Genomic DNA, 57,175 nt, shown 5'->3' with positions numbered 1-57,175 from the left:
GACGGCGACCAGCTCCTCCACCTCGGCCAGGCTGGTCCGCGGACGCGGGTCGCGCAGCAGCAACCGGGCCTCGGCCGCGACCTCCCGCAGCGTCTCGGGTTCGCCCACCCATGCCCGCACCTGCCGGACCAGCAGCACCAGCCCGGGCACGCGGGCACCGAGGCGGCGGACGGCACGGGCACCTCGCGGGCCGGGCATCTGGTCACCTCCGTCCGGGTCGCCCCGGCGCACCGGAGGCGCCAGGAGGACGACGTGGCCCGGACGCTAACAACGCCAGATGAGAGGGGCTCTCATCGTCCCCGGCGTGTCACCGCGGGCTCAGCCGCAGCTGCCAGGCCCCCTCGGTGGCGACCCGCCGGAAGCCCATCGCCACGTTGATGGCGAGCATCCAGCGGTTCTCCCCCGCGTTCCAGGTGTGGATCCGACGGCTGGCGGGACGCTCGCGGAGCAGCAGGTCGAGGTTGGCCAGCTTGACCAGCAACCCGAGACGGTGCCCGCGGTGGTCGCCGTGCACGAGCGTGTCGCCCTGGTAGACCACCTCCGGCTTCTCCTGCGGCCCGAACAGGACGGTGAAGGCGACCAGCTCGCCGCTGGCGACGTGGCGGGCCACCGTGGTGAAGACGACGTAGCCGCGGCGGGCCATCCGCTCGTCGGAGCGGATGACGCGCTCGACGTCCCACCGCTGCTCCTCGATGTCGAGCCCGGCGGTGGGGATGTCGACGCTCATCCGCTGGTGCAGCCGCGCCATCTGCTCGCGGTGCTCCGGCGGGGTCGCTCCCTGCCAGGACAGCACCTCGTAGCCGTCGGAGGCAGCCAGCGCCATCTCCCGCAGCGGGTCAGCCACCGACGCCTCCACCGGCAGGTCGAGCTGGGAATGCCGCTCGGTCTGCTCCAGCACGAACCCGAGGCCGGTGGCGAAACGCACCGCGGGGTCGGCCACCGCCAGGGAGCCCACCCCGGTCGGGGCGGTCAGCGCCTCGTCCTGCTCGCCGGCCTCGTCGCGGTGACCCGACCAGGAGGTGGCGGTGGTGCGTCCGGCGTCCTCGGCGTACTGCAGCAGCGTCTGCGCGAGCGCCGAGCCGATGCCCCGCCGGCGGTGCGCGGGCACCACCTCGACGAACATCTCCGCCAGCGCGGTGTTGTCGTTGACCGGCAGACCCAGCTCACCGCGACCGACCACCTCCCCCTCGCCGGTGGCGTAGGGCAGACCGCGCTCGTCCCGCTCCCCCTCCGGGGCCCCGCCGAGCACCGCGACCAGGTGCACGTTGGCGTAGTCGGTGGCGTCCAGCAGCGCGACCCGGACCGAGGCCGCCGTCTCGACCAGGTCGGTGTGGCCGTAGAGGTCGAGGGCGCACGCGTCGGCGACCGCGGTCAGCTGGTCGAGGACGCGGTCCAGCGCCGCGTCGTCGGCGGCCCGCACCCGGGCCAGGTGGAATCCAGGAGTGCTCACGGGCTCATCCTGGACGGACGCCGCCGCACCCGGCCACGGCTTTTCCGCGGCGCCGTCGTGACCCCCTGCCCACGCGGGGCGGAGGTCCGTGAGAACGTGGGCAGGACACCTCCGCTCGAGGCCGGGCGCATCACCACCGCCCGGCCGCTCACCGCCGAGGAGGCCGCGCAGCCCGCGCTGAGCCCGGCGGGGGCCGTCCGGACGGCGGCGACGCTGGGTAGGGTGCGCCCGTGGCCCGCAGACGACGCACCCCGGCACCCCGGCCGCCGCGCCGCGGCCCGGACCCGCACCCCAGCGGCGCGCGGCCGCCGGAGATCCCCGCCGACCGGCTCCCCCAGCACGTGGCCATCGTCATGGACGGCAACGGCCGGTGGGCCAAGCAGCGCGGGCTCGCCCGCACCGAGGGCCACGCCCGCGGGGAGGCGTCGCTGTTCGACACCATCGCCGGGGCGATCGAGATCGGCGTGCGCTACCTGTCGGCCTACGCCTTCTCCACCGAGAACTGGCGCCGCTCGCCCGACGAGGTGCGCTGGCTGATGGGCTTCAACCGCGACGTCATCCACCGCCGCCGCGACGAGCTGGACGCGATGGGCGTCCGGGTGCGCTGGGCAGGCCGGCGGCCGCGGCTGTGGAAGAGCGTCATCGACGAGCTGGAGACCGCCGAGGAGCAGAGCCGCGACAACGACGTGCTCACCCTGCAGTTCTGCGTGAACTACGGCGGGCGGGCCGAGATCGTCGACGCCGCCCGCCGCATCGCCGAGCTGGCCCGCGAGGGCCGGCTCGACCCCTCCCGGCTCACCGAGGACCGGTTCCGTCAGTTCCTCGACGAGCCGGAGATCCCCGACGTGGACCTGTTCGTGCGCTCCTCCGGGGAGCAGCGCACCTCGAACTTCCTGCTGTGGCAGTCGGCCTACGCCGAGATGGTGTTCCTGGACCGGCTGTGGCCGGACTTCGACCGCCGTGACCTGTGGCAGGCGGTGCAGATGTACGCCGACCGGGACCGGCGCTACGGCGGCGCGGTGCCCAACGAGGTGCGTGCCGCCCGCGGCTGATCGCCCTTCGGCGAGCTCAGAACCTTGGGCTCGGCTCCGCTGCCCGGGACTCCAGCGGGGTCAGGCGCCGGTGCCGGGCTGGGCCGAGAACCCGCTGAGGGCGATGAGCAGCAGCACCCCCACGGCACCGGCGGCCAGCACGAGCCCGAGGACGGTCCGGGCGGCGCCGACCGGGGCCGTGGTGGCCCGCAGCAGGGCCCAGCCCGCGATCCCGACGGCGACGGCGACGAGCCCGACCGGGACGAGCACCACGGCCAGCCCCAGTCCTCCGGTGCGGTCGTCCATCACCACCAGCCCGACCACCGCCAGCACGGTGGAGAGCAGGACGGCCGCCCCCGCCCCGCCGGCCAGCCGACGCGGCCGGGGCGTGGCCGTCCCGGTGGTCACGAGGCCCGGTTCACCGCGGCGTTGATCGCCTTGAGGGTGGCCCGGGTGGTGTTGGCGTCGATGCCGACGCCCCACACCACCACGGCCTCGTCCGGCTCGCCGACCTCGCACTCCACGTAGGAGGCGGCCTGGGCGTCCCCGCCCGCCGACAGCGCGTGCTCGGAGTAGTCCAGCACCCGCACCCGGTGCCCCAGCCCGGACAGCGCGTCCACGTAGGCCGAGACGGGTCCGTTGCCCTCACCGGTGACGGTGCGCAGCGCGCCCTCGTGGTGGACGCTGACGGTGAGCTGGTCCTCGGCGTCACCGCCGGAGTGGGCCGCCACCTCACCCAGCGCGAGCGGTCCGGCCGGCTCCAGGTACTCCTCGCGGAAGACGTCCCACAGCACCTCGGCGGTCACCTCCCCGCCCTCGGTGTCGGTGCGCTGCTGCACCACCCGGGAGAACTCGATCTGCAGCCGTCGGGGCAGGTCGAGGCGGTGCTCACTCTTCATCAGGTAGGCCATCCCGCCCTTGCCGGACTGGGAGTTGACCCGGATCACGGCCTCGTAGGAGCGGCCGACGTCGTGCGGGTCGATCGGCAGGTAGGGCGCCTCCCAGGCGATGGTGTGCACGTCGGTGCCCTCGGCGGCGGCGCGGCGCTCGAGGTCCTCCAGACCCTTCTTGATGGCGTCCTGGTGGGAGCCGGAGAAGGCGGTGTAGACCAGGTCACCGGCGTAGGGGTGGCGCGGGTGCACCGGCAGGTTGGTGCAGTACTCGACGGTGCGGCGGATCTCGTCGATGTCGGAGAAGTCGATCTGGGGGTCGATGCCCTGGCTGAACAGGTTCATGCCCAGGGTGACCAGGTCGACGTTGCCGGTGCGTTCGCCGTGGCCGAACAGGCAGCCCTCGACCCGGTCCGCGCCGGCCATCAGCGCCAGCTCGGTGGCCGCGACCGCGGTGCCGCGGTCGTTGTGCGGGTGCAGCGAGATGGTGGTGTGCTCGCGGGCGTCGATGTGGCGGCCGAAGTACTCGATCTGGTCGGCGTAGGTGTTCGGCGTCGACATCTCCACCGTGGCCGGCAGGTTGAGGATGATCTCGCGGTCGGGCCCGGGCTGCCAGACCGCGCTGACGGCGTTGCAGACCTCGATCGCGAAGTCGGTCGGCGTCTGGGTGAAGATCTCCGGGGAGTACTGGTAGCCGAACTCGACCCCGTCCAGCTTCTCCTCGGCGTACTTCATCACCAGCTCGGTGCCGCGGGTGGCCAGCGCGATGCACTCGGCCTCGCTCATCTTGAACACCACCCGGCGGAACAGCTCGGCGGTGGCGTTGTACAGGTGCACGGTGGCCCGGTGGGCGCCGACCAGGGAGGCGACGGTGCGCTCGATCAGGTCCTCCCGGGCCTGGGTCAGCACCGAGATGGTGACGTCCTCGGGGACGCGGTCCTCCTCGACCAGCTGCCGGACGAAGTCGAAGTCGGTCTGGCTGGCCGAGGGGAACCCGATCTCGATCTCCTTGTAGCCCATCCGGACCAGCAGCTCGAACATCCGCAGCTTGCGCGACGGGGTCATCGGGTCGATCAGGGCCTGGTTGCCGTCGCGCAGGTCGGTGGACAGCCAGCGCGGGGCGGCGGTGATCTTGCGGGTGGGCCAGGTGCGGTCGGGGACGTCGACCGGCTCGAAGGCGCGGTAGCGGCCGAACGGCATCGGGCTGGGCTGCTGCACGGGGCGCGGCTGGACGCGGGTGCTGCGGGTGGGTGTGGTGCTCATGCGGGATGACTCCTCAGGTGGTCCGTGGTGACGGCACGACGAACTCCGCAGCGAGGAGGCCGGTCAGAGGGACTGAGCCTCGCTGCGGCAGGTGAGGAGGAGCATCCGTGCCACGTCCAGCACCTTAACCCAGGTCCGCGCGGTCCGCACCCCCCACTGTCCCCGCTGGGACGCGCGCCGGCGGGTACAGGGGGTGCCCAGCCACCCGAGGAGGAACCGTGCCGACATCCATCGCCCGCCAGACCGAACGGCAGCTGGGAGGCTCCCGCAGCGTCCTGGTCCGCCAGCAGCGCGACCACCAGGAGCTGGACCGGCTGGTGCACGCCATCGACGCCTCGACCGGCCGGGAGCGGCTGGAGCTGCTGGAGGACCTGGCCCGGCTGGTGTTCCCGCACGCCTTCGCCGAGGAGTCGGTGCTGTGGCCGGTGATCCGCCGGGTGATGCCGGAGGGCCCGGAGCTGACCCTGCAGGTGGAGCAGGAGCACCAGGAGATCAACGAGCTGTGGTCGCAGCTGGAGCGGACCACACCGGGCGACGGGCGCCACGAAGAGTTGTGGCCGCGGATCGTGGCGCTGCTGCGCGAGGACGTCCGCGACGAGGAGGACGAGATGCTGCCGCGGCTGCAGGAGCGGGTCGGACGCCGCGAGCTGGTCCGGATGGGGCTGATGTGGGAGGCGGTGCGCCGGATCGCGCCGACCCGGCCGCACCCGGTGGTGGCCCGCCGTCCGCCCGGTAACGCGGTCGCCGCCCTGCCGCTGACGGTGCTGGACCGCTCCCGTGACGCGCTGGACCGCACCAGCCGCCGGCGCGAGGGTCGGGTCTCCCGGGTCGCCGGCCGGCTCAGCTCGGTCGCCGCCGGGCTCGCCGGACGGCTGGAGCACGTCCCGCCGATGACCGTCGGGGAGGATCCGAGCACCCGGGCCGGGCGCACCGGACGCGGCTGAGCGGGTGCGGACCGGTGGCGACCCGCACGGTCCGGGGCCGCGCGGGGGGCAAGGCGATCAGTCGCTCACCCGACGACCTCCGGGTGCAGGTCGGGGCCGGAGAAGAGGTAGGCCACGAAGGGCGTCGGCCCCTCGTTGCGCACCGTCACCCCACGGACGGCGGTGTCGTGGACGACGACCAGCTCGTCCTCACCGGGACGCCGACCCCGCAGCCGGTGACCCGCCCACACCCCCTCCCCCGCCCAGGCGAACACGCTGTAGACGCCGGGCTCGACCAGCTCCGCGACCTGTCCGGGCTCGACCGTGATGCGCTGGCCGCTGAACTTGGGGCTGCCGTGGAACACCCACTCCCGCCGACCCCAGGGCACCGGCGCCCCGACCGGCCGCGGCGAGAGGTGGCTCAGCCGGTACAGGTCCGGCGCACCGTTGCGCTCCCAGTCGACGAAGCCCAACGGGAACCGCTCGCCGTCACGGCGCCGGTCCTCGGGCCGGACGTCCTTGAACAGCAGCTCCTTGCTGATGATCCGCCCGGCGTTGAGGGCCTGGAACATGGCCAGCACGTCGGAGTCCTCCTGCAGCTCCAGGGTGAGCGCCGTGCCCGGACCGTGCAGCACCCCCGAGGGCACCCAGAACCCATCCCCGGGCACCTGCAGGTAGGCCGAGGACGTCCGCAGCACCAGGTCGCTGTCCCAGTCGACGAGGTAGGGCAGCAGCGCCTCCTCCCGCAGCCCCGTGGCCACCGTCGGGTGCACGCCGAGGAAGGTCTCGGGGTGGGCGCCGAGGTCGGCCCCGTCGAGGAAGTGGTAGGCCTCGTCCTTGGGACGCCGCCCCACCAGCGCGGCATAGTGCTCGGGCGGGTGGATGTGGAACGGCAGCCGGGCGGCGTAGTCGAAGATCTTGGCCAGCCGTCCCAGTCCCTGCGGGTGGGTGCGGGCGTAGTCGGTCCCCAGCACCAGCTGCGGTGCGGCGCGGACGGCCTCGGCCAGCAGGAGCGGCGCCCCGTCGTCGGTGACGACGGCCGACAGGCCCTCGTCCGGCACGCCGACCCGGTTGTCGGCCGGTGTCGTGGAGGCGAGCCAGCGCTCGCAGATGGCACCGCGCTCGCCGCGGTCGTAGTCGTCCCCGGGCAGCCCCAGCCGGCGTCCCGGCGGGAGGAAGTCCCGGGCCACCCACGCCGGCTCGAGCGCGAGCACCCCACCGGAGTCGGCGAGCAGCCGCTCCACCCGGGCTGACGTGGCCTCCCCCGCGACCACGTCAGCCCTTCAGACCGCTGACGGCGATGCCCTGGATGAACTGGCGCTGGAAGATGATGAACACGACGATCATCGGCAGCGAGGCGATGACCGAGCCCGCCATCAGGACGTCCCACTGGGTGCGGTTCTCCACCACGAACAGCGCCAGACCGAGCGGGGCGGTGTACTTGTCGGGGCTGCTGACGATGATGAGCGGCCAGAAGAAGTCCTCCCAGGCCCCCTGGAAGGTGAAGATGCCGGTCGCGGCCAGCGCGGGTCGGCACAGCGGCAGCACGATCCGGGCGTAGATCCGCAGCTCCGAGGCCCCGTCGATCCGGGCGGCGTCGAGCAGCTCGTCGGGGATCGAGACCATGTACTGGCGGAGCAGGAAGATGCCGAAGGCGCTCACCGCCCCGGGCAGGATGAGCCCGTAGTAGGAGTCCAGCCAGCCCGACCCACCCTGGCCGAAGATGTCGTTGCCGCCGAACAGCGGGACGTGCTTGAGCACGAGGTAGTTCGGGATGAGCGTGATCTGGCCCGGGATCATCATCGTGATGAGGAACAGCGCGAAGATGAGGTCGCGTCCGGGGAACTGCCGCTTGGCGAAGACGTAGGCGGCCAGGGAGTTGAAGAACAGCTGCAGCACCGTCACCGAGGTGGCGACGAAGGCGCTGTTGAGGAACCAGCGCCAGGCCTGCGGGCCGCCGGCGAACTCCTGCCCGATGCCCAGGAACTGCCGGTAGCCGTCGAGCGAGGGATCCTGGGGGATCCACTGCGGCGGGTAGGAGAACATGTCGCCGATGCGCTGGAACGACGCGCTGACCAGCCAGGCGAACGGGGCGACGAACAGCAGCGCCCCGGGCACCAGCACCAGGTAGGCGAGCCACAGCCAGGTGCGACGCCGTCGCCGCGGCGGGATGCCGGGGTCGGGCAGCGCGGTCACGACCTCGACGGGCTGGGGCGGCTGCGGGGCGGTGGTCGTGCTCACTGCTCCCCCTTCCGGTACAGGTGCAGCTGGACGAGGGTGAACACGAACAGCAGGGCGAACAGCCCGAAGGCGAGCGTGCTGGCGTAGCCGAACTCGTAGAACTTGAAGGCCGCGTTGTAGATGAAGTAGACGACGGTGGTCGTCCGCTCCACCGGTCCGCCGCTGGTCATGATGAAGATCTGGGTGAAGACCTGGAAGGAGTTGATGATCCCGATGACGAGCAGGAACACCGTCGTCGGGCGCAGCTGGGGGATGGTGACGTGCCACAGCTGCTGCAGCCGGGTGGCTCCGTCCACGCGCGCGGCCTCGTACAGCTGGAACGGGACGGCCTGCAGCGCCGCCAGGTAGATCACCATCGAGAAGCCGACGCCGGACCAGATGCTCATCGCGATGACCGACGGCATCGCCAGGTCGGGGTCGGCCAGGAAGAGCAGCGGCGACTCGATGATGCCGGTCTGCATCAGGTAGTAGTTGAAGAGGCCGAAGTCGCCGTTGTAGAGCCACTTCCAGACGATCGCGATGACCACGAAGGGCGTCACCACGGGCAGGAAGTACAGCGTCCGGATGATGCCGCGCCCCCGCAGCGGCAGGTTGAGCAGCAGGGCCACCAGCAGCCCGATGGCCATCGTCACCGGCACCGAGACGCCGGTGAAGTAGAAGGTGTTGACGATCGAGCGCAGGTAGCTCTCGTCGGCCAGCATGTCTGAGTAGTTCTGCAGCCCGACGAAGGGCCGCTCGGGCTCGATGATGCTCCACTCGTGGAAGGTCAGGTAGAAGGCGAAGACCAGCGCGAACACCGTGAACACCATGAACAGCAGGAGCGGGACGGCCAGGAAGCCGTAGGCGCTGCCGTTGCGGCGCACCCGCCACCACAGACCGTGCCGGTGCCGGCCGACGGTGGTGGCGGGTGCGGTCGCGGTGGTCACGAGCGCAGCTTCTCCGCCTCCGCGGCGGCGTTGTCGAGCGCCTGGGAGGCGGTCTGCTCCCCGTACATCGCGCTGCCGAGCTGGGTGTTGAGCTCCTCGCTGATCCGCGGCCAGGCCGGATCGGTGATGTTGTAGTTGACCCCGCACTCCATCAGGTCGGCGAAGGTCTGCAGCACCGGCTTCGTCTCAACCAGCTCGGGCGAGTCGAGCAGGGACTGCCGCGGTGGCAGCAGCGTGCCCTCGGACCGGAAGGTCCACTCGGCCATGTTGTCGGGCTCGGAGAGGAACTCCAGCCACTTCCAGGCGGCGTCCTGCTCCTCGCCCTGGGCGAACATCACCAGGGCGTCGCCGGCGATGGTGGTCGCGCAGCCGGCCTTGCCCTCCGGCAGCGGCGCGCTGGCCCACTTGTCCTTGAGGTCGGGGAACTCCTCGTCGAGCACGCCGGCGAACCAGGCGCCGGCCATGTACATGCCCACCTGGCCGTTGGCGAAGGCCAGCCGCGCGTCGTAGGAGTTGGAGTTGAGGTAGTCCGGCGGCGCGTACTGCGTGAGCCCGACGTAGAACTCCGCGGCCTCCTTGGCCTCCGGGGCGTTGAACAGGATCGTCTGCTCGTCCTCCGACAGCAGGGTGCCGCCGTTCTGCCAGAGCCAGGGGTAGAAGTAGTACTCGGCCTCCGGTGCGAACACCGGGAAGGCGTACCGCTTGGCTGCCGGGTCGGTGAGCTTCTGCGAGACCTCCTCGAACTCCTCCCAGGTGGCCGGCGGCTCGCTGATGCCGGCCTCCTCGAAGAGGTCGGTGCGGTAGAAGAGCCCGGTCGACTCGCCGTCGAAGGGCAGCCCGTGCATGCCACCCTCCACCTCGGTGAAGGCCCTGAAGGCGGGCACGTAGTCGTCGGCGCTGACGACCTCGCTGCGGCTGATGTAGTTGTCGAGGTTGACCAGCGCCCCGCGGGAGGCGAAGTTGGCGACCGTGCCGGCGTCCACGTACGCGGCATCGGGCGGGTTGCCGCCGGCGATCTGGGTGGTGAGCTTCTTCTCCGACTCCTCCGCGGGCACGTTCTGGAACTCGACGGTGATGTTCGGGTGCTGCTCGCGGAACTTCGCGTACAGCCGCTTCATGCCGTCCTGCTCACCCACCCAGGACGAGAAGGTGATGGTGACGGGCTCGGCGGGCTCGGGCACCGGCCCGCTGGCCGTCGACCCACCCCCCGCCGGTCCACCACCCCCGCCGCCGCAGGCGGCCAGCAGGGTGAGCGCGGTCCCCGCGGCGAGGACACTCAGGGTGCGGGACGTTCTCCAGTTCCTCATCGAACTGCCTCTCGGGTCGTCAGGACCCCACGTCAGCGTCGGTCCAAATCGATTGGCTCCGGGTCCCGCTGCGGACACTGCTACACCGCTCCCGGGCTGTCAAGACCCCGGTGGAGCGGCAGGGACCGGCCGGTCCCGGCGTTCAGCCCGGCACGGCGACCCGGCGGAAGGCCTCCGCGTACCGGACCCCGACCCGCTCCCCGGCCCGAAGCATCGGCGGCTCGACCCGCTCGCCGAACAGCCAGTCCCGGTCACCGCGGGCCTCGCCGTTCTGGCTGTGGTGGCACCACACCGCGTCCATCTTCCGCTGCGCCTCCGAGGTGACGTCGACGTACCGGTCGGCCCCGCGACCGACCGGGAACCACACCTCCGAGACGGTGTGCGGCTGCAGACCCTCCCCGGCCAGCTCGGGGTGGATGCGGGGCATGATCGCCTCGGGGTAGACCGCCTGCAGCGTCGCCTCCCCCACCGCGATGTGGTCGCCGTGCGACCACTCCAGGGGCGCGTCCAGGTCGCGGAACGGGGTCATGGTGAGGACCAGCTGCGGCCGTGACCGCCGGATCTCGCGGACGATGTCGCGCTTGAGGGCGACGTCGACCCGGAGCTCGTCGTTGTGGCGACCCAGCAGCACCACCTCGGACACACCGAGCACGCGGGCGGCCGCCCGCTGCTCGGCGGCTCGGGTCGCGGCCAGGTCGGCGTCGCTGACGCCGAGGTCGACGCCTCCGCTCGCCCCGTCGGTGACGACCACGTAGTCGACCCGCGCACCCCGCTCGGTGAGACGGGCGACCGTGCCGCCGCACATCCACTCGGCGTCGTCGCAGTGCGCCACCACCACCAGCGCCCGCTCGACCTCGTCCAGGTCCATCCCACCCTCCCCGCCGTCCGTGCCGCGCTCTCGACCAATCGATTGGCACTCAACCACCGAGCGGTCGCCGGCGCCAGGGGCCCGACGGGTTGACCTGTGGCCGTCAGCAGTTACGCTGCCTCCGCGCACTCCGGTGCCGCACCCCCACGACCCCGGTCGGAGGCGTGCGACCCCGGGCAGGCACGCGGCCGCGGACCCACCCGACCGGGCCGGCCCCGTCGGAGCAGCGCACCCCGCGTGGACACCGTCCGCCCGCACCGGAAAGGCCCGACCTGACCAGCACCCCGCCGAGCACGGCCCGTGTGACCATCGCCGACGTCGCCCGCGCCAGCGGGGTGAGCACGACGACGGTCTCGCACGTCCTCACCGGCAAGCGTCCGGTCGCCGCCGCCACCCAGGAGCGGGTGCGCCACGCCGTGGCGGAGCTGGGCTACCGGCCGAGCCGGGTGGCCCGGCAGCTGCGGATGGGCAGCTCGCAGGTCGTGGCCGTCGTCGTCCCCGACATCACGAACCCGTTCTACGGCCAGCTCACCCGCGGTCTCGCCGACGCACTCGGCGCCCCGTGGGGCAGCTACGTCTGCAACACCGACGGCTCGGCCGCCCGCGAGCAGTTCTTCCTCTCCGACGCCGTCGCCCGCGGCGTCGACGGCATCGTCATCTCCTCGGCCGGGGCGACCGGTGAGCTGGCGGTGGGGCCGGACTGGCCACCGCTGGTCACCGTGGGCGGCGGTCTGGAGGAGGTGTCGGTGGACGGGGTGCTGCCCGCCGACCGCGAGGGGGCCTACGCGGCCGTGCAGCACCTGCTCGCCCGCGGCGCCCGGCACGTGGCGATGGTCGTCGGCTCCCGGGCGACCGCCAGCCACCGGCTCGAGGGGTACCAGGAGGCGCTGCGCGACCACGGGCTCGAGCCCGCCGACGACCTGGTCGTACCCGGCGACTTCACCCGCCAGGGCGGGCGGGTCGCGATGACCCGCCTGATGCGGCGCGACCCCCGTCCGGACGCGGTCTTCTGCGCCAACGACCTGATGGCCATCGGCGCCCTCGACGCCGCCCGGGAGCTGGGCCTGCGCGTCCCCGACGACGTCCGCCTGGTCGGCTTCGACGACATCGAGGCCGCCGCGATGGTCAGCCCCGCGCTGACCACGGTGGTCAACCCCGCCTACCAGAGCGGGTGGGCCGCCGGGGACCTGCTCAAGGACCGGCTGGTCCGTGGGGTCGAGGGCCCGCGCCGCACGGTCAGCCTGCCCTGCCGGCTGGTGGTGCGCGAGTCCGGCTGAGGGCCCGGGCGCCCTGTGCCGACGAATCCCCGGCGACCGCGTGGACCCGAACAGCTCGACCTCTTCCCAACACCGACGACGACGCGCTAGCGTCCCTGCCATGCACTGGCGCAAATCGATTGGCACCCGGATCGGCACCGAGCCTTCGGCGGCCACGACCCGCCCCGGCCAGACCGGCGGCGCGCTGCCGCGACGGACTCTCCTCACCGGTGCCGCGGCCCTGGCCGGCGGCACCGTCCTCGCCCCGACCGTCTCCACCGCCACTCCCCGGCACGACCCGGCGGAGGCCGCCGGCGTCCCGCTGTGGCGGCTGGCCGCCGACCGCGGGCTGGCCTTCGGCACCGCCGCCTCCACGCGGCTCTTCGAGGACGAGGCCTACAGCCGGCTGGTCGACGAGCAGGCCGCCGTGCTGTTCACCGAGGACGACCTGCTCTGGTACAAGCTCAAGCCCACGCCGCAGGCCCCCCTCGACTTCAGCTACGCCGACGCCCTGTTCGCCCGGGCCGCCGAGCAGCGCCAGCTGGTCGTCGCCGCGCACCTGGTGTGGGACGAGGGCTTCGGCGACGGCTGGGCCGAGGACGACCTGTGGGGGCTGACCCGCCGTCAGGCGCGGACCCTGCTGCACGGCACGGCCGACGCGATGGTCGAGCGCTACCGCGGCCGGGTGGCCGGCTGGATCGCGGCCAACGAGGTCACCGACCCCGAGGGCGACCGTGGCTTCCGCACCGACGTCCCCTGGTACCAGACCATCGGACGCTCCTACGTCCGCGAGGTCTTCGAGCGAGCCCGCGACCGCGATCCCGGGGCCACCCTGGTGCTCAACGAGTTCGGGTTCGAGACGGTCAACGAGTACGGCGACCAACCGCGGGACCGCCAGCTCGCGACGCTGCAGGTGATCGACACCCTGCTCGCCCAGGGCACCCCGGTCGACGCGCTCGGGGTCCAGGCCCACCTGCTGGCCGAGGACTTCGCCGAGCGGTTCGACCCCCGCGCCTACCGGCGCTTCCTCAGCGAGGTCGCCGACCGCGGGCTGGAGGTGCTGGTCACCGAGCTCGACGTGCTCGACGACGGGTTGCCGCCCGACGTCAGCACGCGTGACCGGGCCGTGGCCGACGTCTACGCCCGCTACCTCGACGCCACCCTCGACCACCACGCGGTCAAGGCGGTGCTGACCTTCGGGCTGTCGGACCGCCACACCTGGCTGGAGGAGGACTACCCCCGCGAGGACGGCGCCGCCCGTCGCCCCTTGCCCTGGGACGAGGACCTCCGACCCAAGCCCGCCCTGCGCTCCCTGCGCCGCGGGCTGCGCGCGGCCCGCCGCCGCCGTCCGCTCTGGACGGCGGGACGCCGGTGAGCGCCACCGTCGCGGACCAGGGCGCCGCGCGACCCGTGCTGCGCGTCGGCGTCATCGGCCTGGGCGAGGTGGCCCAGGTCGTGCACCTGCCGGTGCTCGCCTCGCTGCCCGACCTGTTCGAGGTGCGCGCGGTCTGCGACCTCTCCCCCACCCTGGTCCAGCAGGTCGGCGACGCCTTCGGGGTGCCGCACCGCCACGCCACCGCGACGGAGCTCATCGGCGCCGGCGACCTGGACGCCGTCCTCGTCCTCAACAGCGACGAGTACCACACCGAGTGCGCGGTGGAGGCGCTCGAGCACGGGCTGCACGTGCTGGTGGAGAAGCCGATGTGCCTCTCGCCCCGGGAGGCCGAACGGGTGATCGAGGCCCGCGACCGCAGCCAGCGGACCCTGATGGTCGGCTACATGCGCCGCTTCGCCCCGGCCTTCCTCGAGGCCAAGGCGCTGCTGCCCGAGCTCGGCGGGATCACCTTCGCCCGGGTGCACGACGTGATCGGGCGCAACCAGCTCATCGTCGACCAGACCTCGCACGTCATCCGCCCCACCGACCTGGGCCGGGCGGCCCTGGAGGAGCGCTGGGAGCGCGGGCGCCGGCTGGTCACCGAGGCGATCGGCGACGTCCCGGCTCCGCTGGCCGGGGCCTACCGCCTGCTCTGCGGTCTCGGCAGCCACGACCTGTCGGCCATGCGGGAGCTGCTCGGCCCGCCCGCGGGCGTCCACGCGGCCCGGATGTGGCGCGACGGCGGCTGGATCGCCGCCCTGCTCGACTACGGCGACCACGTCGTCTCCTACGAGACCGGGGTCGACGAGCAGGTCCGCTTCGACGCCCACCTGGAGGTCTTCGGCCAGCACGCCAGCCTGCGGGTGCAGTACGACACCCCCTACGTCCGCCACCTCCCCACCACGCTGCACGTGGAGCGCACCGACGGCGAGGCGCTCACCCGTTCGGTGCTCCGCCCCCACCTCAAGGACCCCTACACCTACGAGCTCGAGGACTTCCACGCCTGCATCACCACCGGGCGCGCCCCGAAGACCAGCGCCGAGGACTTCGTCGCCGACCTCGACCTCTTCGCCGAGCTCGTCCGGCACCTGCAGAAGTAGACCCGCACCCGACCACGGAGACCACCGATGACCAGCACCACCGACATCGACGTCGAGCGCTTCCGCCGCGAGGGCTACCTGCTCCCGCAGCGCCAGCTCTTCTCCCCCGAGAAGCTGGACGCCCTCGAGGCCATCTTCGACGAGCACCTCGCCGACAAGGGCGCCAAGCTCTCCGACGAGCTCGACACCCCGCACTTCCGCGACCCCAGGCTGCTGGAGTTCCTGCTCAGCGAGGAGGTCCTGGACACCGTCGAGCCGCTGGTCGGGCCCGACATCGCGCTGTGGACCAGCCACTTCATCTCCAAGGACCCCTTCACGGGCCGGGCCACCCCCTGGCACGAGGACTCCGCCTTCTGGAACGGCCGGCTCAGCGGCTACGACCGGATCGTCACGGTGTGGCTCGCCCTCGGCCCCAGCAACCGCGAGAACGGCTGCATGCGGGTCGTCCCCGGCTCCCACCTCGGCGGCGGCTTCTCCGAGGGCTACGTGGCCACCGACATGAGCGTGCAGACCTTCCACGCCCAGCTGGAGGGGGTCGACGAGAGCCGGGCGGTCGACTTCGAGCTGCGCCGCGGGGAGTTCTCGCTGCACGACGGGCGGATCGTGCACGGCGCGAAACCCAACACCAGCAGCATCCGACGCACCGGCTACACCATGCGCTACTTCCCCGCCTCGGTGCGGGTGCTGCCGGTGGAGCAGAACGCCGGCTGGAAGATCTGGTTGGCCCGCGGTGAGGACCGCGCGGGCAACCGCTACGAGAACGTCTGACCCGGCCAGCGCCCGACCGACCAGCCAGAGACGAGGTCCGCCCCGTGGAGCGCGGTGTCTACTTCGACGCGTGGTACCCCCGCCAGCACTGCTACCACCCGAGCCTGCCGCCACGGCGGCTCAGGATGGTCGACGACCTGGTCGACTACCGGGCCACGGTGCTGGTGTGGTCGGCCCTGGGCGGGGGCTCGCTCTCGCTGCCCTACCTGGAGCAGGAGGCCTTCGGCGACGTCGGCGCCCGCGCCCGCTTCTACGGGTTCGTCAACGACGCCGAGTTCATCGCCGCCTGCCAGGCCCGCGGGATCAAGGTGCTGGGCATCGTCTTCGAGGCCCAGGGCTGGGAGTTCCCCGTCGAGCTGGACGAGGACGAGACCACCGTGCTGGCGCTCAACGAGCTCCGCGGCGTGGGCCGGCGCGGCTGGCTGGGGCTGCGGGAGTTCTCCTCCGACCGCTACCCGCGGCTGTGGCCGTCGGTCTCGACCTACTTCCCCGACGGGCTGGTCAACAGCGACGGGGAACCGGTGACCGACCTCATCGAGGAGTGCGTGGCCCGCGACATCCACGGCAACCCCTGCCACGCCCGCTGGGTGGAGTGCCCCGACCGCGAGCACCAGTGCTTCTACATGGACCGCAACAACCCGGTGTGGCGGGAGTACCTCAAGGCCGTGATCAGGATCCAGGTCGACGCCGGGGTGGACGGCGTCCAGCTGGACGAGGCCGAGCTGCCGATGGGGGCCATGCAGTACGGCGCCTGCTTCTGCCGCGACTGCACCCGCGGCTTCCGCGAGCACCTGCGTGCCCTGCCGGCCGACCGCCGTCCGGGTGAGCTGGACGGTGTGGACCTGGCGACCTTCGAGTACGGGCCGTGGTTGCTGGAGCGGGGCCACGACTTCCGGACCGACCAGAAGGACGCGCCGCTGTTCGGGGAGTACTACGCCTTCCAGTGCCGCGCGATCGCCACCCACTTCGCCGAGCTGGCCGAGCACGCCCGCGCCTACGGTCGCGAGCGGGGCCGTGAGGTGCTCGTCTCGGGCAACTTCTTCAACCTCGACGCCCACTACCTCCCGCTGGCCGAGCAGGTCGACCTCATCGTCACCGAGATGCGCAACACCACCTACCGGCAGCCGGAGTGGTACCGCTACGCGGCCGGCTTCGCCCGGCTGGTCGGCGGCAAGGAGGTGGTGGTGGTCGAGAACCCCTACGGCGGGGTCGTCCCGGAGCTGGTGACGGCGTTGTCGCAGGGCCGCGGCCACGACCTGATGCGGCTCAGCCTGTGGGAGGCCGCCGCCTTCGGGGTGAACATGACCGTCCCCTACGGCTCGTGGATGGGAGCCACCCTGGAGGACTCCTTCTGGGCCCCGCACGAGCTGCTGGTGCAGGTGCAGGACTTCGTGGCCGCCACCGACGGGCTCCGCTCGGGCGCGGTCGGCGGGAACGAGCTGGCGGTCGTGCACAGCGTCCCGAGCCTGCGCGACCTGGTTGCGCGGGCCGACGCCAGCGACAACCTCCGCAACGCCCGCGACACCTCGGTGGTGGTGCCGTACCGGGTCACGACCGAGGCGCTCAGCCAGGCCGGGGTGCCGTTCGACGTGGTCGTGACCACCGACGGTGAGCTGCAGGCCGACCGGCTGGTCGCCGCCGACCTGGCGCCCTACCGGGTGGTCGTGCTGCCCGGGTGCTGGTGGCTGACCGAGCAGCAGGTCGACGTGCTCGTGGGCTACCTCGACGGCGGCGGACGGGTGGTGGTCACCGAGGAGCCGGCGCGCAACCTCCCCGACGCCCGCACCGAGGCGCTGCGCAGGCACCCGTCCCTCTCCCGCGCTGCCCTCGACGACACCGCGGCGATGCAGCCGGACGGGCCGCAGGTCCGCCTCGGCGCCCCGCTGGCGGTCAACCTGCACCTGCTCGCGGACGGGAGCCTGGCCTGCCACCTGGTCGACCACGGCTACGACGAGCGGGTGGACGCCGTCCCGGGCCACACCGACGTCGCGCTCGCCGTCCGGGTGCCGGCGCACCTGCGCACCGCCCGGCGGGCGCGGGTCGTCCGCCCGGGTGAGGCCGACCTGGTGGTGCCGGTCCGCCGCGAGGGCGACCACCTGTGCGTCGAGCTCCCCCGCACCGGGGTCTACACCGTCGTGGTGTGGGAGCTCGGGGAGGGGTCGGCATGAGACTGGCCGAGCTGCAGGCTGCCGGGCGCTTCGAGGTGCTCGACGTGCCGGTGCCCGAGCCGCGACCCGACGAGGTGCTGGTCGAGGTGGCCGCGTGCGGTGTCTGCGCCTCCGAGCTCAGCCACTGGACCGGCCGCTCCGGCTCCTACCCCGACCGGATCGGGCACGAGGTGGCCGGTCGGGTCGCCGCCGTCGGGAGCCAGGTGCGGGGGTGGACGCCCGGGGAGGCGGTCGCCGTGTGGACGACCGGCTCCGGCTACGCCGAGTACGTGCGGGTGCACGCGAGCTACTGCCGCCGGCTGCCTCCCGAGGTGCCCCCGACGCTGGGCCTGGTCGAGCCGCTGGCCTGCGCCGCCAACGCCGTCGAGCTGGCCGACGTCCGGCTGGCCGACGACGTGGTGGTGGTGGGAGCCGGGTTCATGGGGCTGCTGGTGACCCAGCTGGTCGCGCTGCGCGGCGCCCGCAGCGTGGTGGTGGCCGACACCCGCCCCGACGCGCTCGCGCTGGCGTCCAGGCTGGGCGCCACCCGAACCGTCGACGTCGGGCAGGAGCCGCTGGACCAGGCGGTGGCGGAGGTGACCGGCGGCGCCGGCGCCGACACGACCTTCGAGGTGACCGGCACCCAGGCCGCGCTGGAGACGATCGGCGAGGTCACCCGGATGAGCGGCTCGCTGGTGCTGGTGGGCTTCCACCAGGGCGAACCCCGCCGGGTGCCGCTGGAGCACTGGAACTGGATGGCGTTCGACCTCGTCAACGCCCATTTCCGCGAGGTGCGCACCATCATGCGCGGGATGGACGTCGGGATGGCACTGCTCGCCTCGGGCCAGCTGCGGATGGACCCGCTCGTCACCCACCGCTTCGAGCTCGCCGACATCGACGCCGCCTTCCGTACCGCGGTCGAGAAGCCGCCCGGCTTCGTCAAGGCCGTCGTCGAGGTGGCCCACCCGACCGCTGACCCGTCCTAGCCCCCGACCACCAGGAGGACACCGTGCCCGACACCGACACCGACCGCGACCTCACCGGGACCGTCGTCGCCGTCACCGGGGCGACCGCGGGCATCGGCCGCGCGACCGCCCGGCTGCTCGTCGCCGCCGGCGCCCGCGTGGCCGTGCTCGGACGCCGTCGCGAGCGGCTCGCCGCACTGGTCGAGGAGCTCGGCGAGGAGGCTGTGACCACCGTGGCCGGCGACGTGGCGGACCCCGACGTGAACCACCGGCTGGTGAGCGCGGCCCTGGACCGCTTCGGGCGGCTGGACAGCGTCGTGGCCAATGCCGGCGTCGGCGCCTACGGCGGGATCATGGACCTCTCCGACGAGCAGATCTCCTCGATGACCGCGACCAACTACCTCGGCACGGTGTGGACCGTCCGGGCCGCCGTCCCGGTGCTGCGCGAGCAGGGCAGCGGCGGGGACGTCGTGGTGGTCAGCTCGGTGGCCGGGCTGCGCGGTGGTGCCACCGAGGCGGTCTACGCGGGCACCAAGTTCGCCCAGGTCGGGCTGGCCGGTTCGCTGGACCGGGAGCTCCGGGCCGAGGGCATCCGGGTCAGCACGATCTGCCCGGCCGCGGTCTCGACCGAGTTCGCCCTGGGCGCCGGCCGGTCCGAGGGGGACGCCTGGCTGGAGGACGTGCTCACCGCCGAGGACGTCGCGGCCGCCGTGGTGGCGGTGCTGCGCCAGCCCCGGCGGCTGCGCACCCAGCAGTGGGTGCTACGCAGCATGGCCGAGGAGAGCTGACGTGGATGCTGGCCCGGGGCGTCCGCTGACGGTGGACGCCGACGTCCACCAGTCGCTGCCCGACCTGACGCCGCACCTGCCCCGGCACTGGCGCGAGCGCTGGGCGCAGACCGGGCTCGGGGTCGGCACCGGCTACCACAACCCGCGCGGGGTGCTCCGCCAGGACACCCTCCCACCCGACGGCGGCCCGCCGGCCAGCGACCCGCTGTTCCTCCTCAGCGACCACCTCGACCGCTACGCGATCGACTACGCCGTGCTGACCGGTCCGTTCGTGCTCCCGCTGGGCCACGACCCCGACTACCTCGACGCCGTCGCCCGCGCCGTCAACGACGCCACCGCCGCCGGCTGGCTCGGGGTCAGCCGCCGCTTCCGGGGTTCGGTGCTCGTCAACGCCGACGACCCCGAGGCGGCCGTGGCGGAGATCGAGCGGTGCGGCGATCGGGAGTCCGTGGTGCAGGTGCTGATGGCCACCACCACCCGAGAGCCCTGCGGCCGGCGTCGCTACCACCCCATCTACCGGGCCGCGGCCGAGCGGGGGCTGCCGGTGGCGCTGCACCCCGGGGCCGAGGGGGCCGGCGGCGCCGCCCCGCCCACGCCGGTGGGCTACCCCTCGCGCTACCTGGAGTGGCACAGCCTGCTCCCGCTGACGGCGATGGCGCAGCTGGCCAGTCTGCTCTGCGAGGGCGTGTTCGAGGCGTTCCCCGACCTGCGGGTGGTGCTGGTGGAGGGCGGGGTGTCCTGGCTGCCGTCCCTGCTGTGGCGCCTGGACAAGAACTACAAGGCGCTGCGCGACACCACCCCCTGGCTGCGCCGGTTGCCCTCGGAGTACGTCGCCGAGCACGTCCGGCTCACCAGCCAGCCGATCGAGGAGCCGCCGCACCCCCAGCAGCTGGAGCAGGTGCTGGCGATGGTGGACGCCGGACGGACGCTGATGTTCTCCTCCGACTACCCGCACTGGGACAACGACAACCCCGAGGTGCTCTTCCGCCGGGTCGACCCGGCGGTCCGGGCCCGGATCATGGGGGGGACGGCTGCCGAGCTCTACGGCCTGGACGGTCCGCCGCCGCCCGAGCAGCTGCCTCCACACCGCAGCGGTGGGGCTGCGGACGTCCTGCAGCCGACGGGGTACCACGAGTGAGTCGGGTGGTGGTGGCAGCAGAGGTGGATGTGCCCGGACGGGGTGTGCTGCTGGTGCAGGCGTCGGGGCTGGAGATCGGGCTGTTCCGCGTGCGCGGGCGGGTCGTCGCGTGGCGCAACCACTGCCCGCACCAGGCCGCGCCGGTCTGCCGCGGCCGGGTCACCGGGACGCTGCTGCCCTCGGCGGTGGCCGAGTACCGGCCCGGGCGCGACGGGGAGGTCCTGCAGTGCCCGTGGCACGGGTGGGAGTTCGACCTGCTGGACGGCCACCACCTCGCCTCCGGGTCGCGGGTGCGGCTGCGCGGCTACCCGGTCGAGGTCGAGGACGGGAACGTCGTGCTGCACCTCCCGGAGCGCCCTGCGCTCGACGCCGCGGGCCGAGGCGCCGCGACCCGGCCCCGACCCTGAGAACGTGTTCGTCGAGGGCGCCGGCGGGCCCGACACACCGCGCCACGCCGGACGTCACCGCAACGACATACGCGTTCTCAGGGGTTGGGCGGGTGGCCGTGCCCGCGCCGGACGCCTCGGGGGGACCGGCGTCAGAAGCCGAGGCGGTTGAGGGACTTCGCGTCGCGCTGCCAGTCCTTCATCACCTTGACCTTGAGGTCCAGGTGGACCGGGGTGCCGAGCAGGGCCTGGATCTGCATCCGGGCGGCGGTGCCGACGTCGCGCAGCCGCGAGCCCTTGTGGCCGATCATGATGCCCTTCTGGGAGTCCCGCTCGACCACCATCGAGGCGAAGACGTCGAGCAGCGGCTTGTCCTCGGGGCGTCCCTCACGCAGGCCCATCTCGTCGACGACCACCATGATCGAGTGCGGCAGCTCGTCACGCACGCCCTCGAGCGCGGCCTCGCGGATCAGCTCGGCCACCAGGGTCTCGTCGGGCTCGTCGGTGATCTCGCCGTCGGGGTAGTAGGCGGGGCCGGGCGGCAGCAGGCCGATGATCTCGTCGGCGACCACGTCGACCTGGTCGTCGGCGACCGCCGACACCGGGATGATGTGCTCCCAGCGCAGCCCCATCGACTCCTCCAGCGCGCCGATGGCGAGCAGGTGCTCGCGCATCCGCACCGGGGAGACCAGGTCGGACTTGGTGGCCAGCGCCACCAGCTTCGGCCGCCTGCGCAGCTCGGCGACCTGCTGCACGAGGTAGGTGTCGCCGGGGCCGATGCGCTGGTTGGCCGGCAGGCACACCCCCACCACGTCGACCTCGGACCAGGTGGCCCGCACCACGTCGTTGAGCCGCGCCCCCAGCAGGGTCCGCGGCTTGTGCAGCCCCGGGGTGTCGATGAGCACCAGCTGGGCGTCGGGGCGGGTGACGATGCCCTTGACCGCGTGCCGGGTGGTCTGCGGCTTGGAGGAGGCGATCGCCACCTTGGAGCCGACGATGGCGTTCGTCAGCGTCGACTTCCCCGCGTTGGGCCGGCCGACGAAGCAGGCGAATCCCGACCGGTGCTCGCTGCTCATCGCGCTCCTCCTCCGTGCTGGACGCCGTGGTCCGGCGCGTCGGCGATCCTAGTCCCCGCCCCCGCCGTCCGAGCTGCCGCCGTCCGAGCCGCCGCCGTCGACCCCGCTGCCGTCCGAGCCGCTGTCCGTCGTGGCCTCGGCCTCCCCGGCGTCGACGTCACCCGGCGCGTAGGCCTCGCGCAGGGTCTGCCGCCATCCCGGTGTGACGGCGTGGTCGACCAGGAGGAGCGCGGCGCCGGCGAGCAGCAGCACGCCCCCGACCAGCCCGGCGGTCGTCCACCAGGCCGCCACCTCGTCGGCGAGCGCGGCGACCAGCGGAAGCGGCGCCGCCGCGGCCCCCGCCACGAGCAGCGTCAACCCCAGCAGCCGCTCGGCGGTCGGAGTGGCGAGCACCCGCGCCAGGACATCACGGGGCACCCGCGGACGGCGCGGCGCCCGCGCGCCACGCTGCAGCACGGCCCGCTCGACCACGGCCACCAGCAGCAGGAGGACGCCCTGGGCCAGGCCCAGCAGCAGCCCGACCGCCAGCAGCGCGAAAGCGGTGGTCACCAGCCAGTCGATGGTGGTCTCCCCGGCCGCGCCGAGCGTGCGCGGGTCGCAGTCGCGGCAGGGCTGGCGCAGCACCAGCCCGGGCACCCCCGCCAGCACCGACAGACCGATCGCCGCGCCGGAGCCACGTCCCAGCCAGTACGCCACCCGGCGGGCCCGCCGCGGACCGACGGCGAGCACCTGCTCGCCCCCGCGACCGGCGCGCCGGCGGTCGCGGTCGGCGTGCACGGCCCGCGGGAGGCTGCTCAGCCACGCCCCGGACGCCGCCCCGGTGTGGTCGGGCCAGCCCCGCCCGATCCGGACCGAGACGACCAGCCCGACGACGCCCAGACCCAGCACCAGCAGCGAGACCGCCAGCACCGTGAGCCCCTCCAGGTCGGGGTCCTCGAACAGGATCCACACGCTGGCGAGCACCATGAAGGCCGACAGCCCGGCCGTCCAGCCCGCGGCCACCCCGAGCGTCCCGGACGGGCTCTTGGCCCGGACGGCCCGGCGCTGCGGGTCGGCCGGCACCCGGTGCGGGGCCTCGGCACCCCAGCGGCGCAGCACGCTCACCTCGAGCCAGCGGTGCGCGGCGAGGGCGTAGCCGCCGAGCAGCAGGGCGGCGGCCCCACCGCCGGCGTAGACGCCGACCGCCATCCGCGACACCCGGTCGATCCGCGACGCGACCGCCGGGTAGAGCTCGGTCAGCACCAGCATCGAGAACACCCCGACCAGGAAGACCGCGAGCCCCGCGGCCGCGGCGCACAGCAGCAGCCGGGTCAGCAGGTCGACCAGCCGCACCGACCAGGGCCAGCGGTGCTCCACGAGGGCAGGGGTCGGTGGAGGGGCGGTTCGGGTCACCCGCCGGAGGGTAGCGCCGCGGACGAGCCGACGACCGGTCAGGCGCGCAGGCGGGTGTCCTCAGGCCCCACCTCGGCCGGCGGGACGGACGCCACGTCCTCCTCGACGGCCGGGACGTCCTCCTCGGCCGGCGCCCGGGAGACCAGCACGGTGCCGATCCCCTTGCGCCGACCGGTGGCCCGCTCGGCGACCAGCTCCAGACCCTCGACCACCACCGTCGAGCCGTCGATCGGCACCCGGCCCAGGTGCTTGGCCAGCAGACCGCCGATGCTGTCGACGTCCTCGTCCTCCAGCCGCAGCCCGAACAGCTCGCCGACCTCGTCCACCGCCAGCCGCGACGTCACCCGGTAGCGGCCGGGCTCGAGCTCGGTGACCGGGTCGACCTCGCGGTCGTACTCGTCGACGATCTCGCCGACGATCTCCTCCAGGATGTCCTCGATGGTGGCCAGCCCGGCGGTGCCGCCGAACTCGTCGACCACCATCACCAGGTGGCTGCGGGTCAGCTGCATCTCGCGCAGCAGGGCGTCCACCGGCTTGGAGTCGGGCACCCAGACGACGTCGCGCATCACCTTCGACACCTTCTCCGACGTCTCCGCGCGCGGGTTGTCGAACTGTCGGCGCATCAGGTCCTTGAGGTAGACGACGCCGACGACCTCGTCCAGCCCTCCCCGGGTCACCGGGATCCGGCTGTAGCCCGAGCGCAGCGCCAGCGAGATGGCCTGCCGCAGGCTCTTGTCCTCCTCGATCGAGACGATCTCGGTGCGCGGCACCATCACCTCCTTGACGATGGTGTCGCCGAGCTCGAAGACGGAGTGGATCATCCGCCGCTCGCGGGCCTCGATCAGCTCGCTCGCCTCGGCCATGTCGACCAGCTCACGCAGCTCGGCCTCGCTGGAGAACGGCCCGTCGCTGAAACCGCGGCCCGGGGTGATCGCGTTGCCCAGCAGGATCAGCAGCTGCGGCACCGGCCCGAGCACGGTGGTCAGCGCCGAGAGCGGGCCGGCCATCGCCACCGCGACCCGGTCGGCGTGCTGGCGGCCGAGTGTCCGCGGCGCCACACCCCAGAGCAGGAACGAGACGACGATCATCACGCCGGCGGTGAGCAGCCACTGCAACCAGGCGGCGCCGATGAGGCCGAACACCACGTCGGCCACCAGCACGATGGCGGTGATCTCGCAGATGGTGCGGAGGAAGAGCGCGGTGTTGAGGTAGGGGGCCGGGTCCTGCAGGAGCTTCAGCAGCCGGGCCGCGCCGGCGCGGCCCTCATCCACCAGCTCCTGCGCGCGGGCCTTGGAGAACGCGGTCAGCGCCGACTCGGCGGCGGCCAGCACCCCGGCCAGCACGGTGAGCACACCGGCGACGACGAGCAGGACGACCGACGTCTGGCTCATCGCGGGCTCCCGGGAGCAGGGCGTGGCGGGCGGCCGGCGTCCGGGCCCGACCCCGGCGGGGTCGGCGGACCGGTGCGGCCGCCCGGCGTACTCGGGCCGGGGTCCTCGCCCGACACGGCGGTCACCGGCCCGACCGGACCGGGCGCTCGTCCGCCCAGGCGGCGAGGATGGCGTCCTTGAGGTCGAACATCGCCTTCTTCTCCTCCGGCTCGGCGTGGTCGTGGCCGAGCAGGTGCAGCAGCCCGTGCACCAGCAGGTACTCCGCCTCCTCCTCGGCGGTACGGCCGTGCTCGGCGGCCTGCCGGCTGGTCACCGCCGGGCAGAGGACGATGTCGCCGAGCAGACCCTCCGGCGGGTCCTCGTCGTCGGCCGGGGCCCGCAGCTCGTCCATCGGGAACGACAGCACGTCGGTCGGTCCGGGCTCGCCCATGAACCGCTCGTGGTAGGCCGACATCGTCTCCTCGTCGACCAGCAGGATGCTCAGCTCGGCCAGCGGGTGGATCCGCAGCCGGTCCAGGGCGAAGGTGGCCAGCGCCACCAGCGCCTCGGTGTCGGCCGGCTGGCCGGACTCGTTGTTGAGCTCGACCGTCACCGCTCGCTCCGCTCGACCCTCACCGCTCGCTCCGCTCGACCGTCACCGATGACCCCGACGCCGACCGGACCGCTGGTCCTGCTCACCCGGCAGCGACTCGAACTTGTCGTAGGCGGCGACGATCTTGCCGACCAGCGCGTTGCGCACGACGTCGTGGTTGGTGAGCTGGCAGAACGCGATGTCGTCCACGCCCTCGAGCACCCCCTGCACGGCGCGCAGACCGCTGCGGGTGCCGCCGGGCAGGTCGACCTGGGTGATGTCGCCGGTGACGACCATCTTCGCCCCGAAGCCGAGCCGGGTGAGGAACATCTTCATCTGCTCCATCGAGGTGTTCTGGGCCTCGTCGAGGATGATGAAGGCGTCGTTGAGGGTGCGCCCGCGCATGTAGGCCAGCGGAGCCACCTCGATCGTGCCCGAGGTCAGCAGCCGCGGGATCGAGTCCGGGTCGACCATGTCGTGCAGCGCGTCGTAGAGCGGACGCAGGTAGGGGTCGATCTTGTCGTTGAGCGTGCCCGGCAGGAAGCCCAGGTTCTCCCCCGCCTCCACCGCCGGGCGGGTGAGGATGATCCGGTTGACGTCCTTGCGCTGCAGCGCCTGCACGGCCTTGGCCATCGCCAGGTAGGTCTTGCCGGTACCGGCGGGGCCGATGCCGAAGACCACCGTGTGCTTGTCGATGGCGTCGACGTAGCGCTTCTGGTTGAGCGTCTTGGGCCGGATCGTCCTGCCACGGTTGGACAGGATGTTCTGGGTCAGCACCTCCGCCGGGCTGGTGCCGGACTGCTCGGCCATCATCGAGACCAGCCGCTCCACCGTGTCCGGGGCGAGGCCCTGGCCGGTGCGCAGCACGGTGATCATCTCGGTCAGCACGTCCGCGCCCTGGCTGATCGCCTCCGGGTCGCCGGTGAGCGTCACCTCGTTGCCGCGGACGTGGATGTCGGCGTCCAGCCGGCGCTCGAGGATGCGGAGGAACTCGTCCCGCGGGCCGAGCACGTTGACCATGTCGATGGAGGTCGGGACGGTGATCCGGCGGACGCCGGTGGGCGCCCCCTCGGCGTCTGGGTGCGCGGTCCCCGTCGTCGCGCCCTGTGGTGTCGTCAGGATCGTCCTCCGTGGCCTGGCGCCGGTGGCCCTCGGCCACCCGGCAGCTCGTGTCTGGTGCGCGCACCACTCTACGCCGCGACCCCGTCCCCGCCCACCGGCTTCTGCTCCCGTCCCGGCCGGGCCCGCTGGCGGAGGACCCGCGGCGTCTGACGCCGACCGGTGCCGAGCACGGCGGGGTCTTGACGTCGGCCGGCTGATACTGTTTCGTATTAGCCATCCCGGCCGGGAGGAGGTGGCGACGATGCGCAGGCCGAGTCAGCGAGACATCGCACGGCGGGCCAACGTGTCCCAGACGGCCGTCTCCCTCGTGCTCAACGGCAAGGCGGCCGAGCACAGCATCTCCGCCACCACCGAGGCCCGGATCCGCCAGGCGATGGCCGAGCTCAGCTACGTCCCCGACGCCGCCGCGCGCTCCCTGCGCGGCGGGCGCAGCGACCTGATCGGCGTGCACACCTTCGAGCCCGTCTTCCCGGTCGGGCCCGACGACTACTTCCACGAGTTCCTCGTCGGGATCGAGGAGCGGGCGGTCGAGCTCGGCCGCGACCTGGTGCTGTTCGCCTCCACCCAACGCCCCGACGGCCGCCGCAGCATCTACGGCAACGGCTCGAACCGGCTGCGGCTGGCCGACGGCACGGTGGTGATCGGGCTGGACCGTGACGACGACGAGCTGCGTCGGCTGAGCGCGGAGCAGTACCCCTTCGTCGTGCTGGGCCGGCGGGACTCCCTGCCCGGGGTCGCCTCGGTCGGGGTGGACTACGTCTCGGGGGTCACCCGTGTGGTCGGGATGCTCGCCGCCGCGGGCCACCGGGAGATCGCCTACCTGCGCGGGGTGAAGCACGAGACCCCGCAGCGGGACCGCCGCACCGCCTACACCGAGGCCCTCTCCTCCCTCGGGGCGACCCCCCGCTGGTACGACATCACCCGGCTCGGGCGCGACCAGGGCCCGGCGCGCTGGCGGGCCGACGGCGCCACGGCCGTGCTGGTCGAGGCGGCCGAGGACGCCGCGGCGGTGCAGGCCCGGGCCGACGCCGTCGGGGTGGCACTCCCCGCCCAGCTGTCGGTCGTCTGCCTGGACGGGGTCAGCGACCCGACCGCCACGCACTGGAGCCAGCTGCGGATCCCCAAGCGCGCGGTGGGCGCCCGCACCCTGAGCGTCCTCGCCGACATCCTGGACGGCCGGCTGCCGGCCGACCACCAGGAGCTGCACCCCTGCGAGGAGCGGGTGGTGCCGACCACGATCAGCGCCCCACCCGGCGACTGACCCCGCGACCCGACGCACTGCTCGAACAGGCCGTCCGCTAATACGAAACACCGATCGAAACAAAGGAGTTCCGATGAGTTCGTCCTCCAGCCGTGGAGCAGCCCGGCGGCTGCTCGCCCTGGCCCTCGCAGGCCCCGTCCTCGCCCTGTCGGCGTGCGGTCTGGGTGGCCCTCCGGCGGCCGACCCGGCCGAGACCGGTGGCGGCGGCACCCACCTGACGGTGTGGTTCCCCGGCACCAACGCCACCGAGATCGAGCTGGTCACCGAGACGATCGTGCCCCGCTTCGAGGCCGAGACCGGGGCCACGGTCGACGTCACCTTCCTGGACTGGCCGGACATGTCGACCAAGCTCAACGCCGCCTACGTCGCCGGCACCGCTCCCGACGTCTTCGGCCACGGTCCCGCGGCGGTGGCCGACTTCGTCGCCAACGAGCGCCTGACCGACCTGGGGCCCTTCCTGGAGCAGCTGGACCCCGCCGACCGGGAGGACATGGCCGCCGCGCTCCCCGGTGGGCAGGTCGAGGGCACCCAGTACCTGATGCCGCTGTCGCTGCAGGCCAGCCTGCTGGTCTACGACGCCGACGCCTTCACCGAGGCCGGGCTCGACCCGGACCAGCCCCCGGCCACCTGGGTGGAGGCCAAGGAGGTGGCACGGGAGCTCACCGAGCGGGACGGGGACCGGATCACCCGGGCCGGCCTGCTGCTGCCCAGCCACCCGATCGGTCTGCAGCAGAGCTTCGCCACCCTGCTCTACGCCGCTGGCGGCAGCCAGATCAGCCCGGACGGGACCCGTGCCACCTTCGCCTCCCCGGAGGGCACCCAGGTGCTGGACTACATCACCGACGCCTACTCCGGCGAGCAGGCGGTGGCCGGCTCGCTCGGCCACGACCTCAGCACCCTGCCACCGGCGCAGCAGCCCCTGGTCACCGGCGACGCCGCGATGATGATCGCCACCGCCCCTCAGGTGCAGCAGATGATGAGCGCCGACCCCGACCTCGACCTGCGGGTCGCCCCCGCGATGAGCTTCGACGGCAGCACCCCGCCGGCCGCCTTCGGCGGCGCCGGACCGGGCCTGATGATCAACGCCGACAGCCCCGAGCAGGAGCTCGCCTGGGAGTTCATCAGCTACCTGGTCTCACCGGAGGTGTCGGTGGAGTACACCGAGGGCATCGGCGCCATCCCGATGCGGGCCTCGGCGGCGGACTCCGCCTACGTCTCGGAGTCGCCCGTGCTGCAGGCCTTCCTCGCCGCCGCCCCGGACATGGTGCCCAACCCGAACGTCGCCGGCTGGGTGCAGGTGCGCGACACGATGGCCCAGCACCTGGAGCAGGCCGCCAACCGCAAGCTGCCGGCCGAGGAGGCGCTCAGCCAGGCCGCGGCCGAGGTGGACGACGTGCTCGCCAGGGCCCGCTGACGTGTCGACCCTCGAGCAGACCGCGGTGCGGGCCCCGGCCGCGCCCACCCCGGGGACCGCGGAACCCCGACGCCGCCGCCGGCTGCGCCCCACCCAGTGGATCGGCGTCCTCTTCGTCCTCCCGGCCACCCTCTACGTGGTGGTCTACCAGCTGGTGCCGGTGGTCTACGGGCTGGTGCTCAGCTTCACCGAGTACAGCCCGCTCAGCCGCTCCGGACCGGAGTGGGTCGGCGTGGCCAACTACCTCGCGCTGGTCGGTGACGACGACTTCGCCCGCGCGCTGGCCGTCACCGGGCAGTACGTGCTGATGGTCCTGCCACCCACCGTGGCGATCGCGCTCGGCCTGGCCATGCTGGCCAACCGGCCCTTCCGCGGGATCGGGGTCTTCCGCTCCGCGCTGTACGTGCCGCACATCGTCTCGCTGACCACGGTCGCGGTGGTCTGGCTGTGGATGTACTCCCCGAACGGGCTGTTCAACGAGGCCCTCACCGGCCTCGGGCTCCCTCCGCAGTCGTGGCTGCTGGAGGAGGACACCGCGATGCCGGCCGTCGCCGCGATGCGGGTCTGGAAGGCGCTGGGCAGCAACATGGTGCTGCTGCTGGCCGGGCTGCAGTCGATCCCCCGGGAGCTCTACGAGGCGGCCAGCACCGACGGGGCCGGCGCCTGGCGACGGTTCCGCCACATCACCCTGCCGGGGCTGCGGCCGATCCTCACCTACGTGGTCGCGATGGACATCATCTACCTGGCCCAGGGGTTCGCCGAGCTGTTCATCCTCACCGGTGGCGGACCGCTGGCCAGCACCACCACGGTCAACTACCTCATCTACACCGAGGCGTTCCAGTACAACAGCTTCGGCAGCGCCTCGGCGATGGCGTTCGTGCTGTTCGCCTTCATCGCCGCCTTCTCCTTCCTCTCCATCCGCGGGATCGCCGGGAGGAGGTCGTGAGCGCCCCCGTCGTCGCCGCCCCGGGACGGAACCGGGGCTGGCGCCGGGCCGTCCGCGGCGGCTGGCCCACCCGGCTGGTGCTGCTGGCCGCCACCCTGCTGGTGCTGGTGCCCTTCGCGTGGATGGTCAGCATCTCCTTCACCCCCGAGGAGCAGGCCTTCTCGTCGGTGTCGCTGCTGCCGGCCCAGCCCACGGCGGTCAACTACGGCTCCGCCGTCACCGACGCCAACCTCGGCCGGGCCATGCTCAACTCGCTGGTGGTCACCGTCGTCCCGGTGCTGACCAACTGCGTGGCCGCCGTGGCCGCCGGCTACGCCTTCGCCCTGCTGCCCTTCCGGGGCAGCACCGCGCTGTTCTACCTGCTGCTGTCCACCGCCGCCATCCCCGGCTCGGTGACCCTGATCCCGCTGTTCCTCATGGCCAAGGGGTTCCCGCTGGCCGGCGGGAACGACCTGGCCGGCTACGGCGGGACGGGGCTGCTGGACAGCCTGCCGGGGCTGATGCTGCCGCACCTGGTGATGACCATGAACATCTTCCTGGCCCGGCAGTACTTCACCACCGCCAACCCGGACCTGGCCGAGGCGGCCCGGGTGGACGGCGCTGGTGAGCTGCGCATCTTCACCGCCATCTACCTACCGCTGTCCCGACCGATCGTCGCGGTGATCGCCATCTTCACCTTCACCGGCGTCTGGGACGACTTCCTGTGGCCGCTGGTCATCACCCAGTCGCCGCAGGTGCAGACCGTCCAGCTGGCGCTGGCGCAGTTCCTGGCCACCGGCACGGTCCGCTACGGGACGTTGATGGCCGGTGCGGTGCTGGCCACGGTGCCGGTGCTGGTCATCTTCCTGCTCAACCAGCGCCACTTCGTCTCCGGCCTCGCCGACGGCTCCGTCAAGGGCTGAGCCGGCCCCCGTCCCCACCGATCCCCCACGAGAGGAACCCATGTCCACCCCTGCCAACGGCACCGCCACGCCGACCTCCCCCGCGCACCCGACCGACGTGCTCACCGCCGACCTGGTGGTGGTCGGCGGCGGCCTGGGCGGCGTCGCCGCCGCGCTGACCGCGGCCCGTCTCGGGCGCCGGGTCGTGCTCACCGAGCGCTCCCCCTGGCTCGGCGGCCAGCTCACCACCCAGGGCGTCCCGCCCGACGAGCACGCCTGGATCGAGACCTCCGCCGCCTCGCCGAGCTACGTCGAGCTGCGCGAGGGCGTCCGCGCGCACTACCGGCGCCACTACCCGTTGACCGCGGAGGCGGCAGCCGACCCGCACCTGAACCCCGGCGCGGGTTTCGTCTCCCGGCTCTGCCACGAGCCCCGGGTCGGCGCCCTGGTGCTGGAGGAGATGGTCTCACCGCTGCTGGCCTCCGGACGCCTGACCTGGCTCCGCGAGCACGAGCCGGTGGGTGCCACCCGCGAGGGCGGCGAGATCAGCTCGGTCGTCGTCCGCGGCCGGCGGACCGGCGTCGAGCGCCGGCTGGTCGGCGCCCTGGTGGCCGACGCCACCGAGCTCGGCGACCTGCTCCCGCTGGCCGACGTCGAGCACGTGATCGGGGCCGAGGCGCGCGCGGAGCACGGCGAGCTGCACGCCCCCGAGGTGGCGGACCCGCTGGACCAGCAGGCGATCTCCTGGTGCTGCGCGCTGGAGTGGGCGCCGGGGTGCGACCACACCGTCCCCCGGCCGGACCGCTACGACTACTTCGCCACCCAGGTGGCGCCGTTCTGGCCGGGGCCGCAGCTGTCCTTCGACGACGTCGAGCCGATCTCGCTGGCCCGGCGCACCCGGCCCGTGTTCGACGGCGACCCGGCCGAGGCGCCCACCAGCCTGGCCAAGGACCTGTGGCACTACCGGCGGATCCTGGCTCGCCAGCACCTGCGCCCGGACTTCCCCGGCGGGGAGATCACGCTGGTCAACTGGCCGCAGGTCGACTACTGGGAGGCGCCCCTGCTCGGTGTCGCGCCGCAGCAGCAGCACGAGGCGCTCGAGGACGCCCGCCAGCTGACGCTGTCCTTCGTGCACTGGCTGCAGACGGCGGCCCCCCGTGGCGACGGCGGCACCGGCTACCCCGAGCTGCGGCTGCGCGGGGACGTCCTGGGCACCGCCGACGGGCTGGCGATGGAGCCCTACATCCGCGAGTCGCGCCGGATCAGGGCGCTGTTCACCGTCCACGAGGGCCACATCGGCAAGCAGATGCGCGGCGAGGGCACCGGCTCGGAGCTGTTCGAGGACTCCGTCGGCACCGGCTACTACCGGATCGACCTGCACCCCTCGACCGCCGGACGCACCTACGTCGACATCGACTGCTTCCCCTTCCAGATCCCGCTCGGTGCGCTGATCCCCCGCGACGTCACCAACCTGCTCGCGGCGAACAAGAACATCGGCACCACCCACATCACCAACGGCGCCTACCGGCTGCACCCGGTGGAGTGGTCGATCGGGGAGGCCGTCGGGGCGCTGTCGGTGCTCTGCGCCGAGCGGGGGGTCCGTCCGGCCGACGTGCACGCGGACCCGGCTCTGCGTGGGGAGCTGCAGCGGCTGCTGTCGGAGGACCTGGGGGTGACGCTGGCCTGGCCCGAGCCGGTCCGGCGCAACCTGCCGGACCTGGACGCCCCGATCGCGGCCGTCGGCGCCCACTCGGGCTGACGCCGGGAGGACCGCGCGCCGGCCGTCAGCGGTCGGCGCCGGTCAGGCGCTCCTCGCTGGTGGGGTCGAAGCAGTGCACGGTGGCCCGCTCGGCCCCGAGCACCACCCGGTCGCCCACCGTCAGCTCGCTGAACCCGGGGACGCGGACCACGAACAGCGCGCTGCCCAGGTCGACGGTGACGTCGGAGACGTTGCCGAGCGGCTCGACCACCTTCACCTCGCCCGAGGCGTCCTCGCCGTCGGCGGCCCGCCGCAGCGAGCACTCCTCGGGCCGCAGGCCCAGCCGCACCTGCTCGGCGTCCAGCCCGGCCACGTCGACGGTGAACGTCGAGCCGCCGACGGCGTAGCGGCCCCGCTCCACCCGGGCCGACGGCAGCAGGTTCATCCGCGGCTTGCCGACGAAGGAGGCCACGAACGTGGTGGCCGGGCGGTGGTAGATCTCGTACGGCGTGCCGTACTGCTCCAGCTTGCCCCGGCTCATCACCACGATCCGGTCCGAGAGCGTCATCGCCTCCTCCTGGTCGTGGGTGACGTAGACCGAGGTGGCGCCGAGCTCGGCGTGCAGCAGCTTGAGCTCGCTGCGGGTCTGGTCGCGCAGCAGCGCGTCCAGGTTGGACAGCGGCTCGTCGAAGAGGAACACCTTGGGACGCCGGGCGATCGCCCGCGCCAGCGCCACCCGCTGGCGCTGGCCGCCGGAGAGGTTGCGCGGCCGGTTGCCCAGCACGTGCTCGATGTCCAGTCGCCGGGCGGCGTCGACCACCCGCCGCTCGGTCTCGGCCTTGTCGACCTTGCGCATCCGCAGCCCGAAGCCGATGTTGTCGCGGACGTCCATGTGCGGGTAGAGCGCGTAGTCCTGGAAGACGAAGGCCAGGTCGCGCTTGTCCGGCTCGAGGTCGTCCACCCTGGCGCCGTCGATGAGGATCTCCCCGCCGGTGATGTCCTCCAGCCCGGCGATCATGTTGAGCGTCGTCGACTTGCCGCAGCCCGACGGCCCCAGCAGGGACACGAAGTGGCCGTCGGCGATGGTGTAGCTCAGGTCGTGCACGGCCCGGACGGCCTTGCGGCCCCGCCCGTAGTCCTTCTGCACCCCGACCAGCTCGATCGTTGCCATCAGCCCTTCACCGCACCTTCGACGAGTCCTCGGATGATCCACTTCTGCGCCACCAGCGCCAGCAGCAGCACCGGCGCCGCCGTGATCACGCCGGCGGTGGCGGCCGACGTGTAGTCCATGGCGAACAGCCCCTGGAAGGCCGCCGTGCGCACCGGCAGCGTGGTCGCGCTGGTGATGGTCAGCACCTTGGCCAGGAAGAAGTCGCTCCAGGCCGTGATGAAGGCCAGCACCGCCGCGGCCGCCAGGCCCGGCGCGGCCAGGGGCACCGCGATCCGGGTCATGATCTGCAGCCGGTTGCAGCCGTCGACGACCGCGGCCCGCTCCAGGCTGGGCGGCAGCTCCTCGAAGAAGCCGACCATCATCCAGACCACCAGCGGCAGGATGAACGCGGTGTAGGTGATGACCAGCCCCAGCAGCGTGTCGTACTGGCCGAAGGCGCGCAGCAGGATGAACAGCGGCACCGCCAGCACGATCACCGGCACCGCCTGCACCGTCAGCATCCCCAGCAGCAGCACGCTGCGGCCGCGGAACCGGTAGCGGGCGATGACGTAGGCGCAGCCGGAGCCGAGCACCATGCACAGCACCGTGGTCGCCAGCCCCACCACCGCCGAGTTGGCCATCGGCGTCAGGAAGGAGGGGTCGCTGAGCAGCGCCGCGTAGCTGTCCAGCCGGATCTGGCTCGGGTCCAGGTCCGGGGTCAGCGTCTGCAACGCGGTCGCGGGGTAGAGGCTGTAGAGCAGCATCCAGGCGAACGGCGCCAGCAGGTAGACCAGCAGCAGCGCCACCAGCACCCGGTGCACGACGGTGCGGGCCAGCCGCGTGCGGGCTCGGCTCATCGGACTCCCTCCTTGTGCCGGTCGCGCAGCAGCAGCACCCAGAGCAGCGCGAAGGCCAGCACGAGCACCATGGACGCGACCGCGATCGCCGCGCCGTAGCCGCGGTCGAGGTTGCTGAAGCTCACCAGGTAGGTGAGGAAGCTCAGCGTGGTGGTGCCCTCGGCCGGCCCGCCCGAGCCGCCGGTGAGCACGAAGATGGTGTCGAACACCTTCAGCGACCACATCGTCTGCACCACCAGGGCGAAGAGGATCGGCCCGCGCAGGTTGGGCACCGTGACCCGGACGAACTGCTGCCAGGGCGAGGCGCCGTCGATCCGCGCGGCCTTGTAGACGTTGGCCGGGATGCCCTGCAGCCCGGCCAGCATCAGCAGGGTGAGGAAGGGCAGCAGCTTCCACATCTCGGCGAAGATCAGCACGTTCATGGTCAGCTGCGGGTCGGCCAGGAACTGCACCCGCTCGCGGAACAGCCCGAGCCCCAGCCCGACCGCGTTGACCACCCCGGTGGCGCCGTCGAAGATCAGCTTCCACATGATCCCGTTGACCACCGGCGGGACGGCCCACGGCACCAGCAGCAGCACCCGGGCCAGCGTGCGTCCGCGGAAGTCGACGTTGAGCAGCACCGCCAGCAGGACGGCCATGCCCACCCCGCCGAGCACCGTCACCGCGGCGAACAGCAGGGTGCGCCCCAGCGCCCGGTGCACCTGCCCGTCGCCGAGCAGGTCGACGTAGTTGCCGAGACCGACGAAGGGCCGGTCGCCGGGGATCTTGTCGTTCCAGTCGAAGCCGGAGACGTAGAGCGCGTAGCCCATCGGGTAGCCCAGCAGCAGCACGATGACGACCAGCGCCGGGGCGGCCATCAGCAGGGCGAAGCGCAGGTCCCGCAGCCGGCGGCGCCGGGCGCCGGCACCGGTGGAGCGCGGCTCCTGCGGTGCCGACGCGACCGGCGGCGTCGAGGTGGTGGTGGAGGTCATCGGCTCATCCCAGGTAGCGGCGGACCAGTTCCTCGGTCTGCGCCGCGGCGTTGTCCAGGGCCTCCTTCGGCGTGGTGGTCTGGTTCATCACCTCGCTGATCTGCACCGAGAGCAGCTGGTCCAGCTCGCTCGACCACGGCACGCCCCAGCGCTTGGTGGCGTACTGGGTGGACTCCTGGTAGGTCTGGAGCACCGGCAGCGCCTCGATGCTGGCCGGGTCGGTGAGCACGGGCTCCGACACCGGGAACCAGCCCTCGTCGGCGACGATCTTGCTCTGCACCTCACCGGTGGCCACGAACTGCAGCCAGGCCAGCGCGGCCTCCTTGTTCTGGGAGAACTTGCTGATCGCGAAGCCCTCCGAGCCGTCGATCGAGGCCGAGCGGACGCTCATCCCGGGGATCAGCCCGTTGCCGACGGTCGAGGCGTCGAGCTGGGACTCCTCGCCGGTGGCCACCGCGTACTGGAACGGCCAGTTGAACACGATGCCGGTGCTGCCGCGGGCGAACTGGTCGCCGAGGTCGGAGGCGTTGGTGGTCTGCAGCGAGGCCGGGTCCATGACCTGGTGCAGGGTGAGCAGCTCCTGGAAGCGGGTCAGCGCCTCCACCCCCTGCTCGCTGTTGAAGATCGGCTTGTAGTCGGCGTCGTACATGTCGCCGCCGTTGAGCAGCAGCACCCGCAGGAAGTTCTGGTAGGCGCCGGCGGCGTTGCCGATGTCGCAGGCGTAGCCCCACTGGCCCTCCCGCGTCATCGCCTTGGCCGCGGCCACGAACTCGTCCCAGTCCTGGGGCGCGGTCTCGGGGTCGAGGTCGGCGGCGGCGAACATCTCCTTGTTCCAGAACATCGTCTGCACGCTGGAGAACTTGGGCAGCCCGTACACCTTGCCGTCCCAGCTCACCGCGTCCAGCGCCGGCTGGATGAGGTCGGACGGCACCGCGGAGGCGTCCAGCTCCTGCAGCCAGCCGGCCTGGCCGAACTCCGCCGACCAGCCGGCCCAGGTCATCACCACGTCGACGCTGCTGTCCTGGGCGGCGAAGAGGGTGGCGAAGCGGTCGTGCAGGTCGTTGAAGTTGCCCTGGGTGTACGACTTGACCTTGATGCCGGTGGCCGCCTCGAAGGCGGCGATCGTCGAGGCCTGGAACGTGGTGTTGGTGTTGTCGTCGAGGATCGTGATCTCACCCGAGGGCGCGCTGCCCGGGCGCAACGGGCCGTCCTCCGGGGCGGCGGCACCGCCGGCGGAGGGGTCGTTGGCGCTGACGCAGCCGCCGAGGGCCAGGGACCCCGCGGTGAGCGCACCGAGCTGGAGCGCGCGTCGACGGGAGAAGCTGTTCACCATGGTTGTGCTCCTAGTGGTCGTTGGTCGGCCCTGATCGCGACATCGCGGTCAGGCGGGGATGCTCTGGGGGTCGGCCGGCGCGGCGTCGGCGGCGTCCGGGCCGGCGGGTCCGCTGCCGATCGGCACCGGACGTCCGGTCTCGAGGCTCTCGTGCACGGCGACGATGCTGCGGGTGACCAGCAGGCCGTGCCGGGCGCCGGGCAGGTCGAGGTCGGCCCCGCCCAGCAGGGCGACGAAGTCGTCGACCATGTCGATCGGCACGCCGCGCAGCCGCCCCGCCCGCTCGTGCACGCCGAACTGCAGCCAGCTGGCCCGCTCGGCGTCGTAGCGGGTGACCCCGCTGGGGCTGATGTCGACGGTGTAGCTGGTGGTGTCGGTGTGCACCTCGTAGCGGAAGTCGAAGACCGAGGGCATCGAGGTGGGCAGCACCCAGGAGGAGTTGAGCACCACGACCGAGCCGTCCGACATCGCGAAGGAGGCGGTGACGACGTCCCAGGTGGGCACGCCGCGCCCGGGCAGCACCCGCTTGACGCCGCGGGCGAAGACGTCGACCGGGACGGCGTCGGAGAGCCACATCGTCAGGTCGAGGGTGTGCGGCATGAGGAACCAGGCCGGGGAGCTCGCACCGGCCCAGGACAGCATCTGGGTGGGCACGAAGACGGTGTCGTTGAGGTTGGCCACCTGGTGCACGACCCGTCCCTGCCCGCCGCCGGCGAGCTGCGCCCGCACCTCGGCGAAGCGCTCGTTCCAGCGGTTCTCGAAGCCGACCACGGCGTGCACGCCGGCCCGCTCGGAGGCCAGGGTGATCGCCTCGGCGTCCTCCACGGTGGTGGCCAGCGGCTTCTCCACCAGCAGGTGCAGCCCGGCCTCGGCGCAGCGGACGGCGACGTCGCGGTGGGCGAAGTCGGGGGTGGCCACCACCACGGCGGTCAGCTCGTCGGCGAAGCGCGTCAGCAGCTCCTCGACGTCGGCGCAGACCGGGACGCCCAGCGCGGCGGCCGCCGCGGCACGGGTCCGCTCGACCGGCTCGCACACCGCCACCAGCTCCGCGTCCGGGTTCTGCTGCAGGGCCCGGGCGAACATCGAGCCGCGGATCCCCGCCCCGACGACCGCCACGCGGACCCTCCCCTGTGCTGCCATCTGCTCTGCTCCACTCCTCGGGCGGTATGTATGAAGTGGTAACTTACATAGTGGGATGGGGTCTTGCCAGACCCTGTCCGTCACGAAATGGTCAAGCCACGTAACGGTTGGACGACAGCCACGGGAAGGCGGCAGGTGACCACAGCCAGCAACGGCGGGCGGACCCGTCTGCTGAGCCCGAGCACCATGGGGCGCAGCAACCGGTCACGGGTGCTGCAGCTGCTGCTGCAGAACGGGCCGACCAGCCGGGCCGAGCTCGCCCGCTCCCTCGGCGTGAACCGGGCCACCATCGCCACCATCCTCCAGCCGCTGATCGAGGACGGCCGGCTGGTGGAGGGCGAGGCGGTGGCCGCCTCACCCGCCGGCGGCAAGCCCGCGCGTCCGCTGTGGTTCAACTCCCAGGGTGAGGAGCTGGGCTCGGTCCGGATCTCCTCCACCCGGCTGACCGCGGCCCGGCTCAGCATGGACGGCACCATCCGGGTCGCGGGGCAGCGCACCATCGACCCGTCCTGGCCGCTGCCGCGGATCTCCGAGCACCTGCTCGACCTCGCCACCGAGTGCTTCGACGGACGCCGGCTGCTCGGCATCGGCGTCGCCGCGGCCGGGATGGTCGACACCACCACCGGCACCATCCTCTCCCTGCACCTGGCCCCGGTGATGAACGGCTTCGCCGTCGCCGACCTGCTGAGCAGCCGCTTCGCCACCTCGGTCAGCGTCGACCACCACCCGCGCGTGCTCGCGCTCGGCGACCGGTGGTTCGGGCTGGGCCGCGGGGTGGACCACTTCGCCTCGGTCTACACCGGCGAGGCCCTCGGCATGGGCATCGTGCACGCCGGCGAGGTGTTCCGCGGCTCGCACGGGGCCGGTGGGGAGTACGGCCACATCGTCGTCGACCTGCGAGGGGCCACCTGCCTGTGCGGGCGCCGGGGCTGCTGGGAGACGGTGGCCACGGTCGGCTGGCTGCGGGCCCGGGCGCTGGAGCGGGGGCTGCCGGGCGGCGCGGAGGCCAGCTGCACCTCGCTGGCGGCCCTGGCCGCCGATGGGCACGACGGCGCCCGGGAGCTGCTGGCCGAGTACGCCGACAACCTCGCGATCGGGCTGGCCAACAACGAGCACATGCTGGCCTCGCAGACCTACATCATGCACGGCGACGTGGTGGGCGGCGGCGAGCTGGTCCGCTCGATGCTGGCCGAGCGGCTGGCCGCCACCGCCCCGCACCGCGACGAGCCGCCGACCGTGGTGCTCGACACCAGCGACGAGGACACCGTGCTGCTGGGTGGCGGCGGGCTGGTGCTGTCCAGCGAGCTGGCGACCAGCTACTAGCCCGCTCGGTCGGGCGTGCTCAGTCGGCGCTGAGCTCGGCAGCCTCCACGGGGCGCCACTGCTCCACCTTCGGCACCAGGTCGGCGATCGAGTCGACGATCCAGGTGGGCCGGTACGGGAACTGGCGGACGTCCTCGCGCCGGGTCGAGCCGGTGAGCACCAGGGCGGTGCGCAGCCCGGCCTCCAGCCCGGAGACGATGTCGGTGTCCATCCGGTCGCCGACCATGATCGTGGTCTCGGAGTGGGCGTCGATCCGGTTGAGCGAGGACCGCATCATCAGCGGGTTGGGCTTGCCGACGTAGTAGGGCTCGATCCGGGTCGCCCGGGTGATCAGCGCGGCGACCGAGCCGGTGGCCGGTAGCGGCCCCTCCTTCGAGGGCCCGGTGGCGTCGGGGTTGGTGGCGATGAACTTCGCACCGCCCGCCACCAGCCGGATGGCCCGGGTGATGGCCTCGAAGGAGTAGGTGCGGGTCTCCCCCAGCACCACGTACTCCGGGTCGGTGTCGGTGAGCACGAAACCGGCCTCGTGCAGCGCCGAGGTCAGCCCGGCCTCCCCGATCACGTAGGCGGTGCGCTCGGTGGCCTGCTCGGCCAGGAACGCCGCCGTCGCCAGCGCCGACGTCCACAGGTTCTCCTCGGGCAGGTCGATGCCGGAGGCGCTGAGCCGGGCCTGCAGGTCGCGGGCGGTGTAGATCGAGTTGTTGGTGAGGACCAGGAACCGCCGCGAGGTGCGCTGCAGCTCGGCGATGAAGTCGGCGGCACCGGGGATGGCGTGCTGCTCGTGCACCAGCACGCCATCCATGTCGGTCAACCAGCAGGCGGCCACCTCCTGCTCGGGACGGGCCGCCTGCTCCTCGACCGGCACCGCTCAGACCTCGGGGTCGTCGGGCAGGGTCACCACGTCGTCGTCCTCGACCACGTGGACGGCGGCCTCCTCGGCCCCCGCGGCGGCGTTGTCGATGCCGACATCGGTGGCGAGCAGCTCGTCCTCGGAGTCCTCCACGCCCATCCCCTCACCACCGGAGGTGGCGGTCAGCCGGCCGGCGCGCTCGTCGCCGACCTGGGAGTCGTCCAGCACGTCGAGCTCGGGCTCGATGATGTCCTCCTCGGTGGTGTCGGAGTCGATCGTCTGCGGACGCGGCTCCTCCTCCTCGACGCCGACGTCGGGCTCCTCCTGGGCGATGCGCATGTCGAGGGTCTCGCCCTCGCGCTGCTCCTGGACGGTGTTGCCGTAGCCCTCGGCGGCCGACCACTTGTCGGGGGCCACCCAGCCCTGGTCGAGCGGGTCCGAGCCCGGCTTCTCGCCCTCGAGCGTGCGGTGGAACTCGCCCTGGTCCAGCTGCTCCGACTCGTCCGGGGCGTCCTCGTGGTACTGGCTCATGGCTTCTCCTCCCTGGCGGCGGCCGTCGGGTGACGTCCGCTCGTCGTGTTCTCTCCGTCTGGGTGGCGCGAGCAGCTCGCGACCACCTGATGTTCCCCACCGAACCACATCAGCAAACCACTACGCTTCCCAGCCGTGCCACGACCCGCCGCGACCGAGGAGCCGAGCCCGCCCCGCCGCCCCGCCGGGCCGGCCCGGGGCAACTACGACCTCGTGGTCGCGCTGTTCGTCGGGCTGCTGCTGATCTCCAACATCGGTGCCACCAAGCTCATCCAGCTCGGCCCCGAGGTCGCGGTCGGGGGCTACCCGGTGCTCCCGGTCATCACCGACGGCGGCGCCTTCCTGTTCCCGCTCACCTACGTGCTCGGCGACGTGCTGGCCGAGGTGTACGGGTGGCGGCGGGCCCGTCGGGCGATCGTGGTCGGCTTCGTGCTGGCCGCGCTGATGTCGCTGACGTTCTGGGTGGTGGCCGCGATGCCGCCGGCCAGCGACTGGACGCTGCAGCAGGCCTGGGTCAGCGTGCTCGGCTTCGTGCCGCGGATCGTGGTGGCGAGCCTGTGCGGCTACCTGGCCGGACAGCTGCTCAACGCCCTGGTGCTGGTGCGGCTGAAGCGACGCACCGGTGGGCGCCGGCTGTGGCTGCGGCTGCTCGGCTCGACCGTGGTGGGTGAGCTGGTCGACACCGTGGTCTTCTGCACCCTGGCCTTCGGCTCACCGGGGAGCTGGCTGGGCGGCGACTCCATCCCGCTGGAGAGCCTCGTCAACTACGTCGTCACCGGCTTCGTCTACAAGGTGCTGGTGGAGGTCGTGCTGCTGCCGGTCACCTACCTGGTGATCCGGGCCGTCCGGGCACGCGAACCGGAGCCGGTCGAGCCGGGCTGACCACCAGCGCGGCTGTCAACATCGTTGACACGGTGTCCAATGTGTTGACACGGCTGAGAGAACCGGGCTAGTTTCCTCAGCAGACCCGGGAGGACCCGCTCTCCCCGACGGCCCCGGCCGCTGCCACGCACCAGGAAGGTCCGCCCCATGGAGCCCACCCCCACCCCGCGCCGCCGGCGCCGTCTCGGCCTCGGACTGCTCGCCGGCGCCGCGACGCTCGCCCTGGCCACCTCGTTGACCCCCGCCGCCGCCGAGCCCGACGCCACTGCCGCCGAGGAGGCGCTGGCCGCCTCCGAGGGCATCAGCGTCGCCGAGGCCCGTGAGCAGTTCCAGCACGAGGCCGAGCTGAGCCGCACCTCCGAGGAGGTCGTCGCCGATCTCGGCGAGCAGGAGCAGGCCGGCAGCTACATCGAGGGCGAGCAGCTGGTCGTCGCCGTCACCAGCGAGGCGGCCGCGGAGAAGGTGCGGGCCGGCGGGGCCGAGGCCCGGGTCGTGCAGCGCAGCCAGGCCGAGCTCGACGAGACGATGAGCGCCGTGGAGGCCGCCGCCGCCCCGGGCCTGGTGAGCTGGGGCGTCGACCCCAAGGCCAACCGCGTGGTGGTCGAGGTGGCGGCCGACGCCGACGACGCCGCCACCCAGCGGGCGGTCGCCGAGGCCGAGGCCGCCGGTGCCGAGGTGGTCGAGGTCGAGGGCCGCACCGAGACCACGGTCGGCATGGTGGGCGGTGAGCAGTACGAGTTCCGCGCCGACGGCGGCACCTACGTCTGCTCGGTCGGCTTCACCGCCACCGACGCCAGCGGGCGCCCGGCGATGGTCTCGGCCGGCCACTGCGCCGAGGGCGCCAGCAACTTCACCTTCAAGGGCACCGCGATGGGCACGCCGATCGGGGTCAGCTTCCCCGGCGACGACCACACCGCCTTCGCGCTGGCCGCCGGCGTCACGCCCAGCGCCGCGGTGAGCACCTACGACGGGTCGGCCACCCCGGTCGCCGGCTCGAGGGAGGCCGCCGTGGGCGCGGCCATCTGCAAGAGCGGACGCACCACCGCCTGGACCTGCGGCACCATCCAGCGCAAGAACGTCACGGTGAACTACGGCGGCACCGACACCGTCGGCGGACTGACCCAGCACAGCGCCTGCACCGAGGGCGGCGACTCGGGCGGTGCGAACGTCTCGGGCCAGCAGGCCCAGGCGGTCACCAGCGGCGGACGCCTCTACGGCACCAGCGGGGTGTGCGGGGAGAAGGTCGGCCAGCCGACCGTCTCCTTCTCCCAGCCGGTCAACGAGATCCTCACCGCCTACGACCTGGACCTGCTCACCAGCTGAGCGGTCCCTGCCCACCCCCGCGGACGTGCCGTCCGGCCCCCGGGCCGGACGGCACCTCCGTCTCCCGCCCTCAGCGGGTGCCGGCGTAGTAGCGGCCGAGGGTCTCCCGCTCCAGCTCGTCCAGGTCGCCGCGCTCGATCGCGGCACGGATGTCGTCGACCAGCCGCACGACGAACCGCTCGTTGTGCAGGGTGGCCAGCGTGGCCGCCAGGTGCTCCTTCGCGCGGAACAGGTGGTGCAGGTAGGCCCGGGTGAACCGGCTGCAGGTGTAGCAGTCGCAGCCGGGGTCCAGCGGCTCGAAGGAGCGGCGGTGCCGGGCGGCGGTGATGTTGTAGCGGCCGTCACGGCTGTAGATCGCGCCGTTGCGGGCCACCCGGGAGGGCGAGACGCAGTCGAAGGTGTCGGCCCCGTGGCGGACCGCGGTGAACACGTCGTCGGGCTCGGAGATGCCGAGCAGGTGGCGCGCCCGGTCGCGGGGCAGCTCCTCGGCGCACCAGCCCACGATCGTGCCGAGGTTCTCCTTCTCCAGCGCGCCGCCGATGCCGTAGCCGTCGAAGCGCTGGCCCTCGACCTCGAGGGCGGACAGGTCGCGGCAGGCCTTGCGGCGCAGGTCCTCGTACTGGGCGCCCTGGACGACGCCGAACAGGGCCTGCCGCGGCCGGTGCGGGCGGGCCGCGTGCTGGCGGACGTGCTCGGCCAGGCACCGCTCGGCCCAGCGCCGGGTGCGCTCCAGCGACTCCTCCTGGTAGCCGCGGCTGTGCGCCAGGGTGGTCAGCTCGTCGAAGGCGAAGATGACGTCGGCGCCGAGCTGGTGCTGGATCCGCATGGAGATCTCGGGGGTGAACCGGTGCCGGTCGCCGTTGAGGTGGGAGGTGAAGGTCACCCCGTCCTCGTCGACGGCGGCCAGCCGCTCCTTGCCCGGTGCGACCACCTGCTCCTCGGCCAGCCCGCTGACGTCCATCGCCAGCACCTTGCGGAAGCCCACCCCGAGGCTCATCACCTGGAAGCCGCCGGAGTCGGTGAAGGTCGGCCCGTCCCAGCCCATGAACGCGGCCAGCCCGCCGGCCTCGTCGACCACGTCGGGACCGGGCTGCAGGAACAGGTGGTAGGCGTTGGCCAGCACCGCCTGGGCACCGAGGTCGGCCACCGCCGCGGGCAGCACCGCCCGGACGGCGGCCTTGGTACCCACCGGGATGAACGCCGGTGTGCGGATGCTGCCGTGCGGGGTGTGCAGGATGCCGGTGCGGCCCAGCCCGTCGGCCAGCTCGACCCCGACCTCGAAGCCGCCCACCTCAGGCCCGTCCGGCCGAGCGCAGCGCGGCCACCGCGGCGAGCTGGGACAGCGCGACCACCCCGGCGGTGGACGTCCGCAGCACCGTCTCCCCCAGCAGCACCGGACGCCCGCCCGCACCGGTCAGCGCGGCCAGCTCGTCCTCGCTGATCCCGCCCTCGGGGCCGACCACCAGGGCCAGGCTGCCCCCGGCCGGCGGGGCCGCCGCGACCAGCGGCTCCGCGGCGTCCTCGTGCAGCACCAGCACGGCGTCGAACCCGGCCAGCCGGCGCAGCAGCTGGGTGGTGCTGTGCAGCGGGGCCACCTCGGGCACGCTGAGCCGGCGGGACTGCTTGGCCGCCGCCCGGGCCGCGGCCTGCCACTTCGCCCGCGCCTTCTCCCCGCGCTCACCCTGCCAGCGCACGATCGAGCGGGACGCCTGCCAGGGCACCACCTCCTCGACGCCGACCTCGGTCAGCACCTCCACGGCCAGCTCGGCGCGGTCGCCCTTGGGCAGGGCCTGCACCACGCTCAGCCGCCAGGGCCGGGGCTGCTCGTGCACGTGGGCCAGCACCCGGACGGCCAGCTCGGCCTTCCCGGCGCCGACCACCTCCCCGCGCACCCCGCGGCCGGCGCCGTCGGCGAGCAGCACCGGCTCGCCCACCGCCAGCCGCTGCACCGTGGCGGCGTGGCGACCCTCCGCGCCGTCGAGCACCACGCTCGCCCCGACCGGTGGGAACGGGTCGAGCGGGTGCAGGAAGAGCGGGTCAGTCATGCCCGCCGAAGGCCTCCTTGAGCCGGGAGAACATCCCGCGTCCGTGCTTCTGCACGCTGGGCTCGACGCTGTTCTCCCCCCGCAGCTCGGCCAGCTGGCGCAGCAGCTCGCGCTGCTCGTCGTCCAGCCGGGTCGGGGTCTGCACCATGAAGGTGACACCGAGGTCGCCGCGGCCGTTGGAACGCAGCCGGGGCACCCCCTGGCCGGGCACGGTGACCCGGGTGCCGGACTGGGTGCCCTGCGGCACCTCCAGCCGCACCTCGGGCTCGCCCAGGTCGTCGTCGGGCCGGTCGGCGGCCAGCGTCTGCACGGTGACCTCGGTGCCGAGCGCCGCTGCGGTCATCGGGATCTTCACCACCATCTCCAGGTCGTCGCCGTCGCGGCGGAAGACCTCGTGGTTGCGCACCACCAGCTCGACGAACAGGTCACCGGCCGGGCCGCCGCCGGGGCCGACCTCGCCGTGGCTGGCCAGGTGGATCCGGTTGCCGGTGGAGACGCCGGCGGGGATCTTGACGTTGATGCTGCGCGAGGCGCGGACCCGTCCCTCGCCGGAGCACTCGTGGCACGGGTTGGTGATCACCGAGCCGTAGCCGCGGCAGTTCGGGCACGGCTGGGTGGAGCGGATGTCACCGAGGAAGGAGCGCTGCACGGTGGTGACGTCGCCCTGCCCGTGGCAGGTGCTGCAGCGGGTCGGCTCGCTGCCGTCGGCCGAGCCCTTGCCGTTGCACACCGTGCACAGCACCGCGGTGTCGACCTTGACGGACTTGGTGATCCCGAAGGCGGCCTCGGCCAGGTCGAGCTGCAGCCGGACCAGGGCGTCCTGGCCGCGACGGACCCGCGAGCGGGGCCCCCGGGAGGTCTGCTGGCCGAACATCGCGTCCACCAGGTTGGTGAAGTCGAAGCCGGCCCCGCCGAACCCGCCGGCGCCCCCGAAACCGCCCGCACCGCCGAACCCGCCCATCTGGTTGGGGTCGCCGCCGCGGTCGTAGATGTGGCGCTTCTGGGGGTCCTTGAGGGTCTCGTAGGCCTCGTTGATCTGCTTGAACTTCTCGTGGGCGTCCGCGCTCTGGGCGACGTCGGGGTGCACCTTCATCGCCATCCGGCGGTATGCCTTCTTGATCTGCTCGTCGGTCGCGTCCCGGGAGACGCCGAGGACCTCGTAGTAGTCAGTGCTCATCGTCGTGTGGTTCGTCCTTCAGCCGTGGGCAGATTCGTTCGGTCGTGTGCGGGGCTCAGCCCTCGGCCAGGAAGCGGCCGACGTACCTGGCCACGGCCCGCACCGAGGCCATCGTCGAGGGGTAGTCCATCCGGGTCGGGCCGACGACCCCCAGGCTGGCCCAGATGTCGCCGTCACTGCCGTAGGCGCTGGCCACCAGCGAGGTGGTCTGCAGCTCACGGTAGGGGTTCTCGTGCCCGACCCGCACCGTGACGTCGCCGGGGGTGGCGGCCTCCCCGAGCAGCTTGAGCAGCACCACCTGCTCCTCCAGCGCCTCGAGCACGGGCTTGACGGTGGTCTCGAACTCGGCCCCGAAGCGGGTCAGGTTGGGCACCCCGCCCACCACCACCCGGGTGGAGGTGGAGGTGCCCAGGATCTCCAGCAGCGCGCTGCTGACCTGGGTGCCGGCCGCGGACAGCGGCGGGGGCAGCTGGTCGTCCAGCGTGCCGAGCGCGGCGGCGGCGTCGGCCAGGGAGGTCCCGGCCAGCGCGGCGTTGAGGATGCCGCGGAGCTGGGCCAGCTCGTCCTCGGTGATGCCGGGCACCTCGACCGGGCGCTGGTCGACCTTGCCGGTGCTGCTGATCATGATGACCAGCACCCGGTCGCCCCCGAGCGAGACCAGCTCGACGTGGCGCACCGAGGCCGAGCTCAGCACCGGGTACTGCACGATCGCGACCTGCCGGGTCACCTGGGCCAGCAGCCGCACGGTGCGGCCCACGACGTCGTCGAGGTCGAGGGCGCCGGAGAGGAAGGTGCTGATCGCGCGGCGCTCGGCCGGCGACAGCGGCTTCACCCCGGCCAGCCGGTCGATGAAGAGCCGGTAGCCCTTGTCGGTGGGGATGCGGCCGGCGCTGGTGTGCGGCTGGGTGATGTAGCCCTCGTCCTCCAGCACCGCCATGTCGTTGCGGACGGTGGCCGGGGAGACGCCGAGGTTGTGCCGCTCGACCAGCGCCTTGGAGCCGACCGGCTCCTGGCTGGAGACGTAGTCGGAGACGATGGCGCGCAGCACCTGCAGCTTGCGGTCGTCGAGCACGTGGCCTCCTCCCCGTGGGCCCGCGGTCGGTCTACCGCAGGACTGGCACTCGTCTGGGTCGAGTGCCAGTCTAACCGCTATGGCGAACAACGGGGACGTCCCGGGTGACGGGTCGGCGGCCGGGCCGGGCACCTGGGTCGAGGTGGCCGACCGGGTCTGGACGGGCGTGCTGGAGCCGGACGCCGTCACCATCGGGCTGGTGGCCGGCGGGGACGGGCTGCTGGTGGTCGACACCGGCTCCACCCCCGCGCAGGGAGCGGCGCTGCGGGCCTCGGCCGAGCGGCTGACCGGGCTGCCGGTGCGGGCGGTGGTGGTCACGCACGCGCACTCCGACCACGCCTTCGGGCTGGCCGCCTTCGACGACGTCGACACCTTCGGCCACGAGGGGCTGGCCGACGAGCTGGCGTCGGCCCCGGCGCGGGCGCGCGCCGCCGAGCTGGGTGTCGACCCCGGCGACCTGCGCACGCCCAGCCGGCCGTTCGCGCTGGCCGCCGGGGTCGACCTGGGCGCGCGCTGGGTGGAGCTGGCCCACCTCGGGGTCGGGCACACCCGCAGCGACGTGGTCGTGGTGGTCCCCGACGCGCGCGTGGTGTTCGTGGGCGACCTGGCCGAGTCGGCGCCCTCGCCGGTCGACGGCTCCCCCGCGCCCTGGTTCGGGCCGGACTCGGTGCCCGAGGAGTGGGCGGCCACCCTGGACGCGGTGCTCGGGCTGGTGGCCCGCGGCGACGTCCGCGCCGTCCCCGGGCACGGGCCGGTGATGACGGTGCAGGACCTCATGCTCCAGCGCGGTCAGGTGGCGGCCGTGGCCGGGGAGGTCGAACGGCTGGTGCGCGCCGGCGTCCCGGCGGAGCGGGCGGTGGCCGAGGGCCGCTGGCCCTTCCCGGCCGAGCACGTCGCCGAGGGGGTGCCGGTCGCGCACGCCCGCCTGGTCGCCGCCGGCGTCCGGCCGGACCCCCCGCAGCTCCCCCTGCTCGGGCGCTGACTCCCCTCCCCCCTGCGCGGTTCCACCTGGTCAGGCGGGCGAGCCGGCGTTGAGGGCGTCGACGGCAGTGGCGGTGAGGTCGACGTCGGCGCCGACCACCAGCGGGGCGCCGCCCAGACCCGGCCGGTAGGTCTGGCCGGTCAGCAGCGTGGCCTCGCCGCCGAGCTCACGCACCATCAGCGTCCCCGGGGCGTGGTCCCAGGGCTTGGGCGAGGCGTAGACGAGGTAGTCGATCTCACCGGTCAGCAGCTTGGGGTAGTCGATCCCGCAGCACCACCAGGTGTCCCCGATCGGGCCCAGCGGCGGGAAGTCGCCGTCGCGCCAGCGGCGCCGTGAGCTGACCCCGCGCCAGCCGGCCGGGTCGCCGCCGACCGTGCGCGGTGCCAGCGGGGTGCCGTCGAGGGTGACCCCCGCACCGCGCTCGGCCACGAAGGAGCGCTGGTGCTGCGGCTGGTGGATCCAGCCCCGGACGGCCTCCCCGCGACGCAGCTCGGCCACCATCACCGCGTGGTCGGCCGATCCGCGGACGAAGTTGCCGGTGCCGTCGATCGGGTCGATCACCCAGGCCTGCTCGGCCTCGGCCAGGCCGTCCAGCACCGAGGCGTCGGCCGAGACCGCCTCCTCCCCCACCACCAGGGCGCCGGGGTGGGCCCGCGACAGCGCCTCGGTCAGCGCCACCTCCGCCTCGTGGTCGGCCACCGTGACGTAGTCGCCCGGGCCCTTCTCCGAGACCTCGGCCTCGCCGAGGGCCCGCCAGCGGGGGGTGACCACGGTCTCGGCGACCCGGTGGATCAGCTGCAGCACCTCGTCGGTGTCCATGGCCCCCAGCCAACCAGATGTCCGCGGGGTGTTTGCGCCCGTGGACGCCAGCACCGACAATGCCGCGAGGCCCCGACCACGGAGGGAGGCCGATGGCCCGGATCACGATCCGCACCATCGCGGACGCCTGCGGGGTGTCCCCGTCCACCGTCTCCAACGCCTACAACCGTCCCGGCCAGCTGTCGGTGCAGCTGCGCGAGCGGATCCTCGCCACCGCCGAGGAGCTGGGCTACGCCGGTCCGAGCGCGGCCGGGCGGTCGCTGCGCTCGGGTCGGGCCGGGGCGCTCGGCGTCCTGCTGGCCGACCAGCTCTCCTACGCCTTCTCCGACCCCTACGCCATCGGCTTCCTCGTCGGGGTCAGCCAGGTGGCCGAGGCCGAGGGGGTCAGCGTGCTGCTGCTCAGCGCCACCGACCCGTCCGGCCACCCCGACATCGGGGCGGTCCAGCGGGCCAACATCGACGGCATCATCACCCTCTGCATGGACTCCGACCACGTGGTGCTCGACCACGCCAAGCGGCGCGGGCTGCCCGTGATCTCCACCTACGCCCGCTCCGGGGACTTCTCGGTGGCCATCGACGACCGGCTGGCCGGGCGGCTGCTGGGCGAGCACCTGCACGCGCTGGGCCACCGGCGGATCGCCTGCGTCACCGGCGGATACGCCCCCGACGGCTCGGGCGTGCGACGGGTCGACTCGCTGGCCGAGCTGTCCTACCCCGAGCGGCTGCTCGGGCTGGTCGAGGCGATGCCCGGGGTGGAGTCGGTCGTCTTCGCCGCCGACTACAACTCCTTCGACGCCGGGCGGCTGGCCGCCGCCGAGATCGCCGCCCTGGACCCGCCCCCGACCGCGGTGGTGGGGCTCAGCGACGTGCTGGCGATCGGCGCCCGCCACGAGCTGCTGGAGCGGGGGCTGCGGGTGCCCGAGGACGTCTCGGTGTGCGGTTTCGACGACATCGACGAGGCCGCCCACCACGGGCTGACCACGGTGGCGCAGCCGATCCTGGAGAAGGGCCGGCTGGCCGCGCAGATGCTGGCCGACCCGACCCACCGCGGCCGGGTGGTGCTGGACGTCCGGCTCGTCACCCGCAGCTCCACCGCTCCTCCGGCGTCCTGACCGCACTCACCGGCCGTCGACGACGACCACCCCGTTCTGGTAGGCCCACACCACCGCCTGCAACCGGGAGCGGACGCCGAGCTTGGGCAGGATCCGGGCCAGGTGCGACTTCACCGTGGAGACCTCGACCACCAGCTCGGCGGCGATCTCCTCGTTCGACATGCCGCGGGCCAGCAGCAGCAGGATGTCGTGCTCGCGGGCGGTCAGCTCCTCCGCGGCCCGGCCGGCGGTCACCGGCTGCAGGCTGCGGCGGCTGGCGAACTCGCGCAGCACCCGCCGGGTCAGCCCCTGGTCGAGGGTGCCCTGGCCGGCGGCCACCCGGCGGACCGCCTCGACGATGGTGGTCGGGTCGGCGTCCTTGAGCAGGAACCCGGCCGCTCCGGCCTCGAGCGCCCCGAAGACGTAGTCGTCGAGGTCGAAGGTGGTGAGCACCAGCACCGGGACGGGCCGCTCGCGCGCGGTCAGCCGGCGGGTCACCTCGATCCCGTCCAACCCGGGCATCCGGATGTCGAGGCACGCCACGTCGGGAGCCAGCTCGTCGGCCATCGCCAGCGCCGAGGTGCCGTCCTCGGCCAGCCCGACGACCTCGAGGTCGGGTTCGGCGTCGAGCAGGGCCGACAGACCAGCGCGCACCAGTGCCTGGTCGTCGGCCACCAGCACCCGGATCACCGGCTCACCCCCGTGGGCGCGGTGGACCGGTCGGCCCGGGGCATCCGCACCCGCACCTGCCAGCCCCCGTCGGCGGTGGGCCCGGAGTGCAGCTCCGCGCCCAGCAGGTCGGCGCGCTCGCGCATCCCGACCAGGCCGAACCCGGACGGCCCCTCGCGGTCGGTGCCGCCGGGGCCGTTGGTCACCGTCAGCACGAGAGCGCCGGGGTCACGGTCGTCGACCTCGACCCGGACCGGCGCACCGGCGGCGTGGCCGGCGGCGTTGGCCAGCGCCTCCTGGGCGATCCGGTACACGGCGAGCTGGGCCACCGGGCCGACACCCGCGGCCAGCGGAGCGTCGTCGGCGGCGGCCCGGGTGACGAGCTCGACCGCCGTCCCGGCCTCCCGACGCCGCTCGACCAGCGTCGCTATCGCGGCCACCGACTCCGCCGCCCGGATGGCCTCGGTGTCGGTGCGCAGCAGCCCGACCAACCGGCGCAGATCGGCCAGCACCGCGGTGGTCTGCTCGCGCACCTGCGCCACCGACCGCCGCGCGGTCGCCGGGTCGGTCTCGATCTGGCGGTCCAGGGCGGCGGCGACCAGCGCGATGCCGGAGAGGTGGTGGGCGGCGATGTCGTGCAGCTCGCGCGCCATCGCGGTGCGCTCCTCCGCGACCGCCGCCCGCACCAGCGCGTCCCGTTCCCGGCGGACGGCCCGCAGCTCCTCCCGGCGGGCGTCGCGGGCCTCCCGGCGTCCGACCACGGCGACCGCGAGCAGCAGCGGGGCGCCGAGGGCTCCCAGGGCCTGCACGACGCCGAGCCCGACGGCCGTCAGCGGACCGGCGGCACCGACCGTCAGCGTGTTGACCGCCTCCCCCGCCGTGACCGCCAGCCCGGCGAGCACCAGCGGCACGACCAGCGCCCGCAGCGGGCGGCGGAGCACGGCGAGGAAGACCGCGACGGCGACCGGGGTGCTGGTGAGGCTGAACAGCTCGCCGGTGCCGGCCAGCGCCAGCGGCAGCGGGAGCAGGGCCACGACCCCCAGCACCACCCGCGGGGACCGGCCGGCCAGCACCAGGGCGACGGCCTGGGCGGTGAGGGTGCCCAGCCCGGACCACCAGCCGGGTCCGCCCGGGGCGGGCAGCGGTGGCGTCCCCGGCTCGGCGGCGGCCAGCAGCGGCAGCGCGAGCAGCACCCCCACGACCACCAGCCAGCACCCCGCGGCCACCAGCAGGTCGGTGGCCCCGGGAGCCGGCCGGTCGGCGCGCACGACGCTCACGGCACGCACCCTAGTGCTGCGGGTCGGGCCGGTAGCCAAGCCGGCCGCGGGTGCCGACGAGCACCACCGCGGCGACCGCGACCGCGGCGACGGCCTGGGCGAGCAGGGTGGTGTCGGCGTCGAGGGCGGGGAACATCTCGCTCCACACGATCGAGGAGAAGTTGTTGACGCTGACGTGGGTGAGCATCGCCAGCGGCAGGCTCTGCCCGGTGCGGTTGAACACCCACGACATCACGAAGTTGAACGAGACGCAGAAGAGGACGAAGACCAGCGGACGGGTCCAGTGCAGGTCGGGCCAGCCGCCCCACTCGGTGAGGAACAGCGGCAGGTGCCAGACGGCCCACAGCGGGCCCAGCAGCAGGGAGGCGCCCAGCGGCCCGAACCGGTCCTGCAGCCGCGGCAGGGCGAAGTCGCGCCAGCCCGGCTCCTCGGCCAGACCGGTGGTCAGCAGCTGCAGCACCAGACCGGGCAGGTAGGCCACCAGCACCAGCACCGACGGCGCGCGGACGTCGCCGCCGGAGAAGACCAGTCCGGCCAGCGTGAGCACCGCCGGGACGCCGAGCAGGGCCACGGCGTACCAGGTCCAGCGGACCCGCCAGCGCCACAGCCGGCCGACCCAGCGGCGCAGCCCGGCCCGGCCGTCGGCCACCGCGGTGACGAGGAACGCGGAGAAGATCGGCCCGAGGTAGGCCCCGGGCAGCATGCCGAGGAGCTGGCTGGTGCCGAGCACCTCGGGGAAGCGGAACGCCCACAGGCCGAGGCCGTTCTGCGAGAGCACGTAGGGCGTCCAGGCCGCCCAGCTGAGCAGGTTGGCCAGCAGGAAGAAGCTCAGCAGCGGGTGCCGCCGGACGACGCCGGCGAGCCCGCCGGAGCGGGTGGTCGGAGGGTTGGGGTCGGTGGTGATCATGACCCCGACGCTAGGAACCGGGGCGGGGGTGCCACGAGAGCCGGACGACGGGTCCTCCCGACCTCCATCGAAGGATGGAGACGGGTCAGGCCCCTTCACACACCGTCGTCGGGCGGCACACCTGCTGCAGCAGGGGTGCCGGTGCACGAAGGTGTGTGCCGGTGCACGAAAGTGTGTGCCGGGGCGGGACGGGGCTCAGGCGGCGGGACGGTGGCCCGGGCCGGGCAGCCAGCGGCCGGCCCGCTCGGAGGTGACGGCGCCGTCGGCCCAGGCGGGACGTCCGGCCACCCACACCCGGGAGACGCCCTCGGCCAGCCGGTACGGCTCGGCGTAGGTCGAGCGGTCGGTGACGGTGGCCGGGTCGAGCAGCACCAGGTCGGCCACCGCCCCGGGACGCAGCACGCCCCGGTCCTCCAGCCCGAGCCGGCGCGCCGGCAGCCCGCTCATCTTGTGCACCGCCTCGGCGAGCTCCAGCACGCCGAGCTCGCGGACGTAGCGGCCGAGCACCCGGGCGAAGGTGCCGAAGCTGCGCGGGTGCGGCTGGTCGGTGCCCTCGGGGCGCAGCACCCAGCCGTCGCTGGCCACCGCCACCCGCGGGTGGCGCAGCACCTGCACGACGTCGTCCTCGGCCAGCGCGTGGTTGACGATGCCGACCCCGGCGCCGTGCGCGGCCAGCACGTCGAGCAGCACCTCGGTGCTGGTGCTGCCGTGCTCGGCGGCCAGCTCGGTCAGGCTGCGGCCCACCGCTCCGGCCCAGGGGCCGTCGCTGACCGCGGCGAGGACCACCCCGGCCGGGTCGAAGGCGCGCCCGCTGGCCTCCTCGACCTCGGCGGCCACCCGGCGCCGGGTGGCGGGGTCGCGCAGCCGCTGCTGCATCGCCTCCGGCCCGCCGTCCAGCGCCCAGCCGGGCAGCCGTGACATCAGGGTGGTCGAGGTCGCGGTGTAGGGGTAGACGTCGGCCTGCACGTCCAGGCCCTCGGCGACCGCCTCGTCGAGCAGGTCGAGGGCGGCGCCGACCCGTCCGTGGTGGGCGGGGCCGACCGACTTGAGGTGGGACAGCTCCAGCCGCACCCCGGTGGCGCGGGAGAGGTCGAGGGCCTCGGTGACCGCCGTCAGCAGGTCGGCCGACTCGCCGCGGATGTGGGTGCTGTGCAGCAGCCCGCGACCGGCCGCCACCGCCAGCAGTGCCCGCAGCTCGGCCTCGTCGGCGTAGCTGCCCGGGGCGTAGACCAGGCCGGTGCTGACCCCGGCCACCCCGGCGGTGGCGGCGGCGTCCACCAGGGCCCGCATCCGGTCCAGCTCCTCGGCGGTGGCCGCGCGCTGGTCGGCACCGACCACGGCCGCGCGCAGCGAGCCCAGCCCGAGCTGGGTGACGACGTTGACCGCGGGACGGGCCGCCTCCACCGCGGCGGTGAACCCGCCCGCGTCGGTCCAGCTCCAGCCGAGCTCGGTGCCGAGGAAGCGGGTGGCGCGGCGCACCCAGCCGGCGTCGTCGACCGGGAACGGGCTGAACCCGCAGTTGCCCACCACCAGGGTGGTGACGCCCTGGGCGAGCTGGGTGTCGGCGGCCGGGTGCGCCTCCACGGTGAAGTCGGCGTGGGAGTGCAGGTCGATGAATCCCGGGCACAGCACCAGCCCCTGCCCGTCGACGACCTCACCGCCCCGGTCGCGCCAGCCGGGGCCGACCGCGAGCACCCGGTCGCCGGCCACCGCGACGTCGGTCACGGCCGGCTCGGCGCCGGTGCCGTCGACCACCAGCGCGCCGGCGAGGACGAGGTCCGGACGTCCTGCTGCGGACACCGCTCAGTCCTCCCCGAGGTGGTCCTGGGTGACGAAGTCGATGAGCTTCTCGACCTCGGTGTTGAGCCGCGGGTCGAGGTCGTCCCAGCTGCGCACCCGGCCCAGCACGTGCTGCCAGGCGCGGGCGATGTCGGCCTGGTCGCGGTGCGGCCAGCCCATCCGGGCGCAGGTGCCCTTCTTCCAGTCCTCCCCGCGCGGGACGTCGGGCCAGGCGGCGACGTCGAGGCGTTCGGGGCGGACGGCCTGCCAGATGTCGATGAAGCGGTGGCCGGTGACCATGACGTAGCCGCCGAAACGGCTGGCGGCCACCTGCTCGGCGATCCGGGACTCCTTGGAGCCGGGCACCAGGTGGTCGACCAGCACCCCGAGCCGGCGGCCGCGGGCGGGGGCGAACTCCGCCACCAGGGCCGGCAGGTCGTCGATGCCGCCGAGGTACTCCACCACCACGCCGACGTGGCGCAGGTCGTCGCCCCAGATCTTCTCCACCAGCTCGGCGTCGTGGCGGCCCTCGACGTAGATCCGGCTGGGCAGCGCGACCCGGGTGACCTGGCGGGTGCCGACCCGGGAGCCGGACGCGGTGTGGGTGGCCGAGCGGGTCGCCCGGGCCTGGGTGGAGCGCGACGGTGCCCGCAGCGCCACCGGCTGCCCCTCGAGCAGGAATCCCGCCCCGAGCGGGAAGCTGCGGCGCGTGCCGCGGCGGTCCTCCAGCACCACGAGCCCGTTCTCCCAGTGCACCACCGCCCCGCAGAACCCGCTGCCGGCGTCCTCGACCACCAGGTCCTTGCTCAGCACGTGGTCGACCGAGGTCTTGCGCCCCTGCTGCTGCCAGCCGGGGCGGAGCACGTCGGTGCGGTAGCGGTCGGAGGGGGAAGGCACCCCGGGATGCTAGATCAGCCCTGCCCCGGAGGGCGGTGCGCCACGCCCACCGGCTGCCCGGGCGTACCCGCCTCGTCGAGACGGCGCAGCCGGCGGCCGAGCAGCAGGTCGACCACGGTGCCGAGCACCAGGGCCCCGGCGACCCCGACCAGGACGGCGTTGAGCGGGCGGTCGGTGAACCAGTGCCCGGCCAGCGCCCCGATCAGGGTCGAGTAGACGGCCCAGGTCAGCGCGGCCGCTCCCGACACCGCGGCGAAGCGGCCGCGGGGGTAGCCGGTGCTGCCGGCGGTGAGGTTGACCACCACCCGCCCGACCGGGATGTAGCGGGCGGTGAAGATCATCGCCGCCCCCCGCCGGTCGAGCCCGCGGGCGGCCCGCTCGCGCAGCGCCGCCCGGCGCGGACCGCGCAGGAACCGCGGCCCCCACCGGCGTCCCACCCCGTAGCCCAGGTTGTCCCCCACCCAGGCCCCGAGCGCGGCGACCGCCATCAGCGGCCACAGCGAGGGCTCACCGGTGCTGACCGAGACCGCCGCCAGCGCCACCACCACCGACTCGCTGGGCAGCGGCGGCAGCAGCCCGTCCAGCGCCGCCAGCGCGAGCACCACCAGCAGCACCAGCGGGGAGCCCGCCAGGGTGAGCACGGCGTCGAGGAAGGCGTCGAGGATCTCGGTCACACAGCCATCCCAGCGGCGCAGCCGCCCGGGGGCATCCGGCTCGGGACCCACCGCTCCCCGACCCGTCCCCGACCGTGGACCGAGGGACTGCGACCGGCGTCAGTCCAGCAGCTCGCGGACCACGCCATCGGCCAGCAACCGCCCGTCCAGGGTGAGCACCACCCGGTCGGCCTCCAGCCGCACCAGCCCGCGGGCCTCCAGCCCGGGCAGCCGGGCCCGCTCGGTGGCGGTCAGCCAGCGCTGCTCCAGGCCCTCGGACAGCCGGATGCGCAGCAGCACCTGCTCGACCCGCCGGGCTCCGGCGTCCAGCACCTCGCGGGCGTGGCCGGGTGAGCGTCCCGCGGCCAGCGCGGCGGCGTAGCGGGCCGGGTGCTTGACGTTCCACCAGCGCACCCCGCCGACGTGGCTGTGCGCGCCCGGCCCGACGCCCCACCAGCTGGTGCCCCGCCAGTAGGCCAGGTTGTGCCGGCAGCGGTCGGCCGGGGTGCGGGCCCAGTTGCTCACCTCGTACGCGCTGAACCCGGCGGCGGTGAGCAGCTCCTCGGCCAGCAGGTACTTGTCGGCCAGGTCGTCGTCGTCGGGCACCGCCACCTCGCCGCGGCGGATCCGTGCGGCCAGCCGGGTGCCGTCCTCGACGATGAGCGCGTAGGCGCTGAGGTGGTCGGGGCCGGCATCCAGCGCCGCCTCCAGGCTGGCCCGCCAGTCCTCCAGGGTCTCCCCCGGCGTGCCGTAGATGAGGTCGAGGGAGACGTGCTCGAAGCCGGCGGCCCGGGCCTCGGCGACCGCCTGCTGCGGGCGTCCCGGCGAGTGCACCCGGTCGAGCACCGCCAGCACGTGCGGGCGCGCGGACT

The 57,175-nt window shown here is 73.4% G+C and carries 54 protein-coding genes (2 of these 54 cut by a window edge); 21 read left to right on the top strand and 33 right to left on the bottom strand.

All coding sequences use genetic code 11. From position 1 onward, the window contains the following. Positions 1-198 carry the beginning of a hypothetical protein gene (locus DT076_RS10855; protein ID WP_114126702.1) on the bottom strand. The gene continues 1,209 nt to the left of window position 1, outside the view, so 198 of the gene's 1,407 nt are visible here — the first part of the coding sequence; it begins with the start codon at positions 196-198; its stop codon lies off the left edge, out of view. 109 nt (positions 199-307) lie between these two features. Further along, positions 308-1,450 carry a GNAT family N-acetyltransferase gene (locus DT076_RS10850; protein ID WP_158548109.1) on the bottom strand — a complete coding sequence of 381 codons (1,143 nt, stop codon included), beginning with the start codon at positions 1,448-1,450 and terminating at the stop codon, positions 308-310. A 230-nt stretch (positions 1,451-1,680) separates the two neighbouring features. On the opposite strand from DT076_RS10850, the gene DT076_RS10845 reads away from it, so the two are divergent. Then, complete coding sequence (locus DT076_RS10845; protein ID WP_114126700.1) at positions 1,681-2,502, top strand: isoprenyl transferase; 822 nt, start codon at positions 1,681-1,683, stop codon at positions 2,500-2,502. Positions 2,503-2,562: 60 nt separating this feature from the next. Here DT076_RS10845 and DT076_RS10840 read toward each other — a convergent pair whose 3' ends face one another. Then, complete coding sequence (locus DT076_RS10840; RefSeq protein ID WP_114126699.1) at positions 2,563-2,889, bottom strand: hypothetical protein; 327 nt, start codon at positions 2,887-2,889, stop codon at positions 2,563-2,565. Then, complete coding sequence (gene leuA, locus DT076_RS10835) at positions 2,886-4,634, bottom strand: 2-isopropylmalate synthase (protein ID WP_114126698.1); 1,749 nt, start codon at positions 4,632-4,634, stop codon at positions 2,886-2,888. The genes DT076_RS10840 and leuA overlap by 4 nt, the downstream gene beginning before the upstream one ends. Positions 4,635-4,852: 218 nt before the next feature. On the opposite strand from leuA, the gene DT076_RS10830 reads away from it, so the two are divergent. After that, a complete protein-coding gene (locus tag DT076_RS10830; protein ID WP_114126697.1) occupies positions 4,853-5,578 on the top strand; it encodes a hemerythrin domain-containing protein in 726 nt (241 codons plus the stop codon). Positions 5,579-5,643: 65 nt separating this feature from the next. Here the strand turns inward: DT076_RS10830 and DT076_RS10825 are convergent, their stop codons facing one another. From DT076_RS10825 to DT076_RS10805, 5 genes are all read right to left on the bottom strand, one after another. Continuing rightward, positions 5,644-6,831, bottom strand: a complete 1,188-nt coding sequence (locus DT076_RS10825; protein WP_147264125.1) for a cupin domain-containing protein — start codon at positions 6,829-6,831, stop codon at positions 5,644-5,646. Position 6,832: 1 nt separating this feature from the next. Further along, the gene (locus DT076_RS10820) at positions 6,833-7,798 is read right to left on the bottom strand and encodes a carbohydrate ABC transporter permease (RefSeq protein ID WP_114126695.1); all 966 of its coding nucleotides are present in this window, start codon (positions 7,796-7,798) and stop codon (positions 6,833-6,835) included. Beyond that, complete coding sequence (locus DT076_RS10815; RefSeq protein WP_114126694.1) at positions 7,795-8,724, bottom strand: carbohydrate ABC transporter permease; 930 nt, start codon at positions 8,722-8,724, stop codon at positions 7,795-7,797. Before DT076_RS10815 ends, DT076_RS10820 begins: the two co-directional genes overlap by 4 nt. Then, entirely contained in the window at positions 8,721-10,031 is a 1,311-nt protein-coding gene (locus DT076_RS10810) for an ABC transporter substrate-binding protein (protein ID WP_114126693.1), read from the bottom strand. The genes DT076_RS10815 and DT076_RS10810 overlap by 4 nt, the downstream gene beginning before the upstream one ends. A 142-nt stretch (positions 10,032-10,173) precedes the next feature. Then, entirely contained in the window at positions 10,174-10,899 is a 726-nt protein-coding gene (locus DT076_RS10805) for a PIG-L deacetylase family protein (RefSeq protein WP_114126692.1), read from the bottom strand. Between the two features lie 302 nt (positions 10,900-11,201). Here DT076_RS10805 and DT076_RS10800 point away from each other — a divergent pair, with 302 nt between their 5' ends. From DT076_RS10800 to DT076_RS10760, 9 genes are all read left to right on the top strand, one after another. After that, positions 11,202-12,176 carry a LacI family DNA-binding transcriptional regulator gene (locus tag DT076_RS10800; protein ID WP_147264124.1) on the top strand — a complete coding sequence of 325 codons (975 nt, stop codon included), beginning with the start codon at positions 11,202-11,204 and terminating at the stop codon, positions 12,174-12,176. A gap of 100 nt (positions 12,177-12,276) precedes the next feature. Further along, positions 12,277-13,530, top strand: a complete 1,254-nt coding sequence (locus DT076_RS10795; protein WP_114126690.1) for an endo-1,4-beta-xylanase — start codon at positions 12,277-12,279, stop codon at positions 13,528-13,530. Further along, positions 13,527-14,630, top strand: a complete 1,104-nt coding sequence (locus tag DT076_RS10790; protein ID WP_114126689.1) for a Gfo/Idh/MocA family protein — start codon at positions 13,527-13,529, stop codon at positions 14,628-14,630. The genes DT076_RS10795 and DT076_RS10790 overlap by 4 nt, the downstream gene beginning before the upstream one ends. 27 nt (positions 14,631-14,657) lie before the next feature. Beyond that, positions 14,658-15,398 carry a phytanoyl-CoA dioxygenase family protein gene (locus DT076_RS10785; RefSeq protein ID WP_114126688.1) on the top strand — a complete coding sequence of 247 codons (741 nt, stop codon included), beginning with the start codon at positions 14,658-14,660 and terminating at the stop codon, positions 15,396-15,398. 44 nt (positions 15,399-15,442) lie between these two features. Continuing rightward, entirely contained in the window at positions 15,443-17,566 is a 2,124-nt protein-coding gene (locus tag DT076_RS19405) for a hypothetical protein (RefSeq protein ID WP_158548108.1), read from the top strand. Continuing rightward, complete coding sequence (locus DT076_RS10775) at positions 17,563-18,531, top strand: zinc-binding dehydrogenase (RefSeq protein WP_114126687.1); 969 nt, start codon at positions 17,563-17,565, stop codon at positions 18,529-18,531. The genes DT076_RS19405 and DT076_RS10775 overlap by 4 nt, the downstream gene beginning before the upstream one ends. 23 nt (positions 18,532-18,554) lie before the next feature. Next, positions 18,555-19,298 (top strand): SDR family oxidoreductase, encoded by a 744-nt coding sequence (locus tag DT076_RS10770; protein WP_114126686.1) that lies wholly within the window; start codon positions 18,555-18,557, stop codon positions 19,296-19,298. A gap of 1 nt (position 19,299) precedes the next feature. Further along, positions 19,300-20,436, top strand: a complete 1,137-nt coding sequence (locus DT076_RS10765) for an amidohydrolase family protein (protein ID WP_114126685.1) — start codon at positions 19,300-19,302, stop codon at positions 20,434-20,436. Between the two features lie 5 nt (positions 20,437-20,441). Next, the gene (locus DT076_RS10760; protein ID WP_199539118.1) at positions 20,442-20,843 is read left to right on the top strand and encodes a Rieske (2Fe-2S) protein; all 402 of its coding nucleotides are present in this window, start codon (positions 20,442-20,444) and stop codon (positions 20,841-20,843) included. Between the two features lie 131 nt (positions 20,844-20,974). On the opposite strand, the gene era is transcribed toward DT076_RS10760, so the two are convergent. The 5 genes from era to DT076_RS10735 all read right to left on the bottom strand — a co-directional run bounded on the left by era (position 20,975) and on the right by DT076_RS10735 (position 26,272). Then, on the bottom strand, positions 20,975-21,898 hold the full coding sequence (gene era / locus DT076_RS10755) for a GTPase Era (protein WP_114126683.1): 924 nt from the start codon (positions 21,896-21,898) through the stop codon (positions 20,975-20,977). Positions 21,899-21,946: 48 nt separating this feature from the next. Beyond that, positions 21,947-23,290 carry a hypothetical protein gene (locus tag DT076_RS10750; RefSeq protein WP_147264123.1) on the bottom strand — a complete coding sequence of 448 codons (1,344 nt, stop codon included), beginning with the start codon at positions 23,288-23,290 and terminating at the stop codon, positions 21,947-21,949. Between the two features lie 38 nt (positions 23,291-23,328). Then, the gene (locus DT076_RS10745; protein ID WP_114126681.1) at positions 23,329-24,681 is read right to left on the bottom strand and encodes a hemolysin family protein; all 1,353 of its coding nucleotides are present in this window, start codon (positions 24,679-24,681) and stop codon (positions 23,329-23,331) included. A 121-nt stretch (positions 24,682-24,802) separates the two neighbouring features. Then, positions 24,803-25,273, bottom strand: coding sequence for an rRNA maturation RNase YbeY (ybeY, locus tag DT076_RS10740; protein WP_114126680.1), 471 nt, complete (start codon positions 25,271-25,273; stop codon positions 24,803-24,805). Between the two features lie 42 nt (positions 25,274-25,315). Beyond that, complete coding sequence (locus tag DT076_RS10735; RefSeq protein WP_114126679.1) at positions 25,316-26,272, bottom strand: PhoH family protein; 957 nt, start codon at positions 26,270-26,272, stop codon at positions 25,316-25,318. Between the two features lie 343 nt (positions 26,273-26,615). Between DT076_RS10735 and DT076_RS19195 the strand changes: the two genes are divergently transcribed. From DT076_RS19195 to DT076_RS10705, 5 genes are all read left to right on the top strand, one after another. Beyond that, a complete protein-coding gene (locus DT076_RS19195) occupies positions 26,616-27,635 on the top strand; it encodes a LacI family DNA-binding transcriptional regulator (protein WP_158548107.1) in 1,020 nt (339 codons plus the stop codon). A gap of 73 nt (positions 27,636-27,708) precedes the next feature. Then, a complete protein-coding gene (locus DT076_RS10720; RefSeq protein ID WP_114126677.1) occupies positions 27,709-29,049 on the top strand; it encodes an ABC transporter substrate-binding protein in 1,341 nt (446 codons plus the stop codon). A 1-nt stretch (position 29,050) separates the two neighbouring features. Then, on the top strand, positions 29,051-29,995 hold the full coding sequence (locus tag DT076_RS10715; protein WP_114126676.1) for a carbohydrate ABC transporter permease: 945 nt from the start codon (positions 29,051-29,053) through the stop codon (positions 29,993-29,995). Next, on the top strand, positions 29,992-30,897 hold the full coding sequence (locus DT076_RS10710; protein ID WP_114126675.1) for a carbohydrate ABC transporter permease: 906 nt from the start codon (positions 29,992-29,994) through the stop codon (positions 30,895-30,897). The genes DT076_RS10715 and DT076_RS10710 overlap by 4 nt, the downstream gene beginning before the upstream one ends. Before the next feature lie 40 nt (positions 30,898-30,937). After that, a complete protein-coding gene (locus DT076_RS10705) occupies positions 30,938-32,635 on the top strand; it encodes an FAD-dependent oxidoreductase (protein ID WP_114126674.1) in 1,698 nt (565 codons plus the stop codon). A 25-nt stretch (positions 32,636-32,660) separates the two neighbouring features. On the opposite strand, the gene DT076_RS10700 is transcribed toward DT076_RS10705, so the two are convergent. The 5 genes from DT076_RS10700 to DT076_RS10680 are packed head-to-tail and all read right to left on the bottom strand — an operon-like array spanning position 32,661 to position 38,026. Next, a complete protein-coding gene (locus DT076_RS10700) occupies positions 32,661-33,746 on the bottom strand; it encodes an ABC transporter ATP-binding protein (RefSeq protein WP_114126673.1) in 1,086 nt (361 codons plus the stop codon). After that, positions 33,746-34,582, bottom strand: a complete 837-nt coding sequence (locus tag DT076_RS10695; RefSeq protein WP_114126672.1) for a carbohydrate ABC transporter permease — start codon at positions 34,580-34,582, stop codon at positions 33,746-33,748. Before DT076_RS10695 ends, DT076_RS10700 begins: the two co-directional genes overlap by 1 nt. Beyond that, positions 34,579-35,553, bottom strand: coding sequence for a carbohydrate ABC transporter permease (locus DT076_RS10690; RefSeq protein ID WP_114126671.1), 975 nt, complete (start codon positions 35,551-35,553; stop codon positions 34,579-34,581). The genes DT076_RS10695 and DT076_RS10690 overlap by 4 nt, the downstream gene beginning before the upstream one ends. Before the next feature lie 4 nt (positions 35,554-35,557). Further along, positions 35,558-36,886, bottom strand: a complete 1,329-nt coding sequence (locus DT076_RS10685; RefSeq protein WP_114126670.1) for an extracellular solute-binding protein — start codon at positions 36,884-36,886, stop codon at positions 35,558-35,560. A gap of 48 nt (positions 36,887-36,934) precedes the next feature. Beyond that, complete coding sequence (locus DT076_RS10680) at positions 36,935-38,026, bottom strand: Gfo/Idh/MocA family protein (RefSeq protein ID WP_114126669.1); 1,092 nt, start codon at positions 38,024-38,026, stop codon at positions 36,935-36,937. Positions 38,027-38,161: 135 nt separating this feature from the next. Here DT076_RS10680 and DT076_RS10675 point away from each other — a divergent pair, with 135 nt between their 5' ends. Continuing rightward, entirely contained in the window at positions 38,162-39,349 is a 1,188-nt protein-coding gene (locus DT076_RS10675; protein ID WP_158548106.1) for an ROK family transcriptional regulator, read from the top strand. Positions 39,350-39,368: 19 nt separating this feature from the next. Here the strand turns inward: DT076_RS10675 and DT076_RS10670 are convergent, their stop codons facing one another. Beyond that, positions 39,369-40,151, bottom strand: a complete 783-nt coding sequence (locus DT076_RS10670; protein WP_114126860.1) for an HAD-IIA family hydrolase — start codon at positions 40,149-40,151, stop codon at positions 39,369-39,371. 66 nt (positions 40,152-40,217) lie between these two features. Continuing rightward, a complete protein-coding gene (locus DT076_RS10665; protein WP_114126667.1) occupies positions 40,218-40,730 on the bottom strand; it encodes a DUF5709 domain-containing protein in 513 nt (170 codons plus the stop codon). 135 nt (positions 40,731-40,865) lie between these two features. Here DT076_RS10665 and DT076_RS10660 point away from each other — a divergent pair, with 135 nt between their 5' ends. Further along, positions 40,866-41,612 (top strand): queuosine precursor transporter, encoded by a 747-nt coding sequence (locus tag DT076_RS10660; protein WP_114126666.1) that lies wholly within the window; start codon positions 40,866-40,868, stop codon positions 41,610-41,612. Positions 41,613-41,759: 147 nt separating this feature from the next. Next, a complete protein-coding gene (locus tag DT076_RS10655; RefSeq protein WP_114126665.1) occupies positions 41,760-42,935 on the top strand; it encodes a S1 family peptidase in 1,176 nt (391 codons plus the stop codon). A gap of 70 nt (positions 42,936-43,005) precedes the next feature. Here DT076_RS10655 and tgt read toward each other — a convergent pair whose 3' ends face one another. From tgt to hrcA, 4 genes are read right to left on the bottom strand one after another with little or no spacing between them, the layout of a single operon-like run. Then, positions 43,006-44,226, bottom strand: a complete 1,221-nt coding sequence (gene tgt, locus DT076_RS10650; protein ID WP_114126664.1) for a tRNA guanosine(34) transglycosylase Tgt — start codon at positions 44,224-44,226, stop codon at positions 43,006-43,008. A gap of 1 nt (position 44,227) precedes the next feature. Next, a complete protein-coding gene (locus DT076_RS10645) occupies positions 44,228-44,980 on the bottom strand; it encodes a 16S rRNA (uracil(1498)-N(3))-methyltransferase (RefSeq protein ID WP_114126663.1) in 753 nt (250 codons plus the stop codon). Next, positions 44,973-46,157 (bottom strand): molecular chaperone DnaJ, encoded by a 1,185-nt coding sequence (dnaJ, locus tag DT076_RS10640; RefSeq protein ID WP_114126662.1) that lies wholly within the window; start codon positions 46,155-46,157, stop codon positions 44,973-44,975. Before dnaJ ends, DT076_RS10645 begins: the two co-directional genes overlap by 8 nt. 55 nt (positions 46,158-46,212) lie before the next feature. After that, the gene (gene hrcA, locus DT076_RS10635; RefSeq protein ID WP_114126661.1) at positions 46,213-47,229 is read right to left on the bottom strand and encodes a heat-inducible transcriptional repressor HrcA; all 1,017 of its coding nucleotides are present in this window, start codon (positions 47,227-47,229) and stop codon (positions 46,213-46,215) included. Between the two features lie 79 nt (positions 47,230-47,308). Between hrcA and DT076_RS10630 the strand changes: the two genes are divergently transcribed. After that, positions 47,309-48,211, top strand: coding sequence for an MBL fold metallo-hydrolase (locus DT076_RS10630; RefSeq protein ID WP_158548105.1), 903 nt, complete (start codon positions 47,309-47,311; stop codon positions 48,209-48,211). Between the two features lie 30 nt (positions 48,212-48,241). On the opposite strand, the gene DT076_RS10625 is transcribed toward DT076_RS10630, so the two are convergent. After that, positions 48,242-49,030, bottom strand: a complete 789-nt coding sequence (locus tag DT076_RS10625) for an inositol monophosphatase family protein (RefSeq protein ID WP_114126659.1) — start codon at positions 49,028-49,030, stop codon at positions 48,242-48,244. Between the two features lie 92 nt (positions 49,031-49,122). Here DT076_RS10625 and DT076_RS10620 point away from each other — a divergent pair, with 92 nt between their 5' ends. Beyond that, positions 49,123-50,142: a LacI family DNA-binding transcriptional regulator gene (locus DT076_RS10620; protein ID WP_114126658.1), complete on the top strand. Its 1,020-nt coding sequence runs from the start codon at positions 49,123-49,125 to the stop codon at positions 50,140-50,142. A 6-nt stretch (positions 50,143-50,148) separates the two neighbouring features. Here the strand turns inward: DT076_RS10620 and DT076_RS10615 are convergent, their stop codons facing one another. The 7 genes from DT076_RS10615 to hemW form a co-directional block, all read right to left on the bottom strand. Then, positions 50,149-50,811: a response regulator gene (locus DT076_RS10615; RefSeq protein WP_114126657.1), complete on the bottom strand. Its 663-nt coding sequence runs from the start codon at positions 50,809-50,811 to the stop codon at positions 50,149-50,151. Beyond that, complete coding sequence (locus DT076_RS10610; RefSeq protein ID WP_114126656.1) at positions 50,808-52,067, bottom strand: sensor histidine kinase; 1,260 nt, start codon at positions 52,065-52,067, stop codon at positions 50,808-50,810. Before DT076_RS10610 ends, DT076_RS10615 begins: the two co-directional genes overlap by 4 nt. Positions 52,068-52,077: 10 nt before the next feature. Then, positions 52,078-52,974, bottom strand: a complete 897-nt coding sequence (locus DT076_RS10605; RefSeq protein ID WP_114126655.1) for a CPBP family intramembrane glutamic endopeptidase — start codon at positions 52,972-52,974, stop codon at positions 52,078-52,080. Between the two features lie 195 nt (positions 52,975-53,169). Then, complete coding sequence (locus DT076_RS10600) at positions 53,170-54,774, bottom strand: N-acyl-D-amino-acid deacylase family protein (RefSeq protein WP_114126654.1); 1,605 nt, start codon at positions 54,772-54,774, stop codon at positions 53,170-53,172. Positions 54,775-54,777: 3 nt separating this feature from the next. Next, positions 54,778-55,650, bottom strand: coding sequence for a DUF3097 domain-containing protein (locus DT076_RS10595; protein WP_114126653.1), 873 nt, complete (start codon positions 55,648-55,650; stop codon positions 54,778-54,780). A gap of 14 nt (positions 55,651-55,664) precedes the next feature. Next, positions 55,665-56,324 carry a DedA family protein gene (locus DT076_RS10590; protein WP_199539117.1) on the bottom strand — a complete coding sequence of 220 codons (660 nt, stop codon included), beginning with the start codon at positions 56,322-56,324 and terminating at the stop codon, positions 55,665-55,667. A 99-nt stretch (positions 56,325-56,423) separates the two neighbouring features. Next, positions 56,424-57,175 carry the 3' portion of a radical SAM family heme chaperone HemW gene (gene hemW, locus DT076_RS10585; protein ID WP_114126652.1) on the bottom strand. It continues 466 nt past the right edge of the window, so the window shows 752 of its 1,218 coding nt (coding positions 467-1,218); its start codon lies beyond the right edge, outside the window; the stop codon is at positions 56,424-56,426.

The organism is Desertihabitans brevis (assembly GCF_003327535.1).
In the GTDB taxonomy this organism is placed as follows: Bacteria; Actinomycetota; Actinomycetes; order Propionibacteriales; family Propionibacteriaceae; genus Desertihabitans; species Desertihabitans brevis.
The sequence above is the reverse complement of the archived record's forward strand: the minus strand, read 5'-3'. Positions and strand labels throughout refer to the sequence as shown.

Bases quoted from the DNA above. Each gene is read 5' to 3' on its own strand.
- leuA (WP_114126698.1), bottom strand. From the start codon at position 4,634: ATGAGCACCACACCCACCCGCAGCACCCGCGTCCAGCCGCGCCCCGTG.
- DT076_RS10810 (WP_114126693.1), bottom strand. From the start codon at position 10,031: ATGAGGAACTGGAGAACGTCCCGCACCCTGAGTGTCCTCGCCGCGGGG.
- DT076_RS10805 (WP_114126692.1), bottom strand. From the start codon at position 10,899: ATGGACCTGGACGAGGTCGAGCGGGCGCTGGTGGTGGTGGCGCACTGC.
- DT076_RS10795 (WP_114126690.1), top strand. From the start codon at position 12,277: ATGCACTGGCGCAAATCGATTGGCACCCGGATCGGCACCGAGCCTTCG.
- DT076_RS10785 (WP_114126688.1), top strand. From the start codon at position 14,658: ATGACCAGCACCACCGACATCGACGTCGAGCGCTTCCGCCGCGAGGGC.
- DT076_RS10775 (WP_114126687.1), top strand. From the start codon at position 17,563: ATGAGACTGGCCGAGCTGCAGGCTGCCGGGCGCTTCGAGGTGCTCGAC.
- era (WP_114126683.1), bottom strand. From the start codon at position 21,898: ATGAGCAGCGAGCACCGGTCGGGATTCGCCTGCTTCGTCGGCCGGCCC.
- DT076_RS10745 (WP_114126681.1), bottom strand. From the start codon at position 24,681: ATGAGCCAGACGTCGGTCGTCCTGCTCGTCGTCGCCGGTGTGCTCACC.
- DT076_RS10735 (WP_114126679.1), bottom strand. From the start codon at position 26,272: ATGGTCAACGTGCTCGGCCCGCGGGACGAGTTCCTCCGCATCCTCGAG.
- DT076_RS19195 (WP_158548107.1), top strand. From the start codon at position 26,616: ATGCGCAGGCCGAGTCAGCGAGACATCGCACGGCGGGCCAACGTGTCC.
- DT076_RS10720 (WP_114126677.1), top strand. From the start codon at position 27,709: ATGAGTTCGTCCTCCAGCCGTGGAGCAGCCCGGCGGCTGCTCGCCCTG.
- DT076_RS10705 (WP_114126674.1), top strand. From the start codon at position 30,938: ATGTCCACCCCTGCCAACGGCACCGCCACGCCGACCTCCCCCGCGCAC.
- DT076_RS10700 (WP_114126673.1), bottom strand. From the start codon at position 33,746: ATGGCAACGATCGAGCTGGTCGGGGTGCAGAAGGACTACGGGCGGGGC.
- DT076_RS10695 (WP_114126672.1), bottom strand. From the start codon at position 34,582: ATGAGCCGAGCCCGCACGCGGCTGGCCCGCACCGTCGTGCACCGGGTG.
- DT076_RS10690 (WP_114126671.1), bottom strand. From the start codon at position 35,553: ATGACCTCCACCACCACCTCGACGCCGCCGGTCGCGTCGGCACCGCAG.
- DT076_RS10685 (WP_114126670.1), bottom strand. From the start codon at position 36,886: ATGGTGAACAGCTTCTCCCGTCGACGCGCGCTCCAGCTCGGTGCGCTC.
- DT076_RS10680 (WP_114126669.1), bottom strand. From the start codon at position 38,026: ATGGCAGCACAGGGGAGGGTCCGCGTGGCGGTCGTCGGGGCGGGGATC.
- DT076_RS10670 (WP_114126860.1), bottom strand. From the start codon at position 40,151: ATGGATGGCGTGCTGGTGCACGAGCAGCACGCCATCCCCGGTGCCGCC.
- DT076_RS10665 (WP_114126667.1), bottom strand. From the start codon at position 40,730: ATGAGCCAGTACCACGAGGACGCCCCGGACGAGTCGGAGCAGCTGGAC.
- DT076_RS10655 (WP_114126665.1), top strand. From the start codon at position 41,760: ATGGAGCCCACCCCCACCCCGCGCCGCCGGCGCCGTCTCGGCCTCGGA.
- DT076_RS10645 (WP_114126663.1), bottom strand. From the start codon at position 44,980: ATGACTGACCCGCTCTTCCTGCACCCGCTCGACCCGTTCCCACCGGTC.
- dnaJ (WP_114126662.1), bottom strand. From the start codon at position 46,157: ATGAGCACTGACTACTACGAGGTCCTCGGCGTCTCCCGGGACGCGACC.
- DT076_RS10630 (WP_158548105.1), top strand. From the start codon at position 47,309: ATGGCGAACAACGGGGACGTCCCGGGTGACGGGTCGGCGGCCGGGCCG.
- DT076_RS10625 (WP_114126659.1), bottom strand. From the start codon at position 49,030: ATGGACACCGACGAGGTGCTGCAGCTGATCCACCGGGTCGCCGAGACC.
- DT076_RS10620 (WP_114126658.1), top strand. From the start codon at position 49,123: ATGGCCCGGATCACGATCCGCACCATCGCGGACGCCTGCGGGGTGTCC.
- DT076_RS10605 (WP_114126655.1), bottom strand. From the start codon at position 52,974: ATGATCACCACCGACCCCAACCCTCCGACCACCCGCTCCGGCGGGCTC.